This is a genomic window from Micromonospora sp. NPDC023633 (assembly GCF_040640035.1).
Taxonomy (GTDB): domain Bacteria; phylum Actinomycetota; class Actinomycetes; order Mycobacteriales; family Micromonosporaceae; genus Micromonospora.
This window is the reverse complement of record NZ_JBFABB010000001.1, coordinates 1-55,015: the sequence shown is the minus strand read 5'-3', so window position 1 is coordinate 55,015 and position 55,015 is coordinate 1. Positions and strand designations below refer to the sequence as shown.

Genomic DNA, 55,015 nt, shown 5'->3' with positions numbered 1-55,015 from the left:
CTGCTCGACGACCCCGACTTCGCCGAGCGCTTCCGCGGCGAGGCCCGCACCATGGCGACGATCAACCACCCCGGCGTGGTCGACGTCTACGACTTCGGCAACGACCAGCAGATCGCCTTCCTGGTCATGGAGTACGTCGAGGGTGACGCGCTGTCGGCCACGTTGGCCCGGGTCGGCCGGCTCACCCCGGCCCGCACGATGGCGCTCGTCGCCCAGGCCGCCGACGCGCTGCACGCGGCGCACGTGAAGGGCATCGTGCACCGGGACGTGAAGCCCGGCAACCTGCTGGTCCGTCCCAACGGCACCCTGGTGCTCACCGACTTCGGCATCGCCCGCTCGGAGCTGGTCGCCCAGCTCACCGCGGCCGGTTCGGTGCTCGGCACCGCCTCGTACATCTCCCCGGAGCAGGCCACCGGCGGCGTCGCCACGCCCGCGTCCGACGTCTACGCGCTCGGCGTGGTGGCCTACCAGTGCCTCGCCGGCCGCCGCCCCTTCGAGGGCGACAATCCGCTCGACATCGCCATGCGGCACGTCCGGGAAACTCCCCGCCCGCTGCCCGCCGACATCCCGCCGCAGGTCCGGGCGGTGGTCGAGCGGGCCCTGGCGAAGGACCCGGCGGCACGCTGGCCGAGCGCCGCCACGCTGGCCGGGGTGGCCCGTCAGCTGAAGGCCCAGCTCTCCCAGCAGGCCCGGGCAGCCGGCCAGCCCATCTCCGCCGCGCCGGCGTCTCCGGCCGCCCCGCCCGGCCGCGCCCAGGTGCCGCCGCCGCGTCCGCCGGTGTCGCCCCACCGGCCGCAGAACGTCACCGCGCAGCCGCCGCGTCCGCCCATGACGGTCCACCGTCCGCCCGTGGCGAACCCGCGCCCGGCCGCCGCGCCGCACCGGCCCACCTCGGTCGCGCCCGCCGCGGCGGCGCCCCGGCCGCAGATGGCGCCGACCGGCTACCCCCGCGGCGCGGCGCCCGTGCCGCAGGCCCGGCCGATGCCGTACGCGGGACACGCCGTCCCGCCGGCGCACCAGCCGGGCGGGCAGCGGTCCCGGTCCGGGATGGTGCTCCTCGCCATCCTCGTGGCCGTGCTGGTCCTCGTCTGCTCCGGCGTGATTTCCTACAACGTGCGGGAAAGCACGAAGTCAGGTGCGGCCACCCCGCCGGCGGCGACGTCCGCCGCGCTGTGGCCCGACGGACGCGACGATCCGGCCGGGACGTCGTACCGTCGACAGGAACCGCCCCGGTGGGGCGGCGACGAGACGACGAGCGAAGGACGACAGACGCGATGACAGCGCAGGCCCGCCTGCTCGGTGGCAGGTACCAGGTCGGCGAGCTGCTCGGCTACGGCGGTATGGCCGAGGTGCACCGCGGTCGCGATCTCCGGCTCGGTCGGGACGTCGCGATCAAGATGCTCCGGACCGACCTCGCCCGGGACGCCACCTTCCAGATGCGGTTCCGCCGGGAGGCGCAGAACGCCGCGTCCCTCAACCACCCGGCGATCGTCGCCGTCTACGACACCGGCGAGGAGACCGCGCCGACCGGCGAGACCCTGCCGTTCATCGTGATGGAGTTCGTCAACGGGCGGACCCTCAAGGAGGTGCTGGGCGTCGAGGGGCGGCTCCAGCCGCGCCGGGCGCTGGAGATCTGCGCCGACATGTGCGCGGCCCTGGAGTTCAGCCACCGGCACGGCATCATCCACCGCGACATAAAGCCCGGCAACGTGATGCTCACCCAGACCGGCCAGGTCAAGGTGATGGACTTCGGCATCGCGCGGGCGCTGGCCAGCGGCGCCACCACCATGACCCAGACGAGCGCGGTCATCGGTACGGCGCAGTACCTCTCGCCCGAGCAGGCGCGCGGCGAGGCGGTGGACGCCCGCTCCGACGTCTACGCCGCCGGCTGCGTGCTCTTCGAGCTGGTCTGCGGGCACCCACCGTTCGTCGGCGACAGCCCGGTCAGCGTGGCCTACCAGCACGTGCGGGAGGCGCCCCCGACCCCGAGCGACATCAACCCGGACGTCAACCCCGCGGTCGACGCGATCGTGCTCAAGGCGCTGTCGAAGAACCCCCTCAACCGCTACCAGAGCGCCGGCGAGATGCGGGCCGACCTGCTTCGCGCGGCCGCCGGCCGCCCGGTGATGGCGACCCCCGTGCTGCCGCAGGAGGAGACGGCGCAGCTCGCCCCCGCCGCCGCCGGCTACGCGGGCACCCCCGGCGCGCCGCAGACCCGGCAGATGCCGGCCCGGGTCGGCGACCCGCGCCGACGGAAGGCGTCCTCCTGGCTGATCGCGACGTTCGCCGCGGTCGGCGTTCTCGCGGTGATCGCCCTCGCCGCCGCCCTGCTCAGTCAGCGCGACGGCGACGACCGTGTCACGGTTCCCACGGTGACCGGCCTCACCCAGCAGGAGGCGTTCGCCCGGATCGAGCAGGCCAACCTGGTCCCCAAGGAGGGCGACCAGGTCTTCGGCACCTGCCAGAAGGGGCAGGTAATCAACCAGAACCCGCCCGCCAACTCCCCGCTGGAGCCGAACCGGGAGGTCGTCGTCCGGGTCTGCGGCGGCGTGGAGATGAAGGCCATCCCGTCCGGCCTCAAGGGCTCCACCTATGAGGGCGCGAAGACGCGGCTCGAGGCTGCCGGCTTCAAGGTGGAGCGGAAGCTGAAGGACGACGCCGAGAAGGCGGGCATCGTCCTCGGCGTGTCGCCCACAGAGGGTAAGGAGGTTGCCGCAGGAGCCACCGTCACCCTGACGGTCTCCAGGGGCAATGTCGGTCAGGTGCCCAACGTGGTCGGCTCCAGCGAGGACGACGCCAAGGACGAGCTGGACGAGGCGGGGTACAACGTCGTGGTCAAGCGGGGCCGGGAGGTGCCGCCGGAGGAGGCCGGCCAGGTCACCTCGCAGACCCCGCAGGCGGGCAGCGACCTCGCCAGGGGCAGGACCGTGACGATCGTGGTCACCGTGCCGCAGGCCGAGCCGACGCCCACCGACTCGGCGAGCCCGACGCCCAGCACCACGCCGTCCGCTCCCGGCGGTGGCGGGGGTTTCCCGCTGCCGACCACTCCGCCGGTCCGACTGCCCGAGCGCTGACGCGCTCGTGACTGCGGAGGACCCGGCCGGGCAGTGCCCTGCGGATGCCGCCGGTCGGGGCCCTTCTGTTGCCGCCGGGCGGCGCCCTCCGGGTGCCGACGACGAAGGCCGGCCGGCGACCGGCGCGACGGAACTGGCGAGCCGGTGGCGGCGACGCCTGATCCGCGCGGCGGTTCTGGGCCTGGTGGCGCTGGTCCTCGCCAGCCTGCCCTGGCTCTGGACGACGACCGCCGCCCGTGGCCACCTGTACGGCGAGGCCGACGCGCCGGCCGCCGACGTCGTGATCGTCCTGGGCACCGCGGTGGCGGCGGACCGCCGTCAGCCGGGTGACCGGCTCGCCGGCCGCCTGGAGACCGCCGCCGCGCTGGTGAACGGCGGGCGGGCCCGGGTGGTCCTCGTGTCGGGCGACGGGGGTGGAACGTCCGGTGACGAGCCGGCGGCGATGACCTCCCACCTGACCGAGCGGCTCGGTGTCGATCCGCGTCGCGTCGTGGCCGACCCGTTCGGCCTGGACACCTACGACACCTGTGCCCGGGCGCGCGACGTGTACGGCGTCGAGCGGGCCCTGATCGTGACCCAGTCCTACCACCTGTCCCGCGCGGTGACGCTGTGCCGACACCTCGGCCTCGACGTCGACGGAGTGGCCGCCCGTTGCCCCGGCTGCGGGTCCGCCCTGCTCTTCGGCAAGGCGGTCCGGGACTACTTCGCCAGCGGCAAGGCGGCATGGGACGCGGTCCGGGGCAGGCCGCCCGCCGTCCGCTCGCCCGTGAACTCCGGCGTGGCGGATGCGCTGACCGGCTGACCCTCTGACCGAAAGTTCCCGGCCGGCGGTGGCCGGCGACCCTCTCTGTCCACTTTTCGGTGCTGACACCAGCGGGCCGCAGCGTGGCAGGGGGTGCTCTACCATCTGCCCGATGGAGCCTGAAGCCGCGCCTGCCCCATCGAGGATCCTTACCTGGGTGACGCCGACCCGGGTCGCCTGGCTCGGGAGCGCTGTGGTGTTGCTCCTGCTGGCTCTACCGGTCCACATCCTCGGACCGGGAGACCACGAGCAGAAGAGCTGCGGCAACGCGTTGAGGCTCGACCTGGACTTCTGGGCAGGCCCCTCGGACGGGGACTACTGGGAGAAGGCGCACCGGACCTGCAACGCGAAGCGCATCGGCCGGATAGGTCAGGCGGTCGGCGTCGTCTCGCTGACGGTCCTGGCCGTCACACTCCTGGCCGCGCGCGCCCGTCGGCAGGATGACGACGAGTACTGACCATCTGGCGTAGGGACGCCCGTCAGGTGGTGGCGAAGGCGGCGCGGCGGCGCGCGTCCACCTCGGCGGCCAGCGCCGGGGCCCGCTCCAGCGCCTCCGCGTGACCGCAGGCGGCGAGCCAGTTCGCCAGCATCAGGTGGCCGCCCTCGGTCAGCACCGACTCCGGGTGGAACTGGACGCCCTCGATGGGCAGCGTCCGGTGCCGCATCGCCATCACCACGCCGGAGCCCGTCCAGCCGGTGACCTCCAGCTCCTCGGGCAGCGTCTCGGGCAGCACGGCGAGCGAGTGGTAGCGGGTGGCGGTGAACGGGTCCGGCAGGCCGGCGAGCACCCCGACGTCGCGGTGGCGGACCTCGGAGGTCTTGCCGTGCAGCAGCTCGGGGGCGCGGGTCACGGTGGCGCCGAAGGCCTCGCCGATCGCCTGGTGACCCAGGCAGACGCCGAAGATCGGCAGCTCGCCCGCGTACGCGCGGATGACGTCGAGGCAGATGCCGGCGCGGTCGGGGCTGCCCGGGCCGGGCGAGAGCAGGACGCCGGCCGCGCCGACCTTTCCCACCTCGGCGACCTCGATCTCGTCGTTGCGCCGGACCTCGCAATCCACGCCGAGCTGACCCAGGTACTGCACGAGGTTGAAGACGAACGAGTCGTAGTTGTCGATCACCAGGACACGCATCAGGGGCTCACTCGTCCGGAGAGGGCGGGGTGTTGTTCTGGTCGGTGTCGTACGGCAGGTCGTGCTCGTCGCCGGTCGGGGCGCCGTCGCCCTCCCCGCCGCCCGGCACCACGTCACCGCCGGGGTCGCCGGAATCCTGGGTGACCTGCACGTCGTCGAAGGGCAGCAGGGGCTCGGCCCACGGGAAGACCACGTACCAGAGCAGGGCCACCATCGCGCTGGCGATCAGCAGGCTGCCGGTGAGCTTGCCGGGCAGCCCGAAGGGAAGCTTGCGCCAGATCCAGCCGTACACCTTCAGGCCCCCAGTTCCGCCGGGCGCCCCGCCGACTTCGGCTGGCTGCGTGCCAGCTCGGCGTGGATGATCAGGCGTTGGTAGTTGTCGAACTTCGGGTTGCAGGTGGTCAGGGTGAGCATCGACTTGGTCGGCTTCTGCCCGGGCTTGCCCGGCACGGGCGCCACCACCTCGACCTGGGTGGGCTTGACGATCCGGCTCTCGGTCACCTTGTAGACGTGCCAGTCGGTCTTGCCCTCCACCACGATGGCGTCACCGTCGTTCAGCTCGTCGAGCCGCCAGAAGGTGGCCCGGTTGCGGTGCCCGGCGACGGAGAAGTTGCCGACCTGGCCGGGTAGGGCGCTGGAGGGATAGTGGCCCGGCGCGTACCGGATGTCCTTCTGGGTGACGCCCTCGACGACGACCCAGTTCTTGTCGAGCTTGGGGATGTAGAGCCCGGCGATGGGCTTGCCCTGCACGGGCGGCTTCGGCTTGGTCGACGCGCTCGCCGACGGCGCCACCGTCGGGTCGCCCTCGGGGCCCCACGCCTGCGCCAGTTGCTGGCTGAGGTCGGTCTGGTGGGCGTCGACGATCGCCGACTTGCCCCAGACCTCGTAGCCGGCGAAGAGCAGCACCACCAGGCCGAAGGTGATCAGCAGTTCGCCGCTGATCCGGATGCCGGTACGCAGCCGGGAGCCCAGCGACGGTCGGGTGAGCTCCGAGTAGACGCTCTTGTAGCCCTCGCCGGTCTGCTCCGGGCGGAGCTGGACCACCCGCTCGCCCCGGCGTGGCCGGGGCTGCTCGGCGGGAGTGTCGGAGCTCTCCGGCTCGTCCGTCTTCGGAGGACGCGGCACCGCGCCCATCAGGGCGGTGGACTCGACGAGGGCGGCCGGGGCGGTCGGCGTACGCCCGGAGACGGCCGGGATCAGGGCGGTGGTCCCGGAATCGACGTCGCGGCCCGGGCCGGCCGGGGAGACCGGTGCCGACGGGCCGGTGCCCGACGTGCCCACCTTGGGGATGAACGCGGTCGGCGCGTCGGCGGTCGGCTGGCCTTCCCGGGCGGCGGCCCGATCGACCGGCGGGCGGAGGGAGTGCTCGCCACCGGCCCCGGCGGTGCCCGGCCGTCGGAGGTCGTCGGACGGCGCGGTGGGGTGCGGTGGGGTGGCCGGCCGGACCGGGCCGGCACCGGGCCACGACGCCGGCGCGCCGGCACCGGCGGACGGGCCGGAGTCGGCCGGGCCGGGTCGGCGGAGGTCGGCGGAGCCCGGACGGTCGAAGCCCGCCGGGCCGGGGCGGCGGGAGTCGCCGGGGCCGGGCCGGTCGAAGTCGGCGGATCCTTGGCGATCGAAGTCGGCAGACCTTGGCCGGTCGAAGTCGGCGGGCTGACGTCGGTCGAAGTCGAGTGGCCCTGGGCGGTCGAAGTCGGCGGACCTGGACCGGTCGAAGTCGGCGGGCTGACGTCGGTCGAAGTCGAGTGGCCCTGGGCGGTCGAAGTCGGCGGACCTGGACCGGTCGGAGCCGGCGGGCTCACGTCGGTCGAAGTCGGCGGGCCCGCGCCGGTCGGCGGCGGGCCGGTGCCAGTCGAGGTTGGCGGGCCCAGGGCGGCCGGGATCCGAGGGCTCCTGGCGGCCGAGGTCGGCGGGGCCGGGGCGGCCGAAATCCGTGGGGCCGGGGCGGCCGGGCTCGGTGGGCCGGGCGGGGTTGACGGCGGAGCGGCTCTGGTCGGAGCGGCTCCGGTCGCCGCCTGACGGGAACCGGCCGGGGTTCGCGGGACGGCCCTGCTCCGGTGTCGGGCGGGCGGGGTCGGGCATGGCGCGCCATCCCCCGGCGGGCGGGCCGGCAGGCGCGCGACCGTCGCCGACGGCCGGGTCGGGCCCGTGGGGCGGGCGGGGCGCCGGGGAGCGGGACGGCAGCGTGGGCTGCGGCCAGGCGCCAGCCGGGGCCGGGCGGGCCGGGGCGGGCCCGGGGCGGTCGACCTTGGGCAGGAAGGCGGTCGGACCGTCAGCCTGGTCGCGGTGACGGCCGTCGCGGTCCTCGGGCCAGTCGTCCGGTACGCGGCTCACCGGGGCACCGTCGCCGAGCGCAGCGTGGTCGAGTCCTCGAACGCCGGCACGGTCACGGTGGAGACGGTCTCCCTGTAACCGAGCTTGTAGTCGTCGACCAGGTCCCTGAACAACCGGACTCCCTGAGAGTCGGCGAGGGCCTGCTGCAGGGCAGCGGGATCGCCGATTGCTACGATCTTGAATGGTGGGGAGTACACCCGGCCGTGCAGCAGCAGGGTGTTACCCACGCAGCGTACCGCGCTGGTCGACAGCACGCGGACGTTCATGATGGACATGGCCTCGGCGCCACCCGCCCAGAGGGCGTTCACCACCGCCTGCACGTCACCCTGGTGGACGACCAGGTCGTCGTTGGTGGCCCCGGCGGGCAGCGCGCCGTCGTTGCGCCGCGGTGCGTCGTCGAGTTCCACCGTCACCCCGGACCCCGCGAGCGCGGTGAAGCCAGCGTCGTCCCGGCTGGCGGCGGCCCGGTCCTGCTGTTCCTTGATCGGGCCATCGGAGCTGGCCAGGGCGTTCGTGCGGCCCTCGACCTCGTCGCGCAGGTCGGCCGCCCGCCGCTCGCTGGCCGCCACCTCCGCGCGCCGGTCCTCGATCAACTGGTTGAGCTGGGGTCGGCGGTCCTCGCGCAGGGCGGTGCCGCCGGCGGTGGTGGCCGTGGTGGTGAAGAGCAGCCCGGCCGCGGCGGCGATCAGCGGCACCCCGATCGACCAGCCCGGTCGTCGCTGCCGCGGGCGCCGAGGCAGCAGCCCGGCGACCGCCCGCCGGAGCACCTTCTGCCAGGAGGCCGCGCCGGATGTGTACTCCACCGAGCGTTCCTTCCCCGTCGTCTGGTTCAGCCCGCGGAGGCGCGGGCCGCTGCGGCGACCCGAACAGTCCCGCCTTTTTCGGTCACTCCGTGCACTGGCCTCGCCCCATTCGTGGATTGGACGCGCCTTCGGGACTACGCTAGCTGTCGAACATTATTGGCCATGGACCGTCGCCCCCGCGCCCGGTTGTCAGGCCGGACGAGGTCGTAACCCCTCTGGAGAGCGTCGTGCCCAAGTCTCAGGTTCGCAAGAAGAAGGTGTACACCCCGCCGACGGACGTCCGTCCGACGGCGACGGCGGCGACGCGCAAGCCTAGCCCGGTCTGGCTCCCGGTCTCGGCGGTCGCCCTCATCGTTTTCGGCATCGGCTGGCTGGTGGTCTACTACCTCTCCGAGCAGGAGTACCCGGTCATGTCGTGGGGTTACTGGAACCTCGCGGTGGGCTTCGGCGCCATGGTCGCCTCCCTGATCCTGCTCTCCCGCTGGCGCTGAGCCCCCGGCACCCCGCCGCCGGCCCGGCGGCGGGCCCCTGGGCGCGATCAGCCCTGCCGTCGACCGCGGCACCGGCCCCCGAGCCGGTGTCGCGGCAATCCATGTCACTCAGTGGAGCCCCTACCCGGCGGTTCGGGGGCCTGCGCCCTATGGTGTGCGCAGGGCGGCGCGGCCCGGGTGCGAGATGACTCACGTTACTGCTGGGTAACCTTGCGCGTAAGCTGCACTGCATGACCGAGCGGAGCGAGGTCATCGGCCGGTCCGGTCGAGGGTGCGGCAGCTGCGGCTCGCCGATCGTGCCCTGACCCGGCCCCGGTCGCCGAGCCCGCTCGACAGGCAGCAGACCGGGGAGGCCAACTCGATGGGCAGCGTCCAGATCGTCACCACGATCCTCGCGTTCGCCATCACCGCCGTGGCGGTGTGGCTTGCGGTACGCGCGGTCATGAAGATGGTGGCCGTCATCCGGCTGGGTCAGCCGGACCCGACCCGCTTCGGCGACAAGGGCACCCGCACGAAGACCATGCTGGCGGAGACCGCCGGCCACACCCGCATGCTCCGCTGGAGCGTGGTGGGTGCGGCGCACTGGTTCGTGATGGTCGGTTTCATCGTGCTGTCGCTGCTGGTGCTGGAGGCGTACTTCGAGGTCGTCTCCCCGACCGGCGGGCTGCCGCTGGTCGGCGGCTGGGCGCTCTACGGCGCGGTGACCGAGCTGATCGGCATCCTGGGCATCGTCAGCATCCTGGTGCTGATCGCGATCCGCGTCCGCAACCGGCCGACCCGGCCGGGCGGCCGCTCCCGGTTCACCGGCTCCACCATGTGGCAGGGCTACTTCGTCGAGGCCGTGGTCCTCGCGGTGCTGATCATGGGCTTCGTCATCCGGGGCTTCAAGGTCGCCACCGACCACTTCGAGTACCCGGTCTGGGCCGCCCCGCTCAGCCACGCCGTCGGCGGGGTGCTGCCGAACTGGGAGACCGGCGTCAGCGTCGCCGCGCTCATCAAGATCGCCATCTCGATGACCTGGCTCATCGTGATCTCGCTGAACGTCACCATGGGCGTCGCGTGGCACCGCTTCCTGGCGTTCTTCAACATCTTCTTCAAGCGCGACCCGGGCGCCAACGTCTCCGGCCTCGGGGCGCTGCGCCCCATGACGAGCCAGGGCAAGCCGCTGGACTTCGAGGAGGCGGACCCGGAGAAGGACCAGTTCGGCGTCGCCCAGGTCGAGCAGTTCACCTGGAAGGGCCTGCTGGACTTCAGCACCTGCACCGAGTGCGGCCGCTGCCAGTCGCAGTGCCCGGCCTGGAACACCGGCAAGCCGCTGTCGCCGAAGCTGCTGGTGCTGAGCCTGCGCGACCACGCGTACGCCAAGGCGCCGTACCTGCTGGCCGGCGGGGGCAAGGACCTCACCGGCGAGGAGAAGGCGACCGCCGCCCAGCTCGCCCACATGGACGTCCTCGCGCTCGCCGAGGCCGACAGGCCGCTGATCGGCACCGCCGAGGAAGGCGGCATCATCGACCCGGACGTGCTCTGGTCCTGCACGACCTGCGGCGCCTGCGTCGAGCAGTGCCCGGTCGACATCGAGCACGTCGACCACATCGTCGACATGCGCCGCTACCAGGTGCTCATCGAGTCGAGCTTCCCGTCGGAGGCCGGCGTGATGCTGCGCAACCTGGAGAACAAGGGCAACCCGTGGGGCGCCCCGCAGAACACCCGCGAGGACTGGACCAAGGGCCTGGACTTCGAGGTGCCGCGGGTCGGCGAGGTCGACGACTTCGAGTACCTCTTCTGGGTCGGCTGCGCCGGCGCGTTCGAGGACCGGGCCAAGAAGACCACCCGGGCGGTCGCCACGCTGCTCAACGAGGCGGGCGTGAAGTTCGCGATCCTCGGCGAGGGCGAGACCTGCTCCGGCGACCCGGCCCGCCGGATCGGCAACGAGTTCGTCTTCCAGATGCTCGCCCAGCAGAACGTCGAGACCCTCAACGAGGCGTTCGAGGGCCGGGAGAAGAGCAAGCGGAAGATCGTCGCCACCTGCCCGCACTGCTTCAACACCCTGGGCAACGAGTACGGCCAGCTCGGCGGCGAGTTCGAGGTGGTCCACCACACCCAGCTCCTGGCCCACCTGGTCGCCACCGGCAAGCTCACCCCGGTGCAGCCGGTCGACGGCGGCGTGACCTACCACGACCCCTGCTACCTGGGCCGGCACAACCGGGTCTTCGCCCCGCCGCGCGAGGTGCTGGGGACCGCCATCTCCGGCGAGCTCACCGAGATGCCCCGCAACAGCGAGCGCTCCTTCTGCTGCGGCGCCGGTGGCGCCCGGATGTGGATGGAGGAGAAGATCGGCAAGCGGATCAACGTGGACCGGGTCGAGGAGGCCATGGCCACCGGGGCGAAGACGGTCGCCGTCGGCTGCCCGTTCTGCTCGACGATGCTCAACGACGGGGTGAACGGCAAGGGCGCCGGCGAGCAGGTCGAGGTCGTCGACGTGGCCAGCGTGCTGCTCCGGTCGGTCAAGCCCGAGCAGGCGCCGGGCGACATCGAGCGGGCGCCGGTCGCCGGCTGACGCGTACCCCTGCGACGCCCGACGGGCGGCGGCACCCCCCGGTGCCGCCGCCCGTCGTCGTTCAGGTGGCCGTGGTGGTCACGATGGCGACCGTGGTCGCCGTGGTGGTGGCGATCAGCACGGCGGCCTGGGTCTCCTCGATGGCCTTCCGCGTGGCGGAAGACGCCCAGTCACCGGCGGCGATCTCGGTCAGCCGGCGCTTGACGTGCTGTTTCGGCAGCTCCGCGAAGAGCTTGCGGTCCAGGCCGACGGCCTGGGCGAGGCCGATGAGGGCGGCCGTCCGCGCGTCCACCGGGCCGTCCCCGGCCACGGCGGCGACCATCCGCTGCCGGGCCTGCGTCTCCACCGCCGGCTCCGCGCCGGTGGAGGACGGATAGCGGGTACGCGGGAAGACCCACAGCACCTTGTCGGAGTCGCGCCGGAGCACGCCGGCGGTGACCAGCCCGTCCAGCACCTGCTCGGGCAGGTCCTTGGCGAGCCGGCTGATCCAGTCGCTCGGCTTGTGCCGCTTCGGGTCGGCGGCGATCCGGGCCAGCGCGTCGTCGAGCTGCCGCTGGCCGACGGGGGTCGGGTCGCTCACCACCAGCCGGTCGTCGGCGATCTCGACCCGACCGGCGAGGGCCAGCTCCAGCAGCAGGGCGCCGGCCAGGCCGTAGTCGAGCGTGGGCCGGCCGAGCCGGTTGACGCCCGCGTCGTCGTAACCGAGCAGGGCGAGTTCGTGGGCGAGAGTGAGCGGGGCCATGTCCCGACGGTAGCCCGGCCCCGCGAGACCGGCGGGTCTCTCGCCCGTGACCCGGGTCCGCCGCCCGTGCGAGAATCTCGCCGAGGTGAGACGACCATCGATGGCCTGCTGCTGACCACGGTGCTGCCCCTGGTCGGCTTCGTGCTGCTGACCGGCGGCAACGCGTTCTTCGTCGCGGCCGAGTTCGCCCTGGTCACGGTGGACCGGCCCGAGATCGAGCGGCGGGCGGCGGCGGGCGACGGCCGGGCCGCGACCGTACGCCGGGCGCTGCGGGAACTCTCCTTCCAGCTCTCCGGGGCGCAGCTCGGCATCACCCTCACCGCACTGCTCACGGGCTACCTGGCCGAGCCCGCCCTGGCCCGTCTCTTCACCCCGCTGCTGCGCCCGGTCGCCGGGGACGCCGCCGGCCGGTTCACCCCGTTCCTCGCCCTGGCCCTGGCCACCCTGCTCTCCATGCTCTTCGGCGAACTGGTGCCGAAGAACCTCGCGCTGGCCCGGCCGATGCCCACCGCGCTCGCGACCGCCGGCCCGATGCGCGCCTTCTCCCGCGCCTGCGGCTGGCTGATCCGGGCGCTGAACGACTCGGCGAACCGCCTGGTCCGGCTGCTCGGCGTCGAGCCGCAGGAGGAGCTGGCCAGCGCCCGCTCGCCGGAGGAACTGGGGCTGCTGGCGGCCATCTCGGCGCGGGCCGGGGCGCTGCCGCCGGACACCGCCATGCTGCTGCGCCGGACCATCCGGTTCGGCGACAAGCGGGCCGCCGAGGCGATGACCCCGCGGGTCGACGTCGTCGCGCTGCGGGCCACCGCCACCGTGGCGGAGCTGCTGGCGTTGTCCCGCCAGACCGGGCGGACCCGGTTCCCGGTCTACGAGGAGACCCTCGACCTGGTGACCGGCGTCGCCGGGGTGCCCGACGCGCTGGGCGTGCCGCTGGCCCTGCGCGGCTCGACCACGGTCGGGTCGGTGGCCCGCGAGCCGGTGTACGTGCCGGAGAGCCTGGACCTCGACGGCGTGCTCGCCGCGCTCGGCAGCGCGGGTGCCGACCTCGCCATCGTCGTCGACGAGTACGGCGGCACCGACGGCGTGGTCACCACGGAGGACCTCGTGGAGGAGCTGGTCGGGGAGATCGCCGACGAGTTCGACCCGGACGCGGTGGACGACGTCGACCCGGCCGAGCTGACCGTGCCGGGCGGGGAGCGGACGGTCCTCGTCGACGGGGTGCTGCGCTCCGACGAGCTGGCGGAGCAGACCGGCTTCCGGCTGCCCGAGGGGCCGTACGAGACGCTCGCCGGGTTCCTGATGGCCCGGCTGGGGCACATCCCGCTGGCGGGCGAGACGGTCGACGAGTCGGGCTTCGAGTTCACCGTCGTGGAGGTCGAGCGGCACCGGATCGAGCAGGTCCGGGTGGTCCGTCCCGAGGAGCCGGACGGCGATGCCTGAGCTGTTGGTCACGGTCGCGCTGCTGCTCGGCAACGCGTTCTTCGTGGGCAGCGAGTTCGCGCTGATCGCGTCCCGGCGCACGGTGGTCGAGCCGTTGGCGGCCGGCTCGAAGCGGGCCCGCTGGGCGTTGTCGGCGATGAACCAGATCCCGCTCATGATCGCCGGGGCGCAGCTCGGCATCACCATCTGCTCGCTGGGGCTGGGCGCGATCGCCGAGCCCGCCCTCGCGCACCTGCTGGAGCCGGCGTTCCGCGCGGTGCGGCTGCCGGAGGGGGTGGTCCACCCGGTGGCCTTCGTGCTGGCCCTCGGCGTGGTGGTCTTCCTGCACACCGTGGTCGGCGAGATGGTGCCGAAGAACATCACGCTGGCCGGGCCGGAGCCGTCGGCGCTCTGGCTGGGGCCGGCGATGCTGGCGTTCTGCCTGGCCACCAAGCCGCTGCTGGTGGCGATGAAGTGGGCGTCGCGCCGGGTGCTGGGACTGTGGCGGATCGAGGCCACCGAGGCGGTGAAGACGGTCTTCACCGCCGAGGAACTGGCCGGGCTGGTGTCGCAGGCGCGTACGGAGGGGCTGCTCGACGCGGAGGAGCACGCCCGGATCACGGGTGCGCTCGCGTTGCACAGCCGGACCGCCGCCGACGCCCTGCAACCGTGGTCCACGGTGACCACGGTGGCCGAGGACGTCTCGCCCGCCTCGCTGGAGGTGCTGGCCACCCGGACGGGCCGGTCCCGCTTCCCGGTGGTGCAGCGCTCCACCCGCCGGGTGCTCGGCTTCGTGCACGTCAAGGACGTGCTCGGGTACGCGGGCGCGAGCCGGCGGGCCCCCGTGCCGGCGGACGTCTACCGGCCGTTGGCGGTGGTGCCGCCGGACCGTACGCTCGCCGACCTGCTGCTGTCGATGCGCCGGGAGCGGCGGCACATGGTGCTGGTCAGCGACGGCCGTCGTCCTCTCGGCGTGGTCACGCTCGACGACGTATTGACCGCAATCGTTGGTCGGCGGGCCGACACCCTTGGTACGCAAGCGGTTGCGCAGGCGTGAAGTGAACCTCGGTCGCCTTGATTCCGCTGCCGGCCTTCCCTAATGTTGGGCACCGGCCGCTGTGGGTCGTCTGTCTCGCCCCTCTTCCCTCGCGCGAGGCGCCAAGCGGCCGGGTTGCAAAAGGAGTCGGTGCCGGTGGCAACCATGCCCCCTCATCGTCACGCACCGGGACGATCTGCTCGTCCGGGTGGCCTGCGTAGGGTCGCCCACCGTCTGCTCACCCTGGTCGCCGCAGCGGTGGTCGGCGCCGGCATGCTGGCCGCGCCCGCCCACGCCGAGCCCTCGGTCGACGAGATCGAGGCCGCGATCGACAAGAAGTGGGAGCAGCTCGAGCCCACCATCGAGCAGTACAACAAGGTGCGGGCGCAGCTGAAGGTCAACCTCAAGAAGTCGAAGGACCTGCAGAAGAAGATCCAGCCGTTGGCGCTGGAGAGCGAGCTGGCGATGGACCGGGTCGGCGCCCTCGCCTCCCGTTACTACATCACCGGTCCGTCCCAGGAGATCGGTGCGCTGCTGGTCAGCGCCAAGCCCCACACGCTGACCGAGCAGTTGACCCTCCTCGACCGACTGGCCGCCCAGGAGCGTAAGCAGCTCGAAGGCGTGACCAAGGTCCGCGAGAAGTTCGACGCGGAGAAGCAGAAGCTCGACACGCTGATCGCCTCGCAGACGAAGCAGCAGAACGACCTGGCGGCGAAGAAGAAGCAGATCGACGCCGACATCAAGAAGCTCGAGGCGTCGATCCCGGTGACGACCGTCAAGACGGAGAACTGCCCGACCATCAACGGCGTGGTCAGCGAGGCGGCCCGGACCGCGATCCGGACGGCCTGCGCGCAGGTCGGCGACCCGTACGTCTGGGGTGCCACCGGTCCGAACTCGTTCGACTGCTCCGGCCTGACCCAGTTCGCCTACAAGGCGGCGGGAATCCACCTGACGCACTTCACCGGTGCGCAGTGGAACGAGGGCAAGGCCATCCCGCGCTCCGAGGCGCGCCCCGGTGACCTGGTCTTCTTCTTCAGCGACCTGCACCACGTCGGCCTCTACCTCGGCAACGACAAGATGGTGCACGCGCCCCGGGCCGGCAAGCCGGTCAACGTCTCCAGCATCAACACCATGCCGGTGGCCGGGTTCCGCAGGCCCGGCTGATCCGCAGCACGCAACGAGAGGGCCCCCGGTCGGATCGACCGGGGGCCCTCGTCGTGCGGTGGGATCAGCGGGGTGCGTCCAGCGGGGACGGCACCAGGTTCACGTCGTCCAGGTTGACGAACATGACCCGGTGACCGAACTGGATCTGCACGTACTTGTTGTCGCCGCGGACGACCGTCCGGTCGTGCGGGGCGGAACCGTCGAACGTGACGGCCCGGTAGTACTCGCCGGGGAGCACGTCGCCGACGGCGTACCGCTCACCGGCCGAGAGGGTGTACTGCAGGGGCGAGATCGGCTGGTACGGCACGCCGGCCGGGTACGCCGCCTGTTCCGGGTACGCCCGGCCGTACACCGGGATGGTGGTCTTGCCGGCCTTCGGGGTGGCGACCAGGCCGACGGCCCACTTCGCGGTCGGCGCTGAGGCGGGGTTGTGGAACCACGACTTCTGGCCGAGGTACCAGATCGCGGTCCAGTCGCCCCGCACCTCGGCCACGGCGTACGTCTGTCCGGCCGAGACACGGGCGCCGTGGTCGGAGATGTACATGGTGTTCGGGGTGCCGTCGGGCCGCAGCGCGATGTCGTTGACCAGCGGCGCGTCGTGGCTCGGGGCGTTGTGCAGGGGCAGCGCGGACGAGCCGCGCAGCGGGCAGGGCGCCACCGGCGGAACCGGGTTCGGCACGCCCGGAGGCTGCCGGTTGCAGCCGGTGAACTGCGGCTGGTTGGTGGCGAAGTCCGGGTCGATGGTGACCAGGCCCGTGTGGTGCGTGCCGGTCGACTTGAACGGCGCCTTGAGCAGGTCGAAGTAGTGCGACCAGTTCCAGTACGGGCCCGGGTCCCAGTGCATGCCGCGCACGGTCGAGGCGACGGTGCCGGGGATGTTGTCGTGCCCGATGATGTGCTGCCGGTCCAGCGGGATGTTGTACTGCCGCGCCAGGTGGCGGACCAGCTTGGCGGAGGTGCGGTACATCGCCTCGGTGTACCAGGTGCCGTGCCCGGCGAAGCCCTCGTGCTCCAGGCCGATCGACTTGGAGTTCACGTACCAGTTGCCAGCGTGCCAGCCGACGTTCTTGGTCTTGATGTGCTGGGCGATGTGGCCGTCCACCGAGCGCAGGGTGTAGTGCCAGCCCACCCGCTTCGGGTCCTTGACCAGGTTGACGCTCGGCCCGAAGTAGCCCTCGGTGTCGTGGATGATGATGTATTCGATCTTCTGCTGCGCGGGCCGGTCGGCCAGGTCGTGGTTGCCGTAGTCCTCGATCGTGGGGCCGTAGTTCTGGTACGGCGCCGGGATCCACTCGCAGGAGATGTCGCTCGGGCACTCCAGCCCGTCGGGCCGCGCGAGCTTGCGCAGGTGCAGCCGGTCCAGCCAGGAGCGATCCGGCTGGACCGCGACGCCGGTCAGCGTGACCCGCTGCCCGTCGTCGGTCAGCCGGCTGTCGCCCGCGGCGATGGTGGCGTACACCTCGTTGGCGAAGGCCGCCGCAGCGTCGGCGCTGTCCGCGCCGGAGTACCGGGCCACCGCGCCGTACCAGGCCGCCGGGTCGGTGCCGGCGCCGACCGGGGCGCCGATCTCCTTCTGGTACGCGGCCAGCAGCGCCGCGCCGCCCCGGATGTTCGCCGTGACGTCCGTCCGCAGCGCCTCCTCGCTGGCGCCGGTCAGCTCCGCGGCGGCGTCGAGCGTCCGGAGCGCCGCCTCGTCGGGAGGCGGAGCGGCCGGCGGCTCGTGCGCCTCGGCCAGGGACCGGCGGGAGTCGTCGCCGCGCGGGTCCTCGGTGCCCTCGTCGTGGTGGGTGCCACCGGACAGGGCGGCGACGTGCTCGGCGTCGGTCAGGTGCATGGGTCCGTAGCCGCCGCTGGTGCTCGGCGTGCCGGCGTTGGTGTCCCAGCGGGACTGCAGGTAGGAGACCCCGAGCAGGACGCTCTCGGGCACGCCGTACTCGGCCGCCGCGGCGGCGTACTGCTGCTGCCGGTCGGTCGCCGGCGAGGCGGCGGCGGATCCGGCGGCGGTGAGCGGCGTCGCCGCCAGGGCGGCGGCCACGGCCGCGGCCAGCAGGACGCGTCTGCTCCTTGATGTCGCTGACAGGTGCATCAGACCCCCAGTTCGGACGGGCAAAGATGGGGCCACCTTCGCCCCGTCCGCCGCCTCGGGTCAATACCTTTCCGGTGGACACTTCAAAAGGAAGGAAACTTTCGCCGTCCGAGTCGCGGATTCGCCGCCCCGGACGAGTACGGAGTGTCACCGCCCGGAGGGTTGCGGATCGATAACGGTCGTCTCTACTCTGGTCCTTCGTCGGCCGGTGACAACCCGTCCAACCAGGGCGGTGACGGTCCGACACCGCCGAGTCGCTCCCGAGCGAGCCGGGGACCCAGGTTCCCCGGGGTGAATCCGCAGTCCCTGCGGTAGGGCGCCCCTTCCCGCCCGAACCCGTCAGCTAACCCGGTAGGCGGTACGGAAGAAGGAGTACGGAGCCCGGTGGCACACCATGCCCCGCGGCCACCGTCGACCCGGTCGGCCCTCGCCGACCCGGCGACGGCTGCGCCGCGCCCACGCTGGTACCGCTGCACCACCGCCCTCGCCGCCCTGGCCGCGTTCGCCGTCGTCCTGACCGGCGGCGCCACGGCGGCCCACGCCGAACCGACGGTCGCCGAGATCGAGCGGCAGATCGACGAGGACTGGAACAAGCTCGAACCGATCATCGAACGGCACAACGCCACCCGACAGGACCTGGCCGCCAGGCGGAAGCAGGCCGACGCCCTCGCCGCGCAGATCAGGCCGCTGGAGAAGCGGGTCGACCAGGCGATGGAGAAGGTGGGCGCGCTGGCCGCCCGCGCCTACAAGGGCGAGAACGTCTCCGCCGTCAACGCCCTGCTGGGCAGCCGCTCGCCGAGCGAGATGCTCGGGCAGCTCGAACTGCTCGACCGGTTCGCCCAGCACCAGCAGCAGGACGTGCGGCAGGTCGCCGAGCTGCGCGACCGGCTTGCCGGGAAGAAGGCGCCGCTGGACGAGATGGTCGTCCAGCTCAGCCGCACCGAGGCCCAGCTCGCGGCGAAGAAGAAGCAGATCAACGCCGAGATCGACCGGTTGCAGAAGCTGCGGCTGCGGATCTACGGCAACGGCGGCGGCGGGCCGCTGCGCCCCGCCCCCTGCCCGGCCGGCTACCCCGGCGGCGCGGCCGGCACCGCCGTGAAGTTCGCCTGCGCCCAGATCGGCAAGCCCTACGTCTGGGGCGCCGAGGGGCCGAACTCGTACGACTGCTCCGGGCTGATGCTCGCCGCCTGGGCGAAGGCCGGGGTCTCGCTGCCGCACAACGCCGCGCAGCAGCGCCGGGCCACCGCGACCGTCAGCCGGGGCGAGCTGCGCCCGGGTGACCTCGTCTTCTACTACAGCGACCTGCACCACGTCGGCATGTACGTCGGCGGGGGCTGGGTGGTGCACGCCTCCCGTGCCGGGGTGCCGATCAAGATGAAGAAGGTCGACGACGGCCCGATCCACAGTTACGGGCGGCCCGGCTGACGTGCGGGGACGGGCCCCCTTTCCTGGCGCGTGCGGCACGGGAGGGCCCCTCCCGACGGCCGGCGCCCGGGTCAGCGGGTTGGCCAGGTGCGCCAGTGCTGCCAGGAGCGGCTCGGGGTCGGCCCGCGCTGGCCCTGGTAGCGCGAGCCGTAGACGGCCGAGCCGTACGGGTGCTGCGCCGGCGACGAGAGCCGGAAGATGCAGAGCTGGCCGATCTTCATGCCCGGCCAGAGGGTGATCGGCAGGTTGGCCACGTTCGACAGCTCGAGGGTCACGTGGCCGGAGAAGCCCGGGTCGATGAAGCCCGCCGTGGAGTGGGTGAGCAGGCCCAGCCGGCCCAGGCTCGACTTGCCCTCCAGGCGGCCGGCGAGCTGGTCGCCGAGGGAGATGACCTCCAGCGTCGAGGCGAGCACGAACTCGCCCGGATGCAGCACGTACGGCTCGCCCTCCGGCACCTCGACCTTCGACGTGAGGTCGTCCTGCTGCTGCGCGGGGTCGATGTGGGTGTAGAGGTGGTTGTTGAAGACCCGGAAGAGATTGTCCAGGCGTACGTCGATGCTGGACGGTTGCACCAGCGCGGGCTCGAACGGCTCCAGCGCGAGCGTCCCCGCCTCGATCTCGGAGGCCAGGTCGCGGTCGGAGAGCAGCATCCGCACACCTTAGCGAGCGATGAGCGTGACCTGCGTGTCGGAGTGCGTCTTCGTACAGTTGTTCGATAGAATGTCGGCATGGCTTCCTGGTCCGAATTCGCCGCCGACGAGCCCCGCCTCGCCGACGGGATCCGCCTCCTCATGCAGCAGTACGGGCCGGGCTTCGGCTACCTGGCCACCGTCCGCGCCGACGGCGGTCCCAGGGTGCACCCGGTCTCCCCGGTGATCACCGACGAGGGGCTCTTCTGCTTCGTCGTCGACTCGCCCAAGCGGCGCGACCTGGAGCGCGACGGTCGCTACGCGCTGCACTCCTTTCCGCCGGAGGAGAGCGACGACGAGGCCTACGTCGCTGGCCACGCCCGGCCGGTGACCGACCCGGCCCGGGTCGCCCGGCTGGCCCGCAGCCACCGGGCCGCGCCGCAGGTCGACTGGCGGGTCTTCGAGTTCACCGTCGACGTGGCGATGCTGGCCCGCCGCGAGTCCGGCGTCGCGGGCGGTGCCGGCGAGGGGCACGGCCGGCCCGCCGTCCAGGTGTGGCTCGATCCCCACGCGGCCGCCGCCGGCACCGCCGTGGTGCCCGAGACCCGGTCGGGGAGCGTCGGCGGCCACGCCGCCCGCCCGGCCGCCTGAGACGCGGTGTGGCGCCCCGGGCCGTCCCCCTCCGGGGCGCCACACCGCCCGCCCGTCCGCGGGCACGCCCACCCGGCACGCACAGACGCCGGTGCCGGCCCCGTCGAGCGAGGCCGGCACCGATGGGTCGTACGGCGGAACTACGCCGCGCGGTACGCGTTCCAGGCGGTCAGCATGCGGCTGGCCTGCCCGGCGGTGAACTGGTACATGCAGGAGTCGTAGCTGTAGTCCATGAAGTTCGTGATCGGGTCGGTGCCCGGGGCGGTGCAGGTGTCCCGCCCGGTCGGGCACTGGTAGGCCGGCGAGGCCTCGGCCGCCGTGTCGTCGACGCTGTCGCCCGAGCCGGAGCAGCCGCCCTGGAAGGTGTGGTAGAGGTTCAGCCAGTGGCCGACCTCGTGGGTGCCCGTGTCGCCCTGGTTGTAGTTGGTGGCGGTGCCGCCCGGCAGCGACTCGCTCAGCACGACGACGCCGTCCATGCTGTTGAGCTTCCGGGTCGGGAAGGTAGCCCAGCCGAGCAGGCTGTCGCTCAGCTCGCCCAGGTAGATGTTGAGGGTGTTCTTGCCGCCCGTACGCAGCGAGGTCTTCATCGACCGCTCCGCCGAGGAGCCCTGCACGATCGGGTACCAGGACGGGTTCGTCACCCGGTTGATCGTCTGGAGCTGGAAGCTGAACGCGGTGGACGCGCCGCCGGTCGCCCCGCTGAACGACTGGTTCAGCACGCTGATCTGCGAGTTGATCATCGAGTCGGGGATGTTGCCGCCGGCCCGGGTGCTGTCTCGCTGGATCACGTGCACCACTACCGGGACGGTGACGGTGGCCATCGTGGAGGCGCCGGCACCGGTCCGGAACCGCGCCCGCTCGCGCAGCGCGGCGGCCAGGTCGGCCTCGCGCTCGCGGGTCTCCGCGAGGGTCAGCTCGTTCGGCTCGTGCTTGGCCTCGCCGCCCGGCTTGACGCGGGCGTCCGAGTGGACGTCGGCCGGCTCGGCGCAGACCTCGGTCGGAGCGGCGGAGAAGGCCGAAGCGGCGGGTACGACGCCCACGGCGGCGGTGCTGAGCAGCAGCGCGAGGGTCGTCGACGCGACGCCGGCCGTACGCCGGGTCAGCAGGTTGGGACGGAGTCCCATGGGCCCACCTCTTTCTGGCGGCGCGACAGGGGGTATGTCACGCCGTGGCTGAGAACGTTGGGCAGACGTTACAACCGATCGAAGGATTTGAGAACGCCCATATGTTGCCGCGGTGGAACTTTTTCCTGGCGGCGGTGTTTCGTGATCGACGCACGGCGATGGGGGGGCGACTCCGAGTCCGCATCGGGCCGCGCGGTCGGCTCTGCGGGTCGATGTTCGGGTGTGCCGGCGCGGGCCGCCCGGGTGGGGACGAGGTGAGGTGATCATGGGCGGTGATCCGGCCGGCGCGCGCGTCGGAGGGGTACCTGGGTGCACCGGCGTGTCGACTCAGGTACAGTGGTGCCGCCTGCGGGTGTAGTTCAATGGCAGAACATCAGCTTCCCAAGCTGACAGTGCGGGTTCGATTCCCGTCACCCGCTCCAACATGAAGGCCCTGATCAGGACGTGAGTCCCGGTCAGGGTCTTCGATGTTGCAAGGTCAACGATCACGCCGCGTGCCAATAACGTGCCATTAGCGTCGGCCAACCAGGGCGCCAGCCGTACCCTCGTCTGGGTCGTCGCCGTTGCGCTTCCGGGCCTGCTTTCCTCCGCCGGCCGGCTTGGTCTCGCCCTTGGTCTTCGCCGTCTTGTCGATCGCGTCGGCGATGCCCTGGTCGGCCTCCCGGTTGGCGTGCTGGCAGCTCAGCGCGGCACGCGGGCTGTCGTGCCCGATCCGCGCCATAATGTCGCGCAGGCTCGCACCTGGTGCCCGCGACGCGAGGGTGTTGCCGAGGTGCCGCAGGTCGTGGAAGTGCAGCCCGGGAACACCCACGGCGGCGACCGCCCCGGGCCACTTGACCAGCTTGTTGAAGTTGCCGCGCCAGAGGTTCCGGCCGCTCTCGCCGGTGAACACGAACGCCTCGGGTGCCTCGCCGACGTGACTGCCCATGTGCTGTTTCAGCACAGGTAGTGCCGCCTTGGAAGGGCCACGGTCCGCACGCCGGCCCGCGACTTTGGCGGGCCGAGGATCAGGCCGCTACCCCGGTGCTCGACGATGCGGCGTGATGTGCCTGCCCAGGGTCCAGCGATACAGGTGCACGGTCCGGGGCCGCAGGTTCGGCCGTTCGGTAATCCACCGCTCGGCGTAGTCGCGTAGCCGGATCTTGCCGCGCTCAGGATCGATCACTCGCCCCGCATCATCTGAGCCTTGACCAGCGACAGGTACTTCTCGGCCTTGGGCTTACGCGACTTGCCCGTAGCGTGCTATCAGCTCTGGCCCCTGACCGGCGGATCAATCTACCGGTCAGGGGCCGACCTCCGAGGTCTCACGCCGACGGGCAGGAAGAGTTCGGTCAATCCTTGGTGGCACGCTCGGCCGCAGCGCGGTCACTCGCCACGATGAGGTCGAGCAGCTCCTTGCCCAGCCCGGCCGGGACCCGGACGCGACCACCACCGGTCGAGATCGCCTGCGGGCAGGTCGCGTCACCCAGCACCACCGTGACGCCGTTGAGGGCGATTCCGACCGCACCGGGCATTTGCAGGGTGCATTCCTCACCGGCGGGTACGGGGTCGCGCAGCTCGGTGAGTCTTGTCCGGATCTGGGTCAGCGTCTTGGCGTCCATCGCGGTCACCATCGGGCCCGCGTCCTCGGTGACGGCGCTGGTGATGCGGTCGGGCAACGCCAGGCCGCCGGAGGGTGGAGCCAGCGGGCCGGCGGGCCAGGTGACGCGCTTGAGTAGCTGCTCGCGACCCTTCTCGTCGCCCGAGATGAAGACTCCCGTCGCCAAGGACTCCTCATTGAAGGCGCGGTACATCGATATGGGCTCGATTGCCTGCACGACTTGGAGTAATTGCTCGTCCTTGACCACCAGCCGGTCCGGGTTGACGTACAGGGGGAAGGCGTCCCGCACGAGAGCGATCCACGCTTGACCTTCTGACTTGCACTTGGATGGTGCAGCCACGGGTTGGCCAGGAACGCCACCTCTTGGGCGGCCCGGTCCGCGACGCTCGGCGAGGTAGACGGTGTGTGGCTCGGCGTTGCAGGTGTCGAAGGTCGTGACGTTGCTCGTTCGCCAGCCCTCCGGGACGGCAACGGACAGGCCATCCAGGCTCACCGTGGTCTCGGGCGATCCGGCGGCCTCGTGCCGGTCCGGGGGCGCCGTTGCGAAGGACAGGGCCACGACGGCCGCGACCGCGGCGGCGACAGCGCTGGCGCCGGCAGTTCCCCAGGCGTGGCGGCGCTGCACGCTGCGCCGCCCGAGGCTGACCAGCCGGGAGATGGGATCGGTCTCGGCCGGCGTCACGGAGGCGGCTGCGCGTTCGAGTAGTTCGCTGACGTGAGTGGGATTCACGGAGTCTCCTTGGAAGATTCGACGAATAGGCCACTGGCGCGCAACGCCGCCAGGGCACGCGATGTGCGGCTCTTGACCGTTCCCACCGCAACACCGAGGGTCTGCGCCACCTCGGCCTCGGAGGCGTCGGCCCAGAACCGCAACACGAGCACCACCCGCTGGTCAGCGGGCAGCCGGCGCAGACTGGCGAGCACTTGCACGCTGAGATCCGACTGATCCGCGAAGCCACGACGGGACGCATCCGGCAGCTCCTCGGTCGGCACCTCGCCGCGCCAGCGCCGGCGCCTGGCCCGCATCGCGGTACGGACCATTACCTGCCGGACGTACGCCTCCGGTCGCCCGTCCGGCACGCACAACCGATGCCACGACCGATAGGCCGCGATCAGGCCCTCCTGGGCGAGGTCCTCGCCCAGCCGGCCGTCACCGGTCAACAGCGCGCCGAAGCGAACGATCTCTCGGTACCGGCTGGCGACGAAGTCCTCGTAGCCGGCGGGTTCCGCTCTGCGAAGCAAGCCCATACCTAGCTAAGGGTCCTGGACCTGCCCGATGGTTCCCCCTGTCTGGCCGCCGGTGACGACAGCAATCCCCCTCCAAGGCGGGGCAGCCGCACGTCAGGGCCCGGGTACCACCGTGGCACCCGCCATTGAGGCGAGCACTGTGCCCCCTCCTAGGCTGGTCGGGCCATTAGCGGGCCATTACGCCTGGCCGCTCTAGGTCACTCCAGGCCGCGCGAAGGGTTGCCGAGCTGGCAGCAGCGTCGGTTGTCAGCGGATCTTGTACGGTTCCCAAGCTGACAGTGCGGGTTCGATTCCCGTCACCCGCTCCACGCGAAAGGCCCTGGTCAGGACACTAGTCCCGGCCAGGGCCTTCGACGTTGCTCGGGCCACGAGCACCCGGCGGGCCATCCACGGGCCACTAGGGCCTGTGTCGAAGTCGATCACAGCATTTCTTATGGGGTCACGCGCAGGATTGGCTCAGACTATGACCGTTGTGCTGGCTGGATTACCCTGCCGCCGTCACAGACCAGCGGCGGGCCAGTGCCGTTGCTGCAAGGAAGGCAGCGAGGACGATCGCCGCCTCGGCCACGATCGCCAGTGGGGTGAGCGGGAAGTTGAGCGACCAGGCGAATGCGGTCGCAGTGGCGATCGCGGCTGCGATAGCGGGTGGCAGCAGCAGTGTCATTCGCGCCGTAGTGTGTCGGATGTGGGGCGCGTCTCGTAGGGCGATGCGTACGGCGAGGACGGCGCCGGCGACGACAACCGCTGCGACGCCGCCGTAGAAGACACCAGCGGCAAGCCACAACGGCACGTGCACGCTTCGCGGCAGGTCGAATGCCGCCACGAATGCCTGGTGCAGGCTAATGACCACGAGGTAGCCGACGACGAGGGAGAGCATCGCGCCCGCGGTCGCAACGCCGAGTACCTGGCCGTACCGCGGCGGGGTGCGCTCCACGCCGGCTTCCTCGGCAATTCGCAGGGTGAACTCGGTAGGGTCAGCGCCGAGAAGTTCTGCGGGATTGAGCCCGTCGGCGGCGGCTGCCTCAAGCTCGGCGCGGAGGTCGGCCGCGAGAGTCACCCGGTCGCGACGGTGAATGCCGAGAGCGCGCCACTCGCGGTCTGCGGCGGCGAGGATGTTGTCAACGGCCGACGTCGACGTGCTCATGGTCGTCTCCTGGATTCGGTGGACGGACTACTAGGGTTGCGTTCACGACGCTGGCGAACTGAACCCACTGCTCGCGCCAAGCACGCAGCCGATCGTGGCCGGTATCGGTGAGCCGATAAACCTTGCGGGGTGGGCCGTTGGGACTGGGGTGCAGCGCGTTGGCGATGAGCCCCAATCGGTGCAGTCGGGTGATCAACGGGTAGACGGTGCCGTAGCTCACCGTTCCGAATCCGGCGGTGTCGAGTCGGCGGACGAGTTCGTAGCCGTGCGCCGGCTCGCCGGCAAGCAGCGCAAGCAAGCACATGTCCAGGCAGCCGCGCAGTAGCTGGGCCTGCCGCTCGGAAGCGACATCCGACCCACCTGCTGCCGCTATCATGCGCCACATAGTACGGTCGGTACTATGCGTCGTCTAGTAGGTCTTCGTTAGAAGCCGGTCATAGCCACTCGTTGATGGCGGCGAGGTGGATGGTTGCCTCGTACCGGACGGCCAGCTTGTCGAAGCGGGTGGCCACGGCGCGGTTGCGTTTGAGCCGGTTGATGCCGCACTCCACGGCGTGACGTTGCTGGTAGACGTGCGGGTCGAAGGCTGGTGGCCGGCCGCCCTTGGATCCCTTGGCCCGCCGGTGGGCGTCCTGGTCGGCCTTGCTCGGGATCGTCGCGGCGATGCCCCGCTGGCGCAGATACTGCCGGTTCGCTTTCGACGTGTACGCCTTGTCGGCCAAGACCCGGTCCGGTCGGGTTCTCGGGCGGCCGGTGGTGGTGTGCTGCACGTCAGTCAGGTCGAACCGCCTCGTCACCGCTAGGGTGTCCACGAGGTCTCCGGTGGTCTCCGGTTTTTCTTGGTCGTTAAACCATCTACCGGAGACCTCGCCGTATCTCGATCTCCGACACGCGAAGATCCTCAAGCCAGCTCAAGCCCTGGCAATGACTTCGATACAGGCCCTAGGCACGCTTCTTGCCCGCCTTCTTGCCCTTGGCCTTCGGCTTGTCCGACGGGCCGGCCGCCGCCTTCCTGGCCTTCTTCCGCTCGGCCTTCACCGCGTCGCTCACCGCCTGGGCGATGGCCCGATCCGCCTCCGAGGTGGCGTGCTGGTAGATCATGGCCGCCTGTGGTGAGTCATGGCCCATCCGCGCCATCAGTTCCCGGGTGCTCGCCCGGTTCGCGCCGCGATCGTGTTGCCGGTGTGCCGCAGATCGTGGAAGTGAAGACCCGGCACGCCGAGCTTGCCGATCGCCGTCGACGAGCCGATGACCTTGTTGAGGTTGCCACGACTGCCCGACGAGGAGATCCGCCTTGAATGCGTCAATGCTGCTTGCAGCCAGTGGCAGGAATGGTCAGTCCAGCACCCATCTCCTGACGCCAGCGCCGACTTCAACCATATTCACGACGATGAAGGCTGCAGTACCGGCTGCGCAGATAAGCAGGGCGGTCCGCATCCATGGAGGAAGGGCTGCCCACCGCGCGGCGAGCAGGACCAGCCCGCATAGGGCAAACAGACCTGCAATGAACGGGCCGAGCAGCACATCGAGAATCGGTAGCAAGTTAGTGGTGTACTTCATTGGAAAGAGGTCCTTGGGGTCGTGCGACCCGTCCCACCTCTCCTCACGGTTAAGCCCATGAATGAAGTACGGGATGAAGGCGAGTAAGAAGTAGCTGCCGACAACCAGCGCCTGCCCGAATATCAGCAGTTTGGCGGCACGATGGCCTGGCGGAGTTCGGCGGGGTGTCGCCGAGGTGCTCACGTTGGTCGTCATCGCCGCAGGGTAGGCGGTCTTGTTCGCCGCCACAAGCAGTCATCTCGACGCCTCGCGCGCCCTACGGTGCAAGCTGACGCTTCGGACCGCCCTACCCGGGGCGGTCCGCATTCAGTCCGCAAGAGATCGACGGGCAGCGCGAAAGCGTTGTGAGATGTCGAGAAGCGTTTCCGCTGCTAGACCCCCGTATGGCCAGGTCGGCGGCGCGGGCATTTTGATCTCGTAATGCGTAGGTCGCTGATGCAGAGCATGCCCAAGGTATGTCGTGACGATCGCGGGAGTGGCTGGCCGACATCGAGGGCGGGGCGATCGCTGCCGCGCCGCTACGCGGCTCGCCACCGGGTAGCGCCTGACCGACGTGCCATTAGCGTGCCATTGGCGTAGGCCAGCCAGGAGCACACCAGGCCACTGAGGACCGAGCCGACCAGGCCGCCAGCCCAGCAGCCAGCCCCACATCGGCAATTCCCAAGCTGACAGCGCGGGTTCGATTCCCGTCACCCGCTCCACGATCGAGGCCCCGGCCAGGACGCGAGTCCAGCCGGGGCCTTCGACGTTCCAAGGTCAACGGCTACCAGCCTCCCAAGGCCATCCGTTCGGTAGGGCGCTCCACCTGGTTTCCGTCGCCGGAAGGCTGGACGGCCTGCGACTGCCCGACGCGAAGACCCGCTAGCTCTCACCGTCAGCGTCCTCGATACTGACGACGCGGAGATCCGCCAGTCACCCAGCGCTGACAGAGCCCGCTAGAGCGACGAGGGCGGCAATTCCGAACGGCTCCTACGCGCCACCGTGCCTGTGTCAGTGGGGTCGGTCCCAGCGGCCGTTGCGTTTACCGCTACTGCGGCGATGAGTAGCGCCCCGGCCGTGACACACAGCAGCCGTACCGTAGTCGCCCATGGCAGCTCGTTGGCTGGCAGAAGCGGGGTCAGGGCGTACCCGATGATCGCGGCTGCTCCCGCGACGGACCAGAACAACCTCGGGCGGGTGGGGACCGGCGGTGGGTTGCCGTGCCAGGCGCGAAGGAGCCCGCGGCGGCCGACCGCGACGGCGACGGCGAGCGTGACCAGCGCGCCGACCAGACTGCTGGGAATGTCGGACACGGTCCACCAGGCGACGTCGCTGACCTGGTCCCAGTCGATGCCGAAGACGATGCGCAGCCACGCCTGGGTGTGGGTCAGATGGTCCCAGGCGATGTGACTGGCCGCGCCGAGCAGCGCCGAACCGGCGGTGACCTGCCAGGGGTGGCGCACCTTTGCGAGCACCCCGTAGTCGCGCAGCGCGAGCGGGCCGAGGTGGGGCAGGTGGGCGGCGAGGGTCGCGACGGTGGCGCGGACGAGCCACGCGCCGAGCAGCGCCACCGGCAGACACCACCACACCAGCGCGGTGAGGGTGTGGCTCTGCCACTCCGGTCCGATCCCGACGAAGGCGTACCTGATGTCGGGCGCGACCGCCCCGGTGGTCAGCGCGACACCGTCGAACCATCGGGGTCGCCAAAGCTTGAGCGGGAGTACCACCCCCGGGTGCGACGGAAAGGTGAGCGGCATCGGCGCATCTTCCCATCTGAGGGTCGATAGTGGCGTCGAGTCCCAGGCGGGCCTTTCGACGTCCCTCGCGGTAGGGGCCGCTGTCGTACCGTGTGCCGATGGACAGCCAAGATCGCAGTACGTACCTGGCCGCGGCCGCGGCCAACCTGACCTTCAACTCGCCGCTCAGCGAGGACCGGGTGGCGGACCTGATCCGGCGGCTGGCCCCCACCGGGGCGGGCTGGCGAGCCCTGGACCTGGGCTGTGGCAACGGCGAGTTGCTCCTGCGGCTGTGCGCGGCCCACGGCATCGCGGGTGACGGGGTGGAGCGCGACGCCAGCGACGCCGAACGGGCCCAACTGCGCGCGACGGAGCGGGGAATCTCGGATCGGGTCGCGTTCCACGGGGCGGATGCCGCCACCTGGGACCGGCCCGCCGATCTCGTCGTCAACGTCGGGGCGGGCCACATCTGGGGCGGCGCGGCGCAGGCTCTCGCCGCGCTGCACCGGCTCACCGTGCCGGGCGGCAAACTGCTGTTCGCCGACGGCTTCTACCAGGCCAGCCCCAGCGACCAGGTCCGCGAGACCTTCGGCGACCTGCCCGACCTGGCAACCCTGGCCCAGCTCGCCGTGGACGCGGGGTTCCGACCCCTGCACGTCGCCGTGTCCACCGTCGCCGAGTGGGACGACTTCGAGTCCGACTGGCGTGCGGGCATCGAGCGTCTCGGCACGCCGGAGGCGCGCGCGTTCGCTGATCAGCGGCGCGACGGATACCTCAACGGCTACCGCGACGTCGTCGGCTTCGGATGGCTGGTCCTGACGCCGGCCTGAGTTTCGTACGGCTGACCGCCCCGGACGAAGGATCCCGGTCGGGGAGTGGACCACCTCGGACGGTCCGGCGGGGTCCACGGTCCGGAGGAGTCGCCGGCTCAGGGCTCCCGGCCGTCGCTGGGCACCGGACGGGCGGCGAGGCGGTGCAGCCAGGCCAGGTCGGCGCGGTCCACGTCGCGCGGTTCGTAGCCGCTGTGGAACAGCAGTTGCTGTGCGACCGAGATGCAGTCGACCCGGCGACCGGCAATGGTGCCGGTGGTGAAGCAGTCCCTCGGCCAGCGGAAGCTGCCGCCGTCGAGGCCGGCCTGGTGGCCGTCGCCGGCCTCGTCGAACGTCAGCGGGTGCAGGTCGACCCGACCCCGCCCGTCGGCGACGACCTCGACGCGGACAGGCCGCCAGTCGGTCTCGACGACGTAGCCGAGCCGGCCGAGAGCCCGCAACGCCGCGGCTTCGTGCTCCGCGGGGACGGCCAGGTCCAGGTCGCGGTGGGCGCGGGTCTGGTGCCCGACGAGCGCGTCGACGCCCCAGCCCCCGCCGATCCACGCCCTGCACCCGACGGCGGCGAGAGCGGCCAGGACGGTGTGGACCTCGTCGGCGACCATGTCAGAGAAGTCGGTCATGACCACCGTTTCTAGCCCCTGCGGGCACGTCCCGGCCACCCGGAATCCACGACCCGTCCGGACGGTGGCGGGGTGGCCGGGTTGAAATCGAGCATCGAGGGCGACCAGGCGGGCTTCCGCCGGCACGACGAGCCGGTCGAGGGCCGCGATAGCCCGGGGCGTCACGGGAGGGCCGGATCTGGTCGTACGGTCCGCCTACGCTCCCGCCGTGATCCCGAACCTCTCCCAGTTGCTGAGTTCGCTACCGCCCGCGGTGCTGCCGCCCGGCCGCATGGTCGAGCCGGAGGACGGCGGACCGCCGCCGTACTGGTTGAGCGACGGCCCGGCCGATCCGGGGCTGTGGGCGCGGATGCGGGCCCGGCATCCGGAGTCCGGGCTGTGGCCGCTGCTGCTGAGCGGGTTGTCGAGCGACGAGAGGCGCCCGTGGGCCGACGGCGAGGTGCGTCCGGCCGACATGTCGTCGCCGGAGCGCCACGACGTGGCGGAACTGCTGGCCCGGTGGTGGGCCGACCGCACGACGATCGACGAGGACGAGACGTTGGCCGCCACGGCCCCGTTCGGTCGCAACTGGCCCGGCCTCGCCAGACCCGGCGACCTGGCGGAGTCGCCCGCCGAGCTCGCCGACGAGTGCGCGGAGTTCCTCCTGGACGGGCGGACGCGTCTCGGGCTCGTGCCGGCCACCCGCAGCGCGGACACCCCAGCCGTGGCGGGTTGGTCCGGGCCGGCGAACTACACCGGCGACGCCGGGGAGATCTCGGCAGTGCTGCGCAGCTGGGAGGACCGGTTCGGCGTACGGGTGGTCGGCGTCGGATTCGCCACCCTGAACCTCAGCGTCGCCGCGCCACCGACGTCCACCGAGCACGCCCTGGCGGTCGCGGCCGAGCACTTCGCCTTCTGCCCGGATAACGTCTGGCAGGGCGACGGCTCGCTGACCGCCTATGCCGACCAGCTCCTCGGCATGCACTCCTGGTCGTTCTGGTGGGACTGACACCCGGCTGCCGATGCGCTCGACCCCGGACGGTCTCGCATGATGGCGCGCCGCCCGGCGGCGCCCCTCCGGTGGTCAGCCGACGGCGGCCGTCGGCAGCGGGCTGCGCCGGGGCACGGTGGCCAGCGCCAGCCCCAGCAGCGCGTTCGCCGCGCCCGCCACGAACAGCAGCGAGGCCGCCGGCTGACCGAGCCACTCCCACAGCGGGTGCCACGTCGGGTGCGGCTCGGCGCGGTGGTGTCGGAGCAGGCTCGGGACGGCCAGCAGGACGGGCGTCCACCAGAGGAACAGGGTGAGCGCGAGCAGGACGGTGACCGCTCCCCGGGCGGGGTGCGCCGCCTCGGTGCGTCGGCTGGCCCAACCGAAGACCATCCAGCCGAGGACCGCTCCGAGCAGGCCACCGGCGACACCGGCCGGCAGCACGGCTGGCGGGGCCGTCCGGCTCAGGGTCAGCGACAGGCTGCTGCCTTCGGGTAAGGGCGGGGAGACGACGTGGAGTTGGAGGACGGTGTCGCCGCGCTGGGCGAGCAGGGTGGTGCCGGTGATCGTGATGACCGGGGCGCACATCTTGTCGACACAGCCCGGGTCGCTGCGGACCATCGGCTCGTACACCTGCCAGCCGGTCTCGCGCAGGCGCCGCTGAGCCAGTGCGAGCGTCTCGTCGGCGGGCATCCGGGGTGTGCCGGCCAGGCCGGCCACCACGGCGCTCTGCTGGTATTCGCCGCCGTCGCCGAGCAGCAGGTTGTCGAGCGCCCGCACGGTGAGCGGCTGGCTGTAGAAGGTGAAGAGCGCCGGCGCCAGCTCGACGTCGCCGAGCTCGTGACCGGGCAGCACGGCGGCGAAGACGGCGGCGGTCTCGGCCCGGTCGGGCTGCGGTCGGGAGGTCTCCCAGGCGGCCCGGGTGGCGAGGGCGGCGGTGAACAGCCCGCAGATGACGGCGGCGAGCGTGGCCCAGACGCCGACCGTGCGGCTGGCCGGCCGTCCCAGCCGGCAGCGCAGGCCGTGCCGGATCAGGTTGGCGGCCTCGCGCGGCGTGGGCCGGGTGCGGCCCGCCGGTGCCGCGTCCAGCAGGACCCCGACCATCTCGTCGGCCCGGGCCCGCCGGTAGGCGCGGGGGTGGCAGAACAGCAGTCGCCGGTAGCGGCGGGCGAGTGGGTCGCCGGTCGTCGGCATGGCTGTCCCTTCCGATCGGTACGCACCGGCGGGGCTTGCGGGTGCGGCAGTGCGGTGCGGGTGCGGCAGCGCGGTGGCGCTGACCGGGGTCCGGTTGGTGCGGTGCGGGTCTGCGGGCGGGACGGTCAGGCGGTGCCGGGGCGGAGCGCGCGCAGCCGGGTCTCGGCGGCGGTGGCGAGCTGGCGCAGCCGGGCGGTCTCGGCGTCCAGCGCGCGGACGCCGTCGGGAGTGAGGCGGTAGTAGCGGCGGAGCCGCCCGTCGACGGTCTCCTCGCGGTCGGGCGCGACGAGCCCCTGCGCGTGCAGCCGGTCGAGCGCGGCGTAGAGGGTGCCCGGCAGCAGGGTGACGCGCTGCGCGGACAGGTCGGTGACCTCCCGGATGATGCCGTAGCCGTGTCGCGGGCCACCGGCAAGTGCGGTGAGGATCAGGAAGGTCGGCTCACGCATCGCGGTCACGGGCGACACGATATTCAGATCATCGATATATGGTCAAGGCTCGTGCGGGCGCGCCTTCGGGCGGCGGCGGCTCTAGGCTGGCGATCATGCGGATTGGCATCGTGATCCTTCCCGACCAGCGCTGGTCCGACTCGCGGCGCCGCTGGCGGCAGGCGGACGAGTGGGGCTTCGACCATGCCTGGACGTACGACCACCTGGGCTGGCGGGACCTGGTCGACGGGCCCTGGTTCGACTCCGTGACCACGCTGACCGCCGCCGCGACCGTGACCTCCCGGATCCGGCTCGGCACGCTGGTGGCGTCGCCGAACTTCCGCCACCCGGCGGCGTTCGCCCGGCAGGTCACCGCGCTCGACGACGTCTCCGGCGGGCGGCTGCTGCTCGGCCTCGGTGCCGGCGGGATCGGCTTCGACTCGGCCGTGCTGGGCGGGGAGACGCTGCCGCCGCGCCAGCGGGTGGACCGGTTCGCCGAGTTCACCGAGCTGCTCGACCTCATCCTGCGCGAGGACGGCACGACCTGGCGCGGGGAGTGGTTCACCGCGGTGGACGCCCGCAACGCCCCGGGCTGCGTGCAGACGCCCCGGGTGCCGTTCGTGGTGGCGGCCAACGGGCCCCGGTCGATGCGGCTGGCGGCGCGGTTCGGCCAGGGCTGGGTTACCACCGGCCCGGGCGTGGACGACCTGGAGAGCTGGTGGGACGGGGTGGCCGAGGCCGCCGCCCGGATGGACGGGACGCTCGCGGCGGCCGGCCGCGACCCGGGCACCCTGGACCGCTACCTCTCGCTCGACTCCGCGCCGGTCTTCTCGCTGCGCAGCGCCGAGTTCTTCGCCGACCAGGTCGGCCGGGCCGCCGCCCTCGGTTTCACCGACGTGGTCACCCACTGGCCCCGGGCCAGCAGCTGGTGCGCCGGCGACGAGGCCGTCCTGGTGGACGTGGCCACCCGCCTGCTGCCCGAGCTGCGCCGCGCCTGACCGCGCGCCTTCCTGACGTAGGCGGTGCCGGAGGCGTCAGCCCGACCGGCCGGCGGGCGCGTCGGCGCGCTCAGGTGCCGAGGTCCCCGGTGGCGATTCCGCCGTCGCCGCCGGAGACCAGCCGGAACCGGATGCAGACGACCTCGCTGTCGTCGGTGACGGGGGTGCCCACCCGCGCCCAGTAGGCGGCGTGACCCTCGCGCCACTCCTCGATGGAACGGTCGCCCTCCCCTTCCGCGCGGGCGAAGTCCCACGGCACGTCCGCGAAGCGGACCACCTCGACGCCGGTGACCTCCACGACGCCGACCAGCGCGTCCCCGTCGTCGACGAGGGCCAGCCGCTCGCCGGCGTGTTCCAGCTCCTCGCCCTCCTCGGCGTACTCGGTCGTCAACCCGGCGGTCGCCGTCTTCACCCCGGCGAGCACCAGGGTGTTGAGCCGCGTCCGCAACTCACCGGGGGTGCCGAGGGCGAGGGTGCGCAGTCCACCGATCCGAGGCCACATCCTGCCGACGGTACCGGTGCCGTCGATCATCCGGCGCGGCATTTCCGCCCCCACCGTCCGTGCGGCAAACGCTACGGTGGGTGGGGCGACGACGACCGGGAGGCGGCATGGCGGACAGGCGCGCGGTGCTCATCCCCGGCCGGGGCTACGACACCCGGTTCCCGCTCTTCGTCTACGCCGGTGAGGCGCTGCGCCGCGCCGGCTACGCCCTGCACGCCATCACGTGGGAGGTGCCGGAGCGGTTGGCCCCCGACCGGGACGGCCCCGGGCCGGCCGTCGACTGGGTGATCGGCCAGGTCGCCCCGACCCTCGCCGAGCCGACGGACCTGCTGGTCGGCAAGTCGCTCGGCTCGATGGCCACGCCGCTCGCGGCCGACCGCGGGCTGCCGGCCGTCTGGCTCACCCCGCTGCTCCACGTCCCCGCCGTGGTCGACGGGCTGCGCCGCGCCACCGCGCCGTTCCTGCTGGTGGGCGGCTCGGCGGACCGGTCCTGGGACGGCTCGCTCGCCCGCCGGCTCACCCGGCACGTGGTGGAGATCGAGCGGGCCGACCACGCGCTGATGGTGCCAGGCCCGCTGGCCCGCTCGGCGGAGGCGCTCGGCCGGGTCTGCACGGCCGTCGAGGAGTTCGCTCAGATCAGCTGACCGGCATGGCCGGCGGCGGCGAGCACGCGGTCGTCGCCGCTCGCCGCGTGGGCCTCCAGGACCGCGTCGGCCAGCTTGACCACGTGCCTCTCCTCACCGATGGGCCGATCCTCCGAGCTGAACCGAGGTTGTGGTCAAGCCGTCAGGTCGGCGCCGTCCACGAGCCCTCGGACGCGCAACTCGGTGGCGACCGCCGGGGGGCAGTCGAGCACGACCGTGGCGGTGCCGACCGGTTCCGCGCCCCGCGCGGCGCAGATCTCGTAGAGCGCGCGGACCTGCGCCCCGGTGGCGACCCAGTCGTCCACCACCAGCACCCGGTCGCCCCGGTCGAGGCCGTGGTCCCGCACGGCCAGGTCGACCCGCCGGCCCCGGAAGTCCGGCGGGCTCTGCGCCCAGGTGAGCGGCCCGGCGGGCAGTCGGCCGTCGCCCGGCTTGTGGGCCGGCACGAAGCCGACCCCGAGCGCCGTCGCGGCGAGCGGACCGAGCAGGTACCCGGTGACCGCCGGCGAGACGACCACCGTCGGCCGGGCGGCCCGGAACGGCTCCACGAGGGCCGGCCCCAGCCGGGCGAGGACCTCCGGGTCCCGCCACCAGCCGGAGACGTCGCTGACCAGGTGACTGGCGCCGGGGCCGGGATCGATCCACCTGACCAGCGCGGCGAGACGTCCGTTCAGCTCGGAGGGCATGGAACCCATCCTGCGCCACGGGAACCGGCCCGGGCGCCCCGCCTCGCACCCGGGCCGCCCGGCCCACCTCGGGTCGGATGATCGGCTACACGTATCACTGCAATTGCGGGCATACCCCCATGATCACGTTGACTCCGGAAGTGCTTCTCTCGTTACGGTCCGACCCGGTTTGCTCAGATGACGAAAGGACCGGACCGGTGGCTGGCAGGCACTCCCGTACCCGTATGTTCTCCTCGCCGGCCGGCATCGCGGCCACCGCGGCGGTCGGGGTCGCCCTCGCCGTCGGCGGCACCGTCGGCGCCGTCCAGCTGACCTCGGGCGCGGAGCCCGCCCGCCCGGCCGCCGTCGACCTCGCGCCCACCGGCCTGCCGACCAGTGCCGCCCCCAGCTCGCCGGCCGTCCCGCCGGCCGCCCCCTCGAGCGCCAGCGCGTCGCCGAGCGCGACCGCCAGCCCCAAGGCCAGCCGGTCCACCCAGGCCCCCTCCCGGAGCAAGCCGCGCACCGCCGCGCCGAAGCCCACCGCGACGAAGAAGAGCAGCACCGCCCGTCCGGTGGTCGACAGCGGCTCGTGCGGCGCCTCGTTCTACTCCGAGGGGCAGCTCACCGCCAACGGCGAGAACTTCGACCCGTCCGCGCTGACCGCCGCCCACAAGACCCTGCCGTTCGACACGAGGGTCCGGGTCACCAACCCGGCGAACGGCAAGTCCGTGACGGTACGCATCAACGACCGCGGCCCGTTCATCGAGGGCCGCTGCCTGGACCTGTCCCGGGCCGCGTTCGCCGACATCGCCCCGCTCGACGCCGGCCACGTCGAGGTCCGCTACGAGGTGCTCGGCTGAGCCGCACGCCGGGCGGCGATCGGCCCGGCGGCACGGTCCGGGTGGGCAGAACATCCTCGGACGACGGGCCAGGTTCATTCACCCGCTCACGTCCATCAGGCATGCTGTCCCTCGTACGCATGCGACCCTTCCAGTCGGGCCCCGGCCCACTGAGCCCCGGATCCCGCGCCGGCCTCGGCGCGGCCTTCGTCCTGCTCGCGATCGTCTCGGCCGTGGAGCTGGCCGACGGCCGTCCGGCGAACTACATCGCGCTCATGGTGGCCGCGCCGTTCCTGACCGCGGCGCTGGCGTCGTGGCGGATCGTGCTCGGCGTGGGCCTGGCCGCCACGGCCCTCGGGGCCGGCTTCGCGTTCGGCGAGGAGACCATGGCGCTCCCCACCACGGTCGCCGTGGCGGGCATCGCGCTGGGCACCGCGATCGCGGTGGCCACGGCGGCCGTACGGCAGCGCCAGGCCGAGCGGATCGCCGAGCTGTCCCGGCTGGCCTCGGTCGCCCAGCAGGCCGTGCTGCGTCCGCTCGGGCCGCAGGTCGGCACGCTCTCGGTGGCCGCCCGGTACATCTCGTCCACCGCCACGGCCGAGATCGGTGGTGACCTGTACGAGGCGGTCGACACCCCGTACGGGGTGCGGATGATCATCGGCGACGTGCGGGGCAAGGGCCTCGACGCGGTGCGGCTCGCCAGCATCGTGCTGGGCTCGTACCGACACGTGGCGTACGAGCGGGCGGACCTGCGGGCCGTCGTGACCGACCTGGACCGGGCGGTGGCCCGGAGCGTGGGCGACGAGGACTTCGTCACCGCCGCGCTGGTCGAGGAGCGGGGCGGGACGCTCACCATCGTCAACTGCGGCCATCCGCCGCCGCTGCTGCTGCGCCGGGGCGCCGTCATCCCGCTCGAACCGCCGGCCCCCGCCCCGCCGCTGGGCTTCATGCCGGTGGTACGCCCCCGGGTCGAGCGGCTGGAGCCCGGCGACCGGCTGCTGCTCTTCACCGACGGGCTCGGCGAGGCGCGTCGGGACGGGGAGTTCTTCCCGACCGCCGACCGGGCCTGGCGGCTGCTCGGCCACGGCACCGTCGGCGACGGGCTCGCCTCGCTGGAGACCGCCCTGGTCGAGTGGGTGCACGGCCGGCTCGACGACGACATCGCCCTGGTCCTGATGGAGTACACGGGCTCGCGCGGCGCCGCCACGGTGGCGGTGCCGAGCTGGGAGGTCGGCGCGGCCGAGAGCTGAGCCCGGCCAGCCGTTCGCAACCTGAACGGGAAGTGTGTAATCGCCGTCACTTCCGGGATCGGCTTGTCGCTGCCTACCCATCGGTAATACAGTCTGGGTTACTGATCGGTAACACCTGTCCGGAAGCGGGGCCAGCGAGCATGACCCACTACAAGAGCAACCTTCGGGACCTCGAGTTCAACCTTTTCGAGGTCTTCGGGGCGGACCAGGCGTTCAGCCAGGATCCGTACTCGGACCTGGACGTCGACACCGCGCGCGACATCCTCGCCGAGGTCGACCGCCTCGCCCGTGAGGACCTGGCCGCCAGCTACACGGACAGCGACCGCAACCCGCCGGTCTTCGATCCGGCCACGCACACCGCGCCGCTGCCGGAGTCGTTCAAGAAGTCGTACCGGGCGTTCATGAACTCCGAGTTCTGGCGGCTGGAGCTCCCGACGGAGCTGGACGGCAGCAACGCGCCCCGGGCGCTCGTCTGGTCCCTCGCCGAGCTGATCCTCGGCGCCAACGCCGCCGTGTGGATGTACTCCTCCGGCCCGTCCTTCGCGCACGTGCTGCACGTCGAGGGCACCGAGCAGCAGAAGCGGTGGGCGAAGCTCTTCGCGGACAAGCAGTGGGGCTCCACGATGGTGCTCACCGAGCCGGACGCCGGCTCGGACGTGGGCGCCGGCCGGGCGCGCGCCGTGGCGCAGCCCGACGGCTCCTGGCACATCGAGGGCGTGAAGCGCTTCATCACGTCCGCCGAGCACGACCTGAGCGACAACATCATCCACTACGTGCTGGCCCGTCCGGTCGGCGTCGAGGGTGTCGGTGGCCCGGGCACCAAGGGCCTGTCCCTCTTCGTGGTGCCGAAGTACCACTTCGACGAGAACACCGGCGAGCTGGGCGAGCGCAACGGCGTCTTCGCCACCAACGTCGAGCACAAGATGGGCCTGAAGGTCTCCAACACCTGCGAGGTGACCTTCGGCGAGCACGGCGTACCGGCCAAGGGCTGGCTGCTGGGTGAGAAGCACGATGGCATCCGACAGATGTTCATGATCATCGAGAACGCCCGGATGATGGTCGGCACCAAGGCCATCGCCACCCTCTCGACCGGTTACCTGAACGCCCTGGAGTACGCCAAGAGCCGGGTGCAGGGCGCCGACCTGACCCAGATGGCGGACAAGACCGCGCCGCGCGTGACGATCACCCACCACCCGGACGTGCGCCGCTCGCTGATGCTCCAGAAGTCGTACGCCGAGGGCCTGCGCGCCCTGGTCTGCTACACCGCCACCTGGCAGGACAAGGTCGCCATCGCCGAGGCGGCGGGCGACGAGAAGGCGACCAAGCTCGCCAAGCGGGTCAACGACCTGCTCCTCCCGCTGGTCAAGGGCGTCGGCTCGGAGCGGGCGTACGAGCTGCTCGGCCACGAGTCGTTGCAGACCTTCGGCGGCTCCGGCTTCCTCCAGGACTACCCGCTGGAGCAGTACGTCCGGGACGCGAAGATCGACACCCTCTACGAGGGCACGACGGCGATCCAGAGCCTCGACCTCATCTTCCGGAAGATCGTCCGGGACAACGGCAAGGCCCTGATGGCGGTCGCCGGCGAGATCCAGGAGTTCATCGCCACCGAGGCCGGCAACGGTCAGCTCAAGGAGGAGCGGCTGGCGCTGGGCAAGGCGCTCGCCGAGATCCAGAACATGGTCGGCGTGATGACCGGCTGGCTGGGCGAGGCGCAGGGCGGCGACACCCGGGCGCTCTACAAGGTCGGCCTGAGCAGCCGCCGCTTCCTGCTGGCGATCGGCGACCTGGTCGTCGGTTGGCTGCTCCAGAAGCAGGCCGACGTGGCCCTGAAGGCCCTGGCCGGCGAGGTCTCGGCCGCCGACAAGGCGTTCTACACCGGCAAGGTGGCCGCCGCCCGGTTCTTCGCCCGCGAGGTGCTGCCCCGCATCGGCGCCGACCGGCGGATCGTCGAGGGCACCGACCTGGACATCATGGACCTCCCGGAGGAGGCCTTCTGAGTTACGCCGTAGCGCCGCACGGCGCGGCGGTGGAGCAGCCGGGGACGACCCGGCCGTGATCCGGCACGACGGCCGGCGGGCAGCAGCCCGCCGGCCGTCGTCGTCCACCCTCCGGCGTCCGGGTGGTGGCTCACCCGCCGCCGCTCACCTGCGGGGCCGGCGCCCACGTGCCCGCCCTGCCTGCGTCGGTGGCCCGGGCTCGGACCGCACCATCCTGCTCGGCGCGGCCTTCTCGATGCCCCGGCCCGCCGAAGCACGGCGTCCCGGTGGAGGCCGTCCCGGTGTGTTCGCGCGGCCGATCACGCAGCGTCACGAACTCCCCCGCTCTTCCGGCCCACCGCTTTCGCCCTTTGCTCTGCAGCCACGGAAGCGCCAGCAACTCTGGGTGCCTGTTGCTTCCGTGGCTGCAGAGCAAAGCGTCTGCGAGCGTGTGGCGGTGGCCGTGCCCGCGCGCATCGATTGGCCGATGGTGTGCCGTCCTGTCCGCTTTGTGGAGTGGTGGCGGTGGTTGGCGGTCGCTACGAGGAGTCACGGTCCGGGTCTCGGGGCTTCGTCACCGTGCGCAGTCGTGGCGACGACGTCCGCTGGGCGGCAGGCAACGGCGGTCGGCCGGCCGGAGCGGGGTTCGGCCGGCTATTCGGGGAGGCCATCCGGGTAGCCGGGCGGTGTGGCGGGTAACCGTCGCGAGGCCACGTCAGAGAACGCCCAGAGCCACCGCACGGGGGAGTGCAGCGCACATGGGCATTGGTAGCGGAATCTTCCTGATCGCCATCGGCGCGATCCTCACCTTCGCCATCAGGGCCAACGTCTGGTGGGTCGACCTGCGCGCGGTCGGCTGGGTGTTCATCCTGGCCGGGCTGGGCGTCCTGCTCACCACGCTCTGGTTCTGGCAGGACCGGCGCAAGCGGGCGCGGACCCTGATCGTCGAGGAGAACCGGCTCTCGCACCCGACCGCGATGATGCCACCGCCGCCCGACCCGCCGCCGCCGACGGCGCCACCGTCCTGAGTCGCCGCCGACGGCGCCACCGTCGCTGAGCCGCCACCGCCACCGTCGGCCCCTCAGGCGCATCCGAGGGCCCGTCGGCGGCCCGGCCCGGCGGTGTGCACGGCATCCACGAGCGGCACCTGAGCCACCCGCCCACGCACCGGCGGGTGGCTCAGCCGCGTGCGGTGTGCCGGTCGGTGATCGGCGCCCGGCTCGGGCCGAGCTCCGGCCAGTCGACCTCGGGCCGGTGCACCACGACGTCGCTGGTGCGCATCCCGTCCTCGTCCGCCCGCTCCGGGTCGAGCAGCGCCGAGAGCAGCGAGATGCCCGGGTTGTGCGCGATCAGGAGGACCGTGCGGGCGGCCGGATCCACGTCCCGGACCAGCGCCAGCAGGTCCTGCGGGCGTGCCTCGTACGCGTCGGCCTCGTAGCGCACGACGGGAGCGGGGCCGGCCGAGCCGCCCTCCGGCGGGGATCCGGTCATGCCCAGCGCCACACCGTGCCAGGTCTCCCGGGTGCGCCGGGCGGCCGAGCAGATGACCACGTCCGGCAGCAGGTCGTGCTTGGCCAGCCACGCGCCGGCCGCGGCCGCGTCGGCCTGGCCCCGCGCGGCCAGGGGACGGTGCACGTCCGGCACCACCTCCCCGGGCGGCTCGGCCTTGGCGTGTCGGAGCAGCACCAGCGTCCTTCCCTGGGCGTGAGCGTCCGTCATGTCCCCAGCTTGCCCGATTGGCGATCAGAGCGCCTGGGTAAGTCGATGGATGCCGCACCCTCACCGATGGCCGCGGCGGAAGGAAACGCCAGGGGACAGCCGAGGAGGCGACGAGATGGGCTTTGGTGGCAGTATCTTCCTGATCGCGTTGGGTGCGATCTTCGCGTTCGCCGTGGAGGCGGATCTGGGCTGGCTCAACCTGGCCGTGGTCGGCTGGGTGCTGATGCTCGCCGGCGTCGCCGGCCTGCTGCTCACCCTCCACTTTTGGAACTCGCGCCGGCGGGCCGTGGTGGCCCCGGTGCGCGGTGAGCGCGTGGTCGCGGAGCAGGTCGTGCCGGTGCAGGACGACCGGGTCGTCGAGGAGTACCGCGAGGTGCGTCGGCCGCGCCGCACCGTCTGACGTCCTACCGGACACCGTTCTTTCCGGGGGCTCCGCCACGCGGCGGGGCCCCCGGGTGCGTGTCCGTCAGGCGAAGAGGGCGAAGTAGATGGCGATGTGGTGGCAGAGCGCGGCCACGAGCGTGCAGGCGTGGAAGAACTCGTGGTGGCCGAAGACGGTGGGCCAGGGGTTGGGCCGGCGGAGCGCGTAGAAGACCGCGCCCACGCTGTAGATCGCGCCGCCCACGATGAGCAGCACCAGGGCGGTGACGCCGCCCTGGTGCAGGATGTCGGGCAGCATCGCGACGGAGACCCAGCCGAGCGCCAGGTAGAGCGGCGCGGAGACCCAGCGCGGGGCATGCGGCCAGACCAGCTTGAGCGCCACGCCCGCGAGCGCGCCACCCCAGACCAGCGCCAGCATGATCGTGGCCGGCCGGGGTTCCAGCAGCAGTACGCAGAACGGCGTGTAGGTGCCGGCGATGAACACGAAGATCATCGAATGGTCCATCCGGCGCATGATCTGGTAGCCGCGCTCGGACCAGACCCGCCGGTGGTAGAGCGCGCTGGTGCCGAAGAGCCCGCAGACCGTCAGGCTGTAGATCACGCAGCTGACGAGTGGGGCCCAGCCGGGCCGGGTGGCGGCGACCGCGCTGAGCACGATGCCGCAGACTCCCGCGACGAAGAACGCGTACGTGTGCAGCCAGCCGCGCATCCGGGGCTTACCGATGTCGACCGGCTTGAGTCGAAGCGGTGCGGAGGTGGTCACGCCCTTAGGTTACGACACCGTAGGTTACTTTTAAGTAGTGCGTCCGGTCACGTGGGACGGCGGTCGACCGACCCTGGCGCCGCGCGCCGGTCGGGGAGTATGGCGGGATGCGGATCCGACCCGTCGGGGTGCACGCCCTGCTGATCGACTGCGCCACCGCGGACCAGGTGGAGGCGTGGCGGGCCGAGCTGTGGCGGCGGCGCGAACGCGGCGAGCTGACCGCCGTCGAGATCGTGCCGGCGGCCACCACCGTCCTGCTCGACGGCGTGCCGGACCCGGCCGCGACGGCCGCGCGGATCGCCGCCTGGCAGCCCCGGCCGGACGCACCCGTGGCCCCCGGCGCGCCGGGGGCGGGCAGCGGGGCGGCAGCCGGTGGGGGCACTCCCGGCCCGTCAACGACCCCACCCGCAGCGCCAGCAGCCGCCGGCCCGGTCGAGGTCCCGGTGACGTACGACGGGGAGGACCTGCCCCTCGTCGCCGACCACTGGGGCGTGGACGTGCCGGCGGTGGTCGACCGGTTGGGGCGTACCCGGTTCCGGGTGGCCTTCTGCGGCTTCGCCCCCGGGTTCGCCTACCTCACCGGGCTCCCCGCCGAGCTGGCGGTGCCCCGGCTGCCCTCCCCCCGCCCCCGGGTGCCGGCCGGCTCGGTCGCCCTGGCGGGCCCGTACGCCGGGATCTATCCGGCGGCCTCGCCCGGCGGCTGGCTGCTGGTCGGGCGCACCGGGATGCCCCTCTTCGACGTGCGCGCCGACCCGCCGGCCCGGCTCACCCCGGGCACCCGGGTACGCCTGGTGGCCGCGTGAGCGCGGCGGTCGAGGTGCTCCGCGCCGGGGCGCTGACCACCGTGCAGGACCTGGGCCGGGCCGGCTGGGCACACCTCGGCGTACCCCGGTCGGGCGCGCTCGACCCGGCGGCGCTGCGGCTGGCCAACCGGCTCGTCGGCAACCCGGAGTCCGCCGCCGGCCTGGAGATCACGATGACGGGCTGCGCGCTGCGGTTCCCCCGCGCGACGGCGGTCGCGGTGACCGGTGCCGGTGCCGCCGTGCGGGTCGGCGACCGCCCCGGTGACGTGGGCCGGCCGCTGTCGGTGCCGGCGGGCGCCGTGCTGCGGATCGGCCCGCCGCGCGACGGCCTGCGCAACTGGCTCGCCATCGGCGGCGGCATCGCCGTCGAGCCGGTGCTCGGCAGCCGCGCCACCGACACCCTCTCCGGGCTCGGCCCGCCGCCACTGCGCGACGGCGACCGGCTGCCCTTGGGCGCACCGGCCGGACCGCCCGCCCCGGTGGACGTCACCGTCCCGGCGCGTACCCCGACGGAGCTGCGGCTGACCCTGCGGCTCGGCCCCCGCGACGACTGGTTCACGGCGGCCGCCCTGGACCGGCTGTTCGGCGACGCGTACACGGTGAGCCCGGTGGGCAACCGGGTCGGCGCGCGACTCACGGGCGCGGCGCTGCCCCGCGCGGTGGCCGGGGAACTGCCCAGCGAGGGCATCGTGCTCGGCGCGGTGCAGGTGCCGGCGGACGGCCAGCCGCTGATCTTCCTCGCCGATCATCCGACCACCGGCGGGTACCCCGTCGTCGGGGTGGTGGACGACGTGACCCCGCTCGCGCAGGCCCGCCCAGGGACTACGGTCAGGTTCCATGGACCTCAACGCTGACCTCGGCGAGGGATTCGGCATCTGGCGGCTCGGCGACGACACCGCGCTGCTGGACCTGGTCACCTCCGCCAACGTCGCCTGCGGCTTCCACGCCGGCGACGCGTCGACCATGCGCCGGGTCTGCGAGGGCGCCGCCGAGCGCGGGGTCGCCGTCGGCGCGCAGGTCGGCTACCGGGACCTCGCCGGCTTCGGCCGGCGGCACATCGCGTACGCCTTCGCGGAGCTGCGCGACGAGGTCACCTACCAGCTCGGGGCCCTGGAGGCGTTCTGCCGGCTGTTCGGCACCCGGGTCCGCTACCTGAAGCCGCACGGGGCGCTCTACCACGCCGCCGCCTGCGACGAGGCCCAGGCGGCGGCGCTGGTCGCGGCGGTCGGCGGCTACGACGACCAGCTGCCGCTGCTCTGCCCGCCCGGCTCGGTCCTCGCCCAGCTCGCCGCCGGCGCCGGGCTGCGGGTGGTCGCCGAGGGCTTCGCCGACCGGGGCTACCTGCCCAACGGCTCGCTGGTGCCCCGCACCGCCCCCGGCTCGCTGGTGACCGACCCGGATGAGGTGGCCGCCCGGGCCGTCCGGATGGCCACCGAGCGGAGCGTGGTCGCGGTCGACGGCAGCGTCGTCCCGTGCCCGGTCGAGTCGATCTGCCTGCACGGCGACACCCCGGGCGCGGTCCGCTGCGCCGAACTGGTGCGCGCCGCCCTGATCGACGCGGGGGTCACACCCACGCCGTTCGCCTGAAAGGCCGCCCCTTTCCGCAAAGGAGGGGGCGGCCTTTCCTGACGCCGACCGCGACCGGTGTCAGGCGTCGTCCAGGCCGCGGAGCACCAGCGGAAGCCGGGCGGCGGCGCCGTCGACCACCCGGACCGGTACGCCCCAGTCCTGCCGGGTCAGGTGGCAGGCCGCGTGCTCGACGTCCGCGTCGCAGGTCGCCGCCTGGGCGGTCACCTGGAGCACACCCCCGGCCACGGTGCCGTCGACGACCAGCCGGCGGGACAGTTCGGTGCCGGTGCCCGCCCCCTCCACCAGCAGCTCCGGCGGCGACGCCGACACCACCAGCCGTGTCGACGGGCCGTACGTCTCGTCGAGCTTCTGCCCCGGCGCGGGGGTGAAGATGACGTCCAGGGTCACCTCGCCGGCCGCCACGTCGGTGGGCTTGCGCTCGGTGCGGTGCCGGGGACCGTCGACGGTGCTCGCGCCGGCCGCCGAGAGCGCGCCGGGCGCCAGCCGGGTCAGCCGGTGCGCGGCGGATTCCACCACCAGCACCTCGCCCGCCGGGGTGAGCACCAGGTCGCTCGGCTCGGCGAGCCCGTCGGCGACCGTCGAGACCCGGTTGCTCTCCGGGTCGAAGCGGCGGACCGCCCCGTTGTACGTGTCGGCGACCAGCACCGAGCCGTCCGGCAGCGCCAACACCCCCAGCGGGTGCTGGAGCAGCGCCTCCGGCGCCGGCCCGTCGACGTGCCCGAAGTCGAAGAGCCCCTGCCCGACGGCGGTGCCCATGACGTCGTTCTGGACGTACCGGATCGCGCTGGTCTCGCTGTCGGCCACCCAGAGCCGGGCGCCGTCGGCGGAGACGGAGAGGCCGGACGGCTGCGCCATCCACGCCTCGGCCAGCGGGCCGTCGCGCAGGGCCTCGACGGTGGTGCCCGCGTACATGCCGGCGGTGCGCTTCACCGGGTCGAACCACCACAGCTGGTGGATGCCGGCCATCGCGATGACGACCTTGTCGTCGTACCAGGCCAGGTCCCAGGGGGAGGAGAGGTCGACCGCGAGCGCGTCGTGCGAGTGGTCGTCGACCGTGGAACGCCACTGCCGGCCGGTGCCGGCGACCGTCACCACCTCGCCGTTCGCCAGCCGTACGCCGCGCAGCAGGTGGTTGACGGTGTCGGCGACGACGAGGTCGTAGCCGGCCACCTCGGCGGTGTGCGCCGGCAGCAGGCACAGCCCCTGCGGCTCGGAGAAGGTGGCCGCCCCGGCCGGGCCGTCGGCCCGGCCCCGGGTGCCCGCGCCGATCCGGCGGACCAGCGTCTCGCCGTCACCGGCCAGCTCCGCCAGCGAATGGCGGGCCGAGTCCGAAACCAGCAGGTTGCCGTTCTCCAGCAGCACCGCCTTGCCCGGGAAGCGCAGCGTGGTCTCCGGCTGCGCCGGCGGGACGTACGGGCCGTCGCCCCGGTGCAGGGTGCCCTTCGCCTCGTGGGTGGCGATCAGGTCGTCGACGAGGCGGGCGAGCCCCTCGGCGTGGCCCTCGCCGGCCATGGTCGCCACCACGTACCCCTCGGGGTCGATCACCGACAGGGTGGGCCAGGCGCGGGCGGCGTACTGCTGCCACATGTCCAGCTCGGGGTCGTCGAGCACAGGGTGGTGGACGCCGTACCGCTCCACGGCGGCGGCCAGCGCGTCCGGGTCCTTCTCGTGCTCGAACTTCGGCGAGTGCACGCCGATCACGACGAGCACGTCGCCGTACTTCTCCTCCAGCGGGCGCAGCTCGTCGAGCACGTGCAGGCAGTTGATGCAGCAGAAGGTCCAAAAATCTAACAAGACACAGCGACCTCGAAGGTCCTGCAATGTCAGGTTTTGTCCACCTGTGTTGAGCCACTGCCGGCCCCGCAGTTCGGGGGCACGTACGCGCGGTGTCGTTCCCATGGTTGTCAGCCTGCCATGTCGCGCTGGGCCGAGCCGGGCTCCGTGACCCGGACGACAGAGATCCTCGGCCGCGCCGGGGGAGCCTCGTCGCGCTTGCGACAACCGCATGAGGCGGCCGGCGTCCGGGTCTTCGTCCGCCGCGAGCCTCGGCAACGGACGACGCCGGCAGAGGTTCGCTTCACGATGGGCGAGTTCGCCGACCCCGAGGCGCAACGGCTCGCCGAGATCGCAGCCGAGGAAGCGCGGTAGGACTCTCGCGGTGCTGAAAGGCACCGACACGCGAAGAGCGCCCCGCCCTAGTCTCGCTAGGACGGGGCGCTCGTGCCGTTCTAGGACATCAGGGTGCCCACGATGGGCCTGCCGCCGACGTGCCGGGTGAAACCGTCCTGATAGGACGTGACGGGCTGTTTCAAGCGCCCTGACGGTCAGTCCATCGACGCGGGCGATCGACATTGCACCGGGCGAGCCTAGCTTGGGCGGGGCGGGCCGACGCCACTACAGTCCCAGGCATGCCGGAGATGGTGCAGCCCAAGGTAAAGCTCATCGCGTGGACCCACTTCGAGGCCCCCGACGATGTGCCGTGGTCGACCGACGCCGAGGGCGGCCAGGCCCTCGCCGAGTTCTCCGGCTGAAACGACGACGGCACCCGCGCCAACGGGTGCCGTCGAGAGTCGCACTCGCGCCAACGAGTGCAAACCGTAACGAGATCACCAGCACTTCCGCCAAGAAGAAACCAGGAGGCTCGTCTGTGAGCACTGTACGTCGGAACCAGAACCAGGTTAAGGACGGTCCTGGAAACCGTGACGTGTCGCCCAGAGGGCTCGCCCTGCTGGTCGCGGCCGTTTTCGCCGGCTACGTCGCCATGGAGTACCCGCAGGTCGGGACCCCGGCCCTCGTCGCCGTGGGGGTTCTCACGGTGCTGAACCAGCTCGTAGGGCGGGACCGGGACCAGGACCGGGACAGGCGGAGCCGGAGCCGGGGTAGGGACCGGGAGAAGGCGTAGCAACGGCTGAAGCCCCCGGCTACCGGACTGAGTCCGGCGGCCGGGGGCTTCACCATCACGACGTCGGCAACCTGCCGATTCCTATGCCGTCGCCGACGGGTGGGGGCTGTGCAAGGAGTTCATCGCGAACGTCGTCATCAACCTGCGCAAGAAGTTCGCCGACGAGCTGATCCGGTACCGGCACTTCTTGTAGACCGTGACCTACAAGTTGCACCCGATGACCTGCCGGCCGTCGACAGTCACGGGTCGGCCTTCTCGGGCCGGCTCTCGGCGTAGTCGACGCCGCGAAGGCGGGCCTCGACGTCCTGGTGGACGACCAAGCGGGTCGAGCTGGGCTTAGGGTGCCGGGCCCGATCGTAGGCGCGGGCGAAGGCGCGGAAGGCGACGAGGGCGTCACCCCGAGCATCGTCGCCGTGGATTACGGCGTACGCCCACGCGGCGGCCCAGAGCGTCGGGACCGTCCAGCCGGCGGCGGGCGGGGTGACGTAGTCGGCGGGCCGGAAGTCAACGGGAAGAGGCTCGTCGAGGCGGACGACGGGGGCGGACTCGACGCCGGGACGGGGGAGGTCCCGACGGCGGATCTTCGGATTGGTCATCGGTCACCGCTCCACCGGGCGCGGGCGGCACGGCGAGCACGCTTGGACGGCGTTCCGTGTGCGGGCTTGTGCAGGCGCCCGAGGATCTGCGCGGCGGCGGTCCGGGCTAGCCGGGCCTCGATTGCGGCGGGATGGACGGTCGGTTGCCCGGTTGACCCTCGGGCGCGTGTCATTGGGCACTAGCCAGGGCGTCGGCCAGGGTCAGGACCGGCACCCGTGCAGCGCGGCGTAGACCGGCTCGGCGAAGTCCTCGGCCCCGGGAAGGGCTACCACGGCATCAGCGGCGCGGGCGGCGGCCAGGTCGTCGGCCACGACGGCGAGGAGGTCGTCAGGGTCGACCGTGTCGGCGATGGTCGCCGAGGTAACCAGGAAGCCGGCGGCGAGCAGGGCAGCGGTCGCGGCAGCAGCGCGGCGGCAGAGGAGGCCGGGGCCACGACGTACAGGCGGATAGGGTTGGACACAGCGGAACCTCCGATGTTCCGTTAGGGCCCTGGTCGGCGGCGGAATCGCTCGGCCGGGGCCTGCCTTATTTGGTTGTAAGAGTGAGATTTAGGCGTCGATGGACGCAGGCTCGGTTTCGTCGGCCCAGGTGAACCGAAGACGGGCGTCCGGGTCGAAGCGCACGCCCCGCCGGCCCTTGGCCGGGGCGACGGTTACGGCGTTCAGGGCTAGGCCGAGAAGGTCGCGGCGGTCGGGGACCGTGGCGGCGTCCCACGCTTCCCGAGCTAGGACCGGGTCGAGGAGCGGGCTAATGTCCGCCTCGGGTAGCGGGAAATCGGCGAGATTACAGCGCAGCCCTGCAACGCGGGCTGTCAGCCGTTCGTGTAGACGCATCCATCGCTGAATGGCATCGGGACCGACGAACTCGCCGCGAAGGTATCGGGCGTCTTCGAGGTCGACCAGGGCGGCGTTAGCGTCGTCCAGGGCGGCGGTGATGGTCGCGCGCTCGCGGATTACGTCGGGGTCGTGGCGGGCTACCCAACGCTCGGCGACGGCGTCTAGCAGTGGGTCGCCGGGCTCGGTCGCGGCGAGTCGGGCGATGAACGCGGCGATCACGCCACGGTCTACAGCGGCGATAAAGGCGGTCGTGTGTGCCGGGCAGGGCTTGCCGAGGCGGCGAGCGTGGCAGACGTACGACCGGCCGGCGGCGGACATGCGGCCCCCGCAGCCCCCGCAGCGCAGGAAGCCGGTCAGGAGATGCGAAACCTCGGCGCGCACGCCCCGGTTGCGACCGGTCATGTCCGCGGCGGTGCGGTCTTCGAGGATGCGCGCGACCTGTAGTTGCTCGGCGGGTGTGATGATTCCTCGGCCGATCTCGACGCTCTCGCCGGTCTCGGGGTCGCGCCACGGGACAACCTTTCCCGTGTACTTACCGTCGCGCTTGACGGTCTCCGGAAGTAGCCCGGCGAACGCGGGGGACTTTAGGAGTTGCGACAGCGTCCCGACACCCCAGGTGGCCCCACGTGGCGAGGGAATCTGACGGGCGTTCAGGTCGCGGGCGATCCTGACCAGCGGCTCGCCGGTCAGCGCACGTTCGGCAATCTCCCGGGCGGTCGGCGCGGTGTGCGGGTCGTGGCCTAGCCGGCCGTCCTCGCCGATCGCGAGGCCGTAGGGCGGCTGTCCACCGATCCAACGGCCCAGGTTGCGAAGGTGGGCCTTCGCCGAGGCAACGCGTAGACCGATGTTCGCCGACTCGCTGCGGGCGACCTCGGACAGCAGCGCCAGGACCAGGCGGGCCTGTTGCTGAGACGTGTCTAGGCCGTCTTGAACGAAGACAATCCGGCCGCCGACTTTCTCGACCTGGTCTAGGACTTGGCCGACCTGGCCCATGCCACGGCGCGACAGGCGGTCGACTTTCCAGACGATCAGGGTTCCGACGGTGCCCGTCGTCAGGGCGGATACGGCAGCGTCAAACCCGGCCCGGTCGACGGATTTGTAGCCGGACCGGCCCCGGTCGATGTGGATGGCACGGACCTCTAGGCCGTTGCGCGCGGCCCAGGCTCGGCAGTCCGCCTCCTGGCGCTCGATCGCAGTCTTTCCCTCGCGGTCGAGGGACAGGCGTAGGTATAGGTCGGCGAGGTGTTCATGGTGGGACATGCCGAGGACGCTAGGTCCTCAGCCGGTCGAGTTGCAAGCTTCTTCTAGGACTTCCAGAAGTCCGCGATCATGATCTTGCCGCGCAGGTCGGACAGCTTCAGCTCTCGCCCGCCGCGGTGTTCAGCCACTTCCGGCCCCGCAGCTCGGGGGCACGTACGCGCGGTGTCGTTCCCATGGTTGTCAGCCCGCCATGTCGCGCTGGGCCGAGCCGGGCTCCGTGACCCGGACGACAGCGGCGAGCCGGAACTAGCGGGCGCGGGCCCAGGCGGTGAAGCGCTCCGTCAGGTCCGCCGGCGGATTGCCGTGGTCCAACTCGGCGAGTTGCCCGGCGGCCTCCTCGCACAGCCCCGCGAGGTGGATCATCAGTGCGTCGCGGTTCTCGCGGTACTTCGCGAGGAGGAGAAGCTTCGCCGTCGAGCAGGGCCACGCCACCCCGCAGGCGGCACAGCGCCAGGTGGGCCGGCTGGGGACGTGGGCGCGGACGTGGGCCATCACCCCACCGCCAGGCGAGAGCGAGACGGTGGCCGGCGGGAGAGAGCGGGCCGGGCCGGGGCCGGCGCGGTGACGACCCACTCAAGGCCCTCGCGCAGGACGAACAGCTCGCGCTTCGCCACCGCGCGGCCCTTGGCGTCGAGCTGGTAACCCTCGAACCAGAGCCAGCCGTACGGCGGGAAGCGGTCGGAAAGCTCACGGATCACGCGGACGCGCATCGGGATCACGAACTGCGGGGACGCGGCGCGGGTCAGGCTGAGCACCTCGCCGGCCCGCAGCATCCGTACGGGAGGCGGCGTCCGGGCGGTCACCAGCGGCTCCCGTTCCGCCGGGCCGACCAGCGCGGCGCGGGAACGACGTCGCTCGCGCGTCCGGGCCCCCGGTGCGGCGGGATGAAGGGACCGATCGGCCCCGGGACGACCGGGCGGGCCGGCGGCGGGTCGCTCTTCGGCGTGGGGCGCGGGGCGGGCTTCGGCTGGTCGTCGGGCACTGCTTCCCCCTCGGCGGTCTTGTGAGGGCCGACGAAGTGCCGGTCTCCGGCGGTCCCTCAATCAGGACGGTCGGCGAACTCGGGTGCCTGTACCGCCTCGCGCCGTCTACTGCGGAACGCTTCCAGCGGGTTACGGACGGTTGAACCGCTGCCATGAGACCATCGGGGGACGTCTAGGAAAGGTCCCTGTTGTGCCCAGGAACGAGGCCCTACGCGAGGCTCTGACCGTGGCGGGCCTGACCGTCGCCGAGCTCGCTGCGAGGTGTGACGTGGACGCGAAGACGGTCGAGCGGTGGATTAGCCGCGGTCGCCTTCCACACCCTCGCTCGCGAGTGCGCGTCGCCTCGGTACTGGGTAAAGATGTAGATGTGCTGTGGCCTGACGTTGTTCGCCGCGCGGTCAAGGTAGGGGCAGACCGTGAGATCGTGGGCGTGTACCCGCGCCGATCCGACCTTCCGCGCTCCCTCTTCGGTGAGCTGATCACGCAGGCGCGCTCGCGACTGTGGTTCGGCGGATACACCAGCTACTTCGTCTGGTTGGAGGTACCGAACGCGGCTGCCAGGTTGGGCATGAAGGCGCGCGAAGGCGCCGACGTTCGATTCCTGCTGGGTGACCCGGCCAGCCCGGTCACCACCAGCCGTGAGCAGGTCGAAGACACGCCGCTCACCCTCGCCACGCGGATTGCCATGACACAGGCCGAGATCGCGAAGTCGCCAGAAGATCTGCCGACCCGCTCGACTGACCGCCACATCGCGATGTCGGTCTGGGTCTTCGACAGCGAGGCGATCGTCGCGACCCACATCGGCGCGGGCCTCGGTCAGGACTCGGTAACCCTGCACCTGCGCCGCCGTGTTGTCGGCGGCGCGTTCGACCGCTACGTGGAGCATTTCGAGGCTCTGTGGACGGACGCCGACGTCGCCGATTGGACCTGACCGACGCAGAACCGCGAGAACGCCCGACCCCGCGCCGGGGCGGGCGTTCTCGCGTGTACGGGGGCGACGCGTCAGCTACGGCGCTGAAGAGTGCTGAATCCGCAGGATCCGCGCCTCGGCCGGTCGGACGCGAAGCGGCCACCCGGGCGGGCCGGCGGCGGGTAGCTCTCCGGCGCGGGGTACGACGTGGCGCAGCGATGGGTCGCGGTAGGAGAACGACGGCGGGGCCACGGCTTCCCGTGGCCCCGCCGTCGTCGCTGTAGCTACTGACCTGCCGGCTTGAGGCAGAGCACCCGGTTCGCCCCGCCACCCTTGAGCACGATGTGCGGCTGGGTCGGGTCGGCGCACTTGTCCTTGGCGTCCACCTTGGAGACCACGGTGAAGGCGCCCGCCTCGCCGCACTGCGCCGCCGCCGCGCTCTCGCCCGACTTCTTGACGCAGCTGCCGACCGCCGGGTCGAACGGCGGGGCCTTGTCCTCGCCGCCGACCTTGCCGAGCAGCATGAGCAGGCCCAGCGGCACCGCCAGGATGAGCACCGCCGCGACGAGCACCGCGGCGAGCACCCGGCCGTTGCGCACCTTGGGCGTGGGGGCCTCGGTCTTCGGCTCGGCGATGGGCTTGAACGAGTCGAACCGGCTCTGGTCCTGCTCCGAGCCGCCCTGGTCCCAGGAGGGGCCGGACTGCTGCGGGGGCGGCGGGAAGGCCGGCGGGAACGCCCCGCCCGGCGCGTGCTCGGTCGTCGGCGCGGGCCCGTAGCCGGGTGCCGCACCGCCGGCTGCCGGCGTACCGAAGGGGTCGGCGGGGCGGTCCGCGTCGTCGTGCGGCCGGACCCCGTTCACCGGTCGGTTGCTGGCCGGTGCGTCGACGAAGGACGGCACACCCGGCGGGAAGGCCGGGGGCGCGGCTGGCGAGGCGGGCGCCACCGGGGCGACCGCGCCGAAGACGGCGGTCCCGCTCGGCGCCCGGTCCCGGTCGTCGAAGCGGGCCTCCGGTCCCTGGTCGAACTGGTTGGCCTGGCCCTGGTCGAACCGGTTGTCCTGACCCTGGCCGAAGCGCGGCTCCTGGCCGAAGCGAGGGTCCGGCTCCTGGCCGAACCGAGGGTCCGGCTCCTGGCCGAAGCGCGGGTCCGGCTCCTGGCCGAAGCGCGGGTCCGGCCCCTGGTCGAAGCGGGGTGCCGGCGCGTGGTCCGGGCGGTGGCCGCGCGGGTCGTCCTGCTCCGGCTCGTCCGCCGGCTCGGGGCGGGCCGGCCGGCCGTAAACCCGGGGCTGCGGCGCGGGCGCGCCGCCCGGTCGCAGGGCCTGGTCGGCCGGCGGCAGCACCCGGCTGGCCAGCGGCACCGAGGCGCTCGCTGAGACGCTGCCGGCGGCCGGTTCGGCACCCTCCGGCGACGGTACGGCGGCCCGCCCGCCCGCCTCCGGCGAGGTGCGCGGTGCGGGGACCACGGGACCGGCGGGCGACTGCGGCTCGTCGTGCCGGGAGCCGGGCTGGGCCCAGGCCGGCTGCTCCTGCTCGTACGCCGGCAGGCCGCCGTCCCGGCCGGCCTGCTCGGGGGCGAACTGGGCCGGCGGGGTGTAGTCGACCGGCGGGGCGGCGGCCAGGCTGGCGCCGGGCACCCGCTGCTCCTGCGGCGGCAGCGGCACGGCGTTGGCCGGCGAGATGCCGGGGCCCGGTGCGGGCTGGTAGATCGGCGGCTCCTCGGCCCGTTCCGGCTCCCAGCCGTTGCCGGCCCGGCCCGGGGCGGGCTCGCCGGCCTCGGCGCGGCCCCACGCCTCGTCCGCCGACCACGGCTCGACGTCCGGTACGGCCGGACGCTCGGCGGCGTTGCCGGCCCACTGGGGCGGGTTCTCCGCAGCGGGGCCCCACGGCTTCGGCCCGCCGTCGCCGGGCACCGGGACGGAGGCCCGGCCGGGCGGGGTGGAGGTGGGCTGTGCGGCGCCCCAGCCGTTGGCGTCCCGGTCGTCGGGCTGCGGGGGCACGGACGCGGCACCCCGTGCGGAGCGCTCGTCCCGGGCCGGCCACTCGTCGCCCTCGGGCTGGTCGTCCCGGGGCGCGTCGTCGCGGGAGGCGGCCCAGGCTCCCGCCGGGCGTTGCTCCGCACCGGCGTCCCAGCCGGGCTGCTCGCCCTGCTGCTGCTCGCCGGCGGTCCAGCCGCCGGAGCGGTTGGGGTCGTCCTGCTGTTGTCCCGGGTTCCAGCCGTTGGCGGGGTCCTGAGGGGACTCGGCGTTCCAGCCGCCGGAGCGGGCGGGGTCGTCCTGGACGGGCCAGGGCTGGGGGGCGGGTGCGGCCTGCGGAACGCGGGCGGCGCCACGGGCGGCGGGCTCGGGCTGCGCCCAGGCGGGGGACGCCTGCTCGGCCCCTCCCCAGTTGGGCTGCTCGCCCTGCTGCTGGCCGCCGCCGGTCCAACCGCCGGAGCTGTTCGGGTCGTCCTGCTGCGCGGGCCGGTCGTCCTGCGTAGGCCGGTCCTCCGGGGCGGCGCCGGCGTTCCAGCCGCCGGGACGCGCCTGCTCGCCCTGTTGCTGCTGCTCGCCGGCGGTCCAGCCGCCGGAGCGGTTGGGGTCGTCCTGCTGTTGTCCCGGGTTCCAGCCGTTGGCGGGGTCCTGAGGGGACTC

At 72.5% G+C, this 55,015-nt stretch carries 55 protein-coding genes, 1 tRNA gene, 2 pseudogenes and 1 riboswitch (1 of these 59 cut by a window edge); of the genes and pseudogenes, 28 read left to right on the top strand and 30 right to left on the bottom strand.

Going from position 1 to position 55,015, the window contains the following annotated elements; all coding sequences use genetic code 11:
* The 4 genes from AB0G13_RS00290 to AB0G13_RS00275 form a co-directional block, all read left to right on the top strand.
* Nucleotides 1-1,278, top strand: partial view of a protein kinase gene (locus tag AB0G13_RS00290; protein ID WP_357866643.1) — the 3' portion only. The gene continues 138 nt to the left of window position 1, outside the view; only the last 1,278 of its 1,416 coding nucleotides appear in the window; the start codon falls outside the window, past its left edge; the stop codon is at nt 1,276-1,278.
* A complete protein-coding gene (gene pknB, locus AB0G13_RS00285; protein ID WP_357866640.1) occupies nt 1,275-3,074 on the top strand; it encodes a Stk1 family PASTA domain-containing Ser/Thr kinase in 1,800 nt (599 codons plus the stop codon). The genes AB0G13_RS00290 and pknB overlap by 4 nt, the downstream gene beginning before the upstream one ends.
* A 184-nt stretch (nt 3,075-3,258) precedes the next feature.
* Nucleotides 3,259-3,876 carry an ElyC/SanA/YdcF family protein gene (locus AB0G13_RS00280; protein WP_357866637.1) on the top strand — a complete coding sequence of 206 codons (618 nt, stop codon included), beginning with the start codon at nt 3,259-3,261 and terminating at the stop codon, nt 3,874-3,876.
* Nucleotides 3,877-3,988: 112 nt separating this feature from the next.
* Nucleotides 3,989-4,333, top strand: a complete 345-nt coding sequence (locus AB0G13_RS00275; protein WP_357866635.1) for a hypothetical protein — start codon at nt 3,989-3,991, stop codon at nt 4,331-4,333.
* 22 nt (nt 4,334-4,355) lie between these two features.
* Here the strand turns inward: AB0G13_RS00275 and AB0G13_RS00270 are convergent, their stop codons facing one another.
* The 4 genes from AB0G13_RS00270 to AB0G13_RS00255 are packed head-to-tail and all read right to left on the bottom strand — an operon-like array spanning nt 4,356 to nt 8,143.
* Complete coding sequence (locus AB0G13_RS00270) at nt 4,356-5,006, bottom strand: aminodeoxychorismate/anthranilate synthase component II (RefSeq protein ID WP_357866633.1); 651 nt, start codon at nt 5,004-5,006, stop codon at nt 4,356-4,358.
* A gap of 7 nt (nt 5,007-5,013) precedes the next feature.
* Nucleotides 5,014-5,298, bottom strand: coding sequence for a hypothetical protein (locus AB0G13_RS00265; RefSeq protein ID WP_357866630.1), 285 nt, complete (start codon nt 5,296-5,298; stop codon nt 5,014-5,016).
* A 2-nt stretch (nt 5,299-5,300) separates the two neighbouring features.
* Nucleotides 5,301-7,340 (bottom strand): class E sortase, encoded by a 2,040-nt coding sequence (locus AB0G13_RS00260; RefSeq protein ID WP_357866628.1) that lies wholly within the window; start codon nt 7,338-7,340, stop codon nt 5,301-5,303.
* Nucleotides 7,337-8,143: a DUF881 domain-containing protein gene (locus AB0G13_RS00255; RefSeq protein ID WP_357866625.1), complete on the bottom strand. Its 807-nt coding sequence runs from the start codon at nt 8,141-8,143 to the stop codon at nt 7,337-7,339. Before AB0G13_RS00255 ends, AB0G13_RS00260 begins: the two co-directional genes overlap by 4 nt.
* A gap of 227 nt (nt 8,144-8,370) precedes the next feature.
* Here AB0G13_RS00255 and AB0G13_RS00250 point away from each other — a divergent pair, with 227 nt between their 5' ends.
* Nucleotides 8,371-8,634 (top strand): cell division protein CrgA, encoded by a 264-nt coding sequence (locus tag AB0G13_RS00250; protein WP_121397325.1) that lies wholly within the window; start codon nt 8,371-8,373, stop codon nt 8,632-8,634.
* Nucleotides 8,635-8,995: 361 nt separating this feature from the next.
* Nucleotides 8,996-11,191 carry a (Fe-S)-binding protein gene (locus AB0G13_RS00245; RefSeq protein WP_357866882.1) on the top strand — a complete coding sequence of 732 codons (2,196 nt, stop codon included), beginning with the start codon at nt 8,996-8,998 and terminating at the stop codon, nt 11,189-11,191.
* A gap of 61 nt (nt 11,192-11,252) precedes the next feature.
* Here the strand turns inward: AB0G13_RS00245 and AB0G13_RS00240 are convergent, their stop codons facing one another.
* Nucleotides 11,253-11,933, bottom strand: a complete 681-nt coding sequence (locus AB0G13_RS00240; protein ID WP_357866622.1) for a GPP34 family phosphoprotein — start codon at nt 11,931-11,933, stop codon at nt 11,253-11,255.
* 123 nt (nt 11,934-12,056) lie between these two features.
* Between AB0G13_RS00240 and AB0G13_RS00235 the strand changes: the two genes are divergently transcribed.
* From AB0G13_RS00235 to AB0G13_RS00225, 3 genes are all read left to right on the top strand, one after another.
* On the top strand, nt 12,057-13,370 hold the full coding sequence (locus tag AB0G13_RS00235) for a hemolysin family protein (protein ID WP_357866879.1): 1,314 nt from the start codon (nt 12,057-12,059) through the stop codon (nt 13,368-13,370).
* A complete protein-coding gene (locus AB0G13_RS00230; protein ID WP_357866619.1) occupies nt 13,363-14,406 on the top strand; it encodes a hemolysin family protein in 1,044 nt (347 codons plus the stop codon). Before AB0G13_RS00235 ends, AB0G13_RS00230 begins: the two co-directional genes overlap by 8 nt.
* 144 nt (nt 14,407-14,550) lie before the next feature.
* Nucleotides 14,551-15,549 carry an NlpC/P60 family protein gene (locus AB0G13_RS00225; protein ID WP_357866616.1) on the top strand — a complete coding sequence of 333 codons (999 nt, stop codon included), beginning with the start codon at nt 14,551-14,553 and terminating at the stop codon, nt 15,547-15,549.
* A 64-nt stretch (nt 15,550-15,613) separates the two neighbouring features.
* On the opposite strand, the gene AB0G13_RS00220 is transcribed toward AB0G13_RS00225, so the two are convergent.
* Nucleotides 15,614-17,635 carry a peptidoglycan recognition family protein gene (locus AB0G13_RS00220; RefSeq protein ID WP_357866614.1) on the bottom strand — a complete coding sequence of 674 codons (2,022 nt, stop codon included), beginning with the start codon at nt 17,633-17,635 and terminating at the stop codon, nt 15,614-15,616.
* Nucleotides 17,636-17,872: 237 nt separating this feature from the next.
* A riboswitch (cyclic di-AMP (ydaO/yuaA leader) is annotated at nt 17,873-18,007 on the top strand.
* 12 nt (nt 18,008-18,019) lie between these two features.
* On the opposite strand from AB0G13_RS00220, the gene AB0G13_RS00215 reads away from it, so the two are divergent.
* Complete coding sequence (locus AB0G13_RS00215) at nt 18,020-19,060, top strand: NlpC/P60 family protein (RefSeq protein ID WP_357866612.1); 1,041 nt, start codon at nt 18,020-18,022, stop codon at nt 19,058-19,060.
* Between the two features lie 71 nt (nt 19,061-19,131).
* Here AB0G13_RS00215 and dcd read toward each other — a convergent pair whose 3' ends face one another.
* Nucleotides 19,132-19,710: a dCTP deaminase gene (gene dcd / locus AB0G13_RS00210; RefSeq protein WP_357866609.1), complete on the bottom strand. Its 579-nt coding sequence runs from the start codon at nt 19,708-19,710 to the stop codon at nt 19,132-19,134.
* Nucleotides 19,711-19,788: 78 nt separating this feature from the next.
* Between dcd and AB0G13_RS00205 the strand changes: the two genes are divergently transcribed.
* Nucleotides 19,789-20,340 carry a pyridoxamine 5'-phosphate oxidase family protein gene (locus tag AB0G13_RS00205; RefSeq protein ID WP_357866607.1) on the top strand — a complete coding sequence of 184 codons (552 nt, stop codon included), beginning with the start codon at nt 19,789-19,791 and terminating at the stop codon, nt 20,338-20,340.
* Nucleotides 20,341-20,480: 140 nt separating this feature from the next.
* Here the strand turns inward: AB0G13_RS00205 and AB0G13_RS00200 are convergent, their stop codons facing one another.
* A complete protein-coding gene (locus tag AB0G13_RS00200; protein WP_357866604.1) occupies nt 20,481-21,464 on the bottom strand; it encodes a zinc metalloprotease in 984 nt (327 codons plus the stop codon).
* Nucleotides 21,465-21,812: 348 nt separating this feature from the next.
* Here AB0G13_RS00200 and AB0G13_RS00195 point away from each other — a divergent pair.
* Nucleotides 21,813-21,886 (top strand) — tRNA-Gly (locus AB0G13_RS00195).
* 89 nt (nt 21,887-21,975) lie between these two features.
* Here the strand turns inward: AB0G13_RS00195 and AB0G13_RS00190 are convergent.
* From AB0G13_RS00190 to AB0G13_RS00150, 9 genes and pseudogenes are all read right to left on the bottom strand, one after another.
* Complete coding sequence (locus AB0G13_RS00190) at nt 21,976-22,407, bottom strand: site-specific integrase (RefSeq protein WP_357866602.1); 432 nt, start codon at nt 22,405-22,407, stop codon at nt 21,976-21,978.
* A 388-nt stretch (nt 22,408-22,795) separates the two neighbouring features.
* The gene (locus AB0G13_RS00185; RefSeq protein WP_357866599.1) at nt 22,796-23,794 is read right to left on the bottom strand and encodes a hypothetical protein; all 999 of its coding nucleotides are present in this window, start codon (nt 23,792-23,794) and stop codon (nt 22,796-22,798) included.
* Nucleotides 23,791-24,306, bottom strand: coding sequence for a SigE family RNA polymerase sigma factor (locus AB0G13_RS00180; RefSeq protein ID WP_357866597.1), 516 nt, complete (start codon nt 24,304-24,306; stop codon nt 23,791-23,793). Before AB0G13_RS00180 ends, AB0G13_RS00185 begins: the two co-directional genes overlap by 4 nt.
* Nucleotides 24,307-24,796: 490 nt before the next feature.
* Nucleotides 24,797-25,456 (bottom strand): hypothetical protein, encoded by a 660-nt coding sequence (locus tag AB0G13_RS00175; protein WP_357866593.1) that lies wholly within the window; start codon nt 25,454-25,456, stop codon nt 24,797-24,799.
* Nucleotides 25,431-25,832 (bottom strand): PadR family transcriptional regulator, encoded by a 402-nt coding sequence (locus tag AB0G13_RS00170; protein ID WP_357866591.1) that lies wholly within the window; start codon nt 25,830-25,832, stop codon nt 25,431-25,433. Before AB0G13_RS00170 ends, AB0G13_RS00175 begins: the two co-directional genes overlap by 26 nt.
* 58 nt (nt 25,833-25,890) lie before the next feature.
* A pseudogene (locus AB0G13_RS00165) lies at nt 25,891-26,208 on the bottom strand (transposase); the annotation flags it as partial.
* A gap of 190 nt (nt 26,209-26,398) precedes the next feature.
* The gene (locus AB0G13_RS00160) at nt 26,399-26,557 is read right to left on the bottom strand and encodes a hypothetical protein (RefSeq protein ID WP_357866588.1); all 159 of its coding nucleotides are present in this window, start codon (nt 26,555-26,557) and stop codon (nt 26,399-26,401) included.
* Between the two features lie 234 nt (nt 26,558-26,791).
* Complete coding sequence (locus tag AB0G13_RS00155; protein WP_357866585.1) at nt 26,792-27,211, bottom strand: hypothetical protein; 420 nt, start codon at nt 27,209-27,211, stop codon at nt 26,792-26,794.
* A gap of 740 nt (nt 27,212-27,951) precedes the next feature.
* The gene (locus AB0G13_RS00150) at nt 27,952-28,752 is read right to left on the bottom strand and encodes a DUF4184 family protein (protein ID WP_357866582.1); all 801 of its coding nucleotides are present in this window, start codon (nt 28,750-28,752) and stop codon (nt 27,952-27,954) included.
* Between the two features lie 98 nt (nt 28,753-28,850).
* Between AB0G13_RS00150 and AB0G13_RS00145 the strand changes: the two genes are divergently transcribed.
* Nucleotides 28,851-29,561, top strand: a complete 711-nt coding sequence (locus AB0G13_RS00145; protein WP_357866580.1) for a class I SAM-dependent methyltransferase — start codon at nt 28,851-28,853, stop codon at nt 29,559-29,561.
* A gap of 98 nt (nt 29,562-29,659) precedes the next feature.
* Here AB0G13_RS00145 and AB0G13_RS00140 read toward each other — a convergent pair whose 3' ends face one another.
* Nucleotides 29,660-30,181 carry an aminoglycoside adenylyltransferase gene (locus AB0G13_RS00140; protein ID WP_357866578.1) on the bottom strand — a complete coding sequence of 174 codons (522 nt, stop codon included), beginning with the start codon at nt 30,179-30,181 and terminating at the stop codon, nt 29,660-29,662.
* Nucleotides 30,182-30,389: 208 nt separating this feature from the next.
* Between AB0G13_RS00140 and AB0G13_RS00135 the strand changes: the two genes are divergently transcribed.
* The gene (locus AB0G13_RS00135; RefSeq protein WP_357866576.1) at nt 30,390-31,169 is read left to right on the top strand and encodes a DUF4253 domain-containing protein; all 780 of its coding nucleotides are present in this window, start codon (nt 30,390-30,392) and stop codon (nt 31,167-31,169) included.
* Between the two features lie 75 nt (nt 31,170-31,244).
* Here AB0G13_RS00135 and AB0G13_RS00130 read toward each other — a convergent pair whose 3' ends face one another.
* Entirely contained in the window at nt 31,245-32,342 is a 1,098-nt protein-coding gene (locus AB0G13_RS00130) for a hypothetical protein (protein ID WP_357866574.1), read from the bottom strand.
* A gap of 125 nt (nt 32,343-32,467) precedes the next feature.
* On the bottom strand, nt 32,468-32,788 hold the full coding sequence (locus AB0G13_RS00125) for a helix-turn-helix transcriptional regulator (protein WP_357866877.1): 321 nt from the start codon (nt 32,786-32,788) through the stop codon (nt 32,468-32,470).
* Nucleotides 32,789-32,883: 95 nt separating this feature from the next.
* Between AB0G13_RS00125 and AB0G13_RS00120 the strand changes: the two genes are divergently transcribed.
* Nucleotides 32,884-33,765: an LLM class flavin-dependent oxidoreductase gene (locus tag AB0G13_RS00120; RefSeq protein WP_357866572.1), complete on the top strand. Its 882-nt coding sequence runs from the start codon at nt 32,884-32,886 to the stop codon at nt 33,763-33,765.
* Nucleotides 33,766-33,835: 70 nt separating this feature from the next.
* Here AB0G13_RS00120 and AB0G13_RS00115 read toward each other — a convergent pair whose 3' ends face one another.
* Entirely contained in the window at nt 33,836-34,267 is a 432-nt protein-coding gene (locus AB0G13_RS00115; RefSeq protein WP_357866569.1) for an ASCH domain-containing protein, read from the bottom strand.
* Between the two features lie 107 nt (nt 34,268-34,374).
* On the opposite strand from AB0G13_RS00115, the gene AB0G13_RS00110 reads away from it, so the two are divergent.
* Entirely contained in the window at nt 34,375-34,911 is a 537-nt protein-coding gene (locus AB0G13_RS00110) for an alpha/beta hydrolase (protein ID WP_357866567.1), read from the top strand.
* Nucleotides 34,912-35,045: 134 nt separating this feature from the next.
* Here AB0G13_RS00110 and AB0G13_RS00105 read toward each other — a convergent pair whose 3' ends face one another.
* The gene (locus tag AB0G13_RS00105; protein WP_357866564.1) at nt 35,046-35,597 is read right to left on the bottom strand and encodes a phosphoribosyltransferase family protein; all 552 of its coding nucleotides are present in this window, start codon (nt 35,595-35,597) and stop codon (nt 35,046-35,048) included.
* A 197-nt stretch (nt 35,598-35,794) separates the two neighbouring features.
* Between AB0G13_RS00105 and AB0G13_RS00100 the strand changes: the two genes are divergently transcribed.
* The 4 genes from AB0G13_RS00100 (at nt 35,795) to AB0G13_RS00085 (ending at nt 40,669) form a co-directional block, all read left to right on the top strand.
* The gene (locus AB0G13_RS00100) at nt 35,795-36,436 is read left to right on the top strand and encodes a septal ring lytic transglycosylase RlpA family protein (protein WP_357866561.1); all 642 of its coding nucleotides are present in this window, start codon (nt 35,795-35,797) and stop codon (nt 36,434-36,436) included.
* Nucleotides 36,437-36,537: 101 nt separating this feature from the next.
* Nucleotides 36,538-37,665, top strand: a complete 1,128-nt coding sequence (locus AB0G13_RS00095; protein WP_357866559.1) for a PP2C family protein-serine/threonine phosphatase — start codon at nt 36,538-36,540, stop codon at nt 37,663-37,665.
* A 140-nt stretch (nt 37,666-37,805) separates the two neighbouring features.
* Complete coding sequence (locus AB0G13_RS00090; protein ID WP_357866557.1) at nt 37,806-39,662, top strand: acyl-CoA dehydrogenase; 1,857 nt, start codon at nt 37,806-37,808, stop codon at nt 39,660-39,662.
* A gap of 737 nt (nt 39,663-40,399) precedes the next feature.
* Nucleotides 40,400-40,669 carry a DUF6458 family protein gene (locus AB0G13_RS00085; protein ID WP_013730795.1) on the top strand — a complete coding sequence of 90 codons (270 nt, stop codon included), beginning with the start codon at nt 40,400-40,402 and terminating at the stop codon, nt 40,667-40,669.
* Between the two features lie 151 nt (nt 40,670-40,820).
* Here AB0G13_RS00085 and AB0G13_RS00080 read toward each other — a convergent pair whose 3' ends face one another.
* Nucleotides 40,821-41,360 carry a histidine phosphatase family protein gene (locus AB0G13_RS00080; protein WP_357866554.1) on the bottom strand — a complete coding sequence of 180 codons (540 nt, stop codon included), beginning with the start codon at nt 41,358-41,360 and terminating at the stop codon, nt 40,821-40,823.
* Nucleotides 41,361-41,475: 115 nt separating this feature from the next.
* Here AB0G13_RS00080 and AB0G13_RS00075 point away from each other — a divergent pair, with 115 nt between their 5' ends.
* On the top strand, nt 41,476-41,760 hold the full coding sequence (locus AB0G13_RS00075) for a DUF6458 family protein (protein ID WP_089002696.1): 285 nt from the start codon (nt 41,476-41,478) through the stop codon (nt 41,758-41,760).
* 66 nt (nt 41,761-41,826) lie between these two features.
* Here AB0G13_RS00075 and AB0G13_RS00070 read toward each other — a convergent pair whose 3' ends face one another.
* On the bottom strand, nt 41,827-42,504 hold the full coding sequence (locus tag AB0G13_RS00070; RefSeq protein WP_357866552.1) for a hemolysin III family protein: 678 nt from the start codon (nt 42,502-42,504) through the stop codon (nt 41,827-41,829).
* 107 nt (nt 42,505-42,611) lie between these two features.
* Between AB0G13_RS00070 and AB0G13_RS00065 the strand changes: the two genes are divergently transcribed.
* From AB0G13_RS00065 to AB0G13_RS00055, 3 genes are read left to right on the top strand one after another with little or no spacing between them, the layout of a single operon-like run.
* Nucleotides 42,612-43,307 carry a carboxyltransferase domain-containing protein gene (locus tag AB0G13_RS00065; RefSeq protein ID WP_357866549.1) on the top strand — a complete coding sequence of 232 codons (696 nt, stop codon included), beginning with the start codon at nt 42,612-42,614 and terminating at the stop codon, nt 43,305-43,307.
* Entirely contained in the window at nt 43,304-44,161 is an 858-nt protein-coding gene (locus AB0G13_RS00060; protein WP_357866547.1) for a biotin-dependent carboxyltransferase family protein, read from the top strand. The genes AB0G13_RS00065 and AB0G13_RS00060 overlap by 4 nt, the downstream gene beginning before the upstream one ends.
* Complete coding sequence (locus AB0G13_RS00055) at nt 44,145-44,894, top strand: 5-oxoprolinase subunit PxpA (protein WP_357866544.1); 750 nt, start codon at nt 44,145-44,147, stop codon at nt 44,892-44,894. Before AB0G13_RS00060 ends, AB0G13_RS00055 begins: the two co-directional genes overlap by 17 nt.
* A 60-nt stretch (nt 44,895-44,954) precedes the next feature.
* On the opposite strand, the gene AB0G13_RS00050 is transcribed toward AB0G13_RS00055, so the two are convergent.
* Nucleotides 44,955-46,796, bottom strand: coding sequence for an NHL domain-containing thioredoxin family protein (locus AB0G13_RS00050; RefSeq protein WP_357866541.1), 1,842 nt, complete (start codon nt 46,794-46,796; stop codon nt 44,955-44,957).
* Nucleotides 46,797-46,889: 93 nt separating this feature from the next.
* On the opposite strand from AB0G13_RS00050, the gene AB0G13_RS00045 reads away from it, so the two are divergent.
* From AB0G13_RS00045 to AB0G13_RS00035, 3 genes and pseudogenes are all read left to right on the top strand, one after another.
* Nucleotides 46,890-47,045 (top strand): hypothetical protein, encoded by a 156-nt coding sequence (locus AB0G13_RS00045; RefSeq protein ID WP_357866538.1) that lies wholly within the window; start codon nt 46,890-46,892, stop codon nt 47,043-47,045.
* Between the two features lie 269 nt (nt 47,046-47,314).
* Nucleotides 47,315-47,425 (top strand): annotated as a pseudogene (thyX, locus tag AB0G13_RS00040) (FAD-dependent thymidylate synthase); the annotation flags it as partial.
* Nucleotides 47,426-47,601: 176 nt separating this feature from the next.
* Complete coding sequence (locus AB0G13_RS00035) at nt 47,602-47,799, top strand: hypothetical protein (protein ID WP_357866535.1); 198 nt, start codon at nt 47,602-47,604, stop codon at nt 47,797-47,799.
* A gap of 239 nt (nt 47,800-48,038) precedes the next feature.
* On the opposite strand, the gene AB0G13_RS00030 is transcribed toward AB0G13_RS00035, so the two are convergent.
* The 4 genes from AB0G13_RS00030 to AB0G13_RS00015 all read right to left on the bottom strand — a co-directional run bounded on the left by AB0G13_RS00030 (nt 48,039) and on the right by AB0G13_RS00015 (nt 51,295).
* Nucleotides 48,039-48,395, bottom strand: coding sequence for a hypothetical protein (locus AB0G13_RS00030; protein WP_357866532.1), 357 nt, complete (start codon nt 48,393-48,395; stop codon nt 48,039-48,041).
* Nucleotides 48,396-48,944: 549 nt separating this feature from the next.
* Nucleotides 48,945-50,492, bottom strand: coding sequence for a recombinase family protein (locus tag AB0G13_RS00025; protein ID WP_357866529.1), 1,548 nt, complete (start codon nt 50,490-50,492; stop codon nt 48,945-48,947).
* Between the two features lie 246 nt (nt 50,493-50,738).
* Nucleotides 50,739-50,984 carry a flavin reductase gene (locus AB0G13_RS00020; protein ID WP_357866526.1) on the bottom strand — a complete coding sequence of 82 codons (246 nt, stop codon included), beginning with the start codon at nt 50,982-50,984 and terminating at the stop codon, nt 50,739-50,741.
* Nucleotides 50,984-51,295: a hypothetical protein gene (locus AB0G13_RS00015; RefSeq protein WP_357866522.1), complete on the bottom strand. Its 312-nt coding sequence runs from the start codon at nt 51,293-51,295 to the stop codon at nt 50,984-50,986. Before AB0G13_RS00015 ends, AB0G13_RS00020 begins: the two co-directional genes overlap by 1 nt.
* 262 nt (nt 51,296-51,557) lie before the next feature.
* On the opposite strand from AB0G13_RS00015, the gene AB0G13_RS00010 reads away from it, so the two are divergent.
* Complete coding sequence (locus tag AB0G13_RS00010) at nt 51,558-52,406, top strand: helix-turn-helix transcriptional regulator (RefSeq protein WP_357866519.1); 849 nt, start codon at nt 51,558-51,560, stop codon at nt 52,404-52,406.
* Nucleotides 52,407-52,669: 263 nt separating this feature from the next.
* On the opposite strand, the gene AB0G13_RS00005 is transcribed toward AB0G13_RS00010, so the two are convergent.
* On the bottom strand, nt 52,670-55,015 hold a 2,346-nt coding region (locus tag AB0G13_RS00005; RefSeq protein WP_357866516.1), incomplete at its 5' end, for a hypothetical protein.

Coding starts and splice junctions, on each gene's coding strand:
- AB0G13_RS00275 (WP_357866635.1), top strand. CDS start 3,989: ATGGAGCCTGAAGCCGCGCCTGCCCCATCGAGGATCCTTACCTGGGTG.
- AB0G13_RS00115 (WP_357866569.1), bottom strand. CDS start 34,267: ATGTGGCCTCGGATCGGTGGACTGCGCACCCTCGCCCTCGGCACCCCC.
- AB0G13_RS00020 (WP_357866526.1), bottom strand. CDS start 50,984: ATGGCCCACGTCCGCGCCCACGTCCCCAGCCGGCCCACCTGGCGCTGT.
- AB0G13_RS00200 (WP_357866604.1), bottom strand. CDS start 21,464: ATGGGACTCCGTCCCAACCTGCTGACCCGGCGTACGGCCGGCGTCGCG.
- AB0G13_RS00240 (WP_357866622.1), bottom strand. CDS start 11,933: ATGGCCCCGCTCACTCTCGCCCACGAACTCGCCCTGCTCGGTTACGAC.
- AB0G13_RS00175 (WP_357866593.1), bottom strand. CDS start 25,456: ATGAGCACGTCGACGTCGGCCGTTGACAACATCCTCGCCGCCGCAGAC.
- AB0G13_RS00095 (WP_357866559.1), top strand. CDS start 36,538: ATGCTGTCCCTCGTACGCATGCGACCCTTCCAGTCGGGCCCCGGCCCA.
- AB0G13_RS00145 (WP_357866580.1), top strand. CDS start 28,851: ATGGACAGCCAAGATCGCAGTACGTACCTGGCCGCGGCCGCGGCCAAC.
- AB0G13_RS00130 (WP_357866574.1), bottom strand. CDS start 32,342: ATGCCGACGACCGGCGACCCACTCGCCCGCCGCTACCGGCGACTGCTG.
- AB0G13_RS00125 (WP_357866877.1), bottom strand. CDS start 32,788: ATGCGTGAGCCGACCTTCCTGATCCTCACCGCACTTGCCGGTGGCCCG.
- dcd (WP_357866609.1), bottom strand. CDS start 19,710: ATGCTGCTCTCCGACCGCGACCTGGCCTCCGAGATCGAGGCGGGGACG.
- AB0G13_RS00225 (WP_357866616.1), top strand. CDS start 14,551: ATGCCCCCTCATCGTCACGCACCGGGACGATCTGCTCGTCCGGGTGGC.
- AB0G13_RS00155 (WP_357866585.1), bottom strand. CDS start 27,211: ATGACGACCAACGTGAGCACCTCGGCGACACCCCGCCGAACTCCGCCA.
- AB0G13_RS00055 (WP_357866544.1), top strand. CDS start 44,145: ATGGACCTCAACGCTGACCTCGGCGAGGGATTCGGCATCTGGCGGCTC.
- AB0G13_RS00205 (WP_357866607.1), top strand. CDS start 19,789: ATGGCTTCCTGGTCCGAATTCGCCGCCGACGAGCCCCGCCTCGCCGAC.
- AB0G13_RS00270 (WP_357866633.1), bottom strand. CDS start 5,006: ATGCGTGTCCTGGTGATCGACAACTACGACTCGTTCGTCTTCAACCTC.
- AB0G13_RS00170 (WP_357866591.1), bottom strand. CDS start 25,832: ATGATAGCGGCAGCAGGTGGGTCGGATGTCGCTTCCGAGCGGCAGGCC.
- AB0G13_RS00085 (WP_013730795.1), top strand. CDS start 40,400: ATGGGCATTGGTAGCGGAATCTTCCTGATCGCCATCGGCGCGATCCTC.
- AB0G13_RS00075 (WP_089002696.1), top strand. CDS start 41,476: ATGGGCTTTGGTGGCAGTATCTTCCTGATCGCGTTGGGTGCGATCTTC.
- AB0G13_RS00105 (WP_357866564.1), bottom strand. CDS start 35,597: ATGCCCTCCGAGCTGAACGGACGTCTCGCCGCGCTGGTCAGGTGGATC.
- pknB (WP_357866640.1), top strand. CDS start 1,275: ATGACAGCGCAGGCCCGCCTGCTCGGTGGCAGGTACCAGGTCGGCGAG.
- AB0G13_RS00050 (WP_357866541.1), bottom strand. CDS start 46,796: ATGGGAACGACACCGCGCGTACGTGCCCCCGAACTGCGGGGCCGGCAG.
- AB0G13_RS00150 (WP_357866582.1), bottom strand. CDS start 28,752: ATGCCGCTCACCTTTCCGTCGCACCCGGGGGTGGTACTCCCGCTCAAG.
- AB0G13_RS00110 (WP_357866567.1), top strand. CDS start 34,375: ATGGCGGACAGGCGCGCGGTGCTCATCCCCGGCCGGGGCTACGACACC.
- AB0G13_RS00245 (WP_357866882.1), top strand. CDS start 8,996: ATGGGCAGCGTCCAGATCGTCACCACGATCCTCGCGTTCGCCATCACC.
- AB0G13_RS00065 (WP_357866549.1), top strand. CDS start 42,612: ATGCGGATCCGACCCGTCGGGGTGCACGCCCTGCTGATCGACTGCGCC.
- AB0G13_RS00090 (WP_357866557.1), top strand. CDS start 37,806: ATGACCCACTACAAGAGCAACCTTCGGGACCTCGAGTTCAACCTTTTC.
- AB0G13_RS00025 (WP_357866529.1), bottom strand. CDS start 50,492: ATGTCCCACCATGAACACCTCGCCGACCTATACCTACGCCTGTCCCTC.
- AB0G13_RS00230 (WP_357866619.1), top strand. CDS start 13,363: ATGCCTGAGCTGTTGGTCACGGTCGCGCTGCTGCTCGGCAACGCGTTC.
- AB0G13_RS00120 (WP_357866572.1), top strand. CDS start 32,884: ATGCGGATTGGCATCGTGATCCTTCCCGACCAGCGCTGGTCCGACTCG.
- AB0G13_RS00140 (WP_357866578.1), bottom strand. CDS start 30,181: ATGACCGACTTCTCTGACATGGTCGCCGACGAGGTCCACACCGTCCTG.
- AB0G13_RS00080 (WP_357866554.1), bottom strand. CDS start 41,360: ATGACGGACGCTCACGCCCAGGGAAGGACGCTGGTGCTGCTCCGACAC.
- AB0G13_RS00030 (WP_357866532.1), bottom strand. CDS start 48,395: ATGACCAATCCGAAGATCCGCCGTCGGGACCTCCCCCGTCCCGGCGTC.
- AB0G13_RS00160 (WP_357866588.1), bottom strand. CDS start 26,557: ATGATCTACCAGCACGCCACCTCGGAGGCGGATCGGGCCATCGCCCAG.
- AB0G13_RS00220 (WP_357866614.1), bottom strand. CDS start 17,635: ATGCACCTGTCAGCGACATCAAGGAGCAGACGCGTCCTGCTGGCCGCG.